This is a genomic window from Paracoccus versutus, assembly GCF_000763885.1.
Lineage (GTDB): Bacteria > Pseudomonadota > Alphaproteobacteria > Rhodobacterales > Rhodobacteraceae > Paracoccus > Paracoccus versutus.
The window spans coordinates 1-56192 of the sequence record NZ_JRKO01000035.1; the positions used below are offsets into that span (position 1 = coordinate 1).

Genomic DNA, 56192 nt, shown 5'->3' on the forward strand with positions numbered 1-56192 from the left:
CACCGCCGCCTCGGCCATGTCGGCGGCGGCGCGGGCGTCGTCCCGCTGCGCGGGCGCGCTGACCCGCTGCGCCAGCAGCCGCTCCTGCCGCGCCGCCTCGCGCGCCATGCGTTCGGCATTGGCGCGGGCCGAGGCCAGCGTCGCCTCGATGGCGGCGATCTCGGGCGCGCGGCCGCCCTTCTCCAGGTCGGCCAGGGTGCTGGCGGCGCGGGCCTGGGCTGCCTCGGCCGCGGCCAGCGCCAGCGCGGCGTCGCGGGTTTCCAGCATGGCCACGGCCTGCCCGGCCTCGACGCGGTCGCCGCGCTGCACGGCCAGCGCCTCGATCCGGGCCGTCGCCACGGGGGCGATCTGCACATGCTCGCCCTCGGCATAGCCGGTGCCCAGGGGCGGCGGCGGGCCGCAATGGGAAAACAGCGCGGCAAGAAAGGCCAGCGAGCAGATGAAATCAGCCATCCGCGCCCCCGGTCATCCGGTCCAGGTTGGCCAGCATCCGCCGGGTGATCGCCCGCGCCTCGGCCCGTGCATAATGCCGCCAGCCCATCCGGCGCTGGACGATGGGCGCGGCCACGCGGAAATAGACCGCCTGCCCGATCAGCGAGAACACGGCCAGCTTCACCTCCTCGGCCTCTGCCGGCTCGCCGGTCGCGGCGGACCAGAGCGCGCAGAGCGCGCGGTGGCGTGGTTCGATCAGCGTGGTATAAAGCCGGTCCAGCACCGGGCTTTCCGGCTCGGCCAGTTCGCGCAGCACGAAGGCCACCGCGTCGCTGGCCGCGGGGCTGACGATCATGAAGGTGACGATCCGGCGCACCAGCCGCCGCAGCAGCAGCCGGGCGTGGCGGGGGTCCGGCCGGTCCAGCAGGCCGGGCAGGGGCCGGGCGACCTGCGCCACCCGCTCGGCCACCGCATCGGCGCAGGCGATGCGCAGCCCGTCCTTGCCGCCGAAGTGATAGGCGATGGACGAGATGTTGGTGCCCGCCTGCGCGGCGATGGCCCGCGTCGAGGCAGCCTGGAACCCGCCGCGGCCGAATTGCTGCATGGCGGCCCCGATAAGGGAAAGGCGGGTGGGATGCGGGTCCATGCCGATCACGCCGAAATGTCAATCAAACGATTGATACAGGATTTTCGGCCCGGAGTCGAGCCCGCGGGCATCCGCCCTTTGGGCAGGATGCGAAAAGGCCGCCCGGTGCCTGCCGCGGCAGGGCCATGGGCGGCCGGGGCTCAGCCCTGTGCGACCGCCTCGGGCACCAATGCGCCGCGATGGCGGATCACCCGGCGGCTGAGGTCATGCGCCCGGCGGATGGCGGCGGGGATGTCGGCGCCGTCCAGCCGCGCGGCCAGATAGCCGGCGTTGAAGCTGTCCCCGGCGGCGGTGGTGTCCACCGGCACCTCGCGCGGCAGGCCCTCGACCAGCCCCGCGCCTTCGCGCCCGCCATAGCGGATGGCGTCGCCGCCCGCCTTGACCACGACCTGCCCGGCCCCGCGCGCCAGATAGCGCGCTACCGTCGCCTGCGGATGGGCATCGCCGAAAAAGCTGCGCTCGTCGTCGAAGCTGGGCAGGACCAGGTCGGCGACGGCCGCCGCCGCCTCGATCTCGCGGCACATGGCGGCGGCGTCGGGCCAGAGCCGGGGCCGCAGGTTCGGGTCGAACACCACCTGCGTGCCCGCCGCGCGCGCGGTTGCCAGCGTCCCGATCAATGTGGCACGGCCGGCCGGGGGCAGGATGCCCAGGGTGATGCCCGAGAAATAGGCGATGCCGACCCCTGCCAGCGCCGAGGCCAGCGCCGCCGGATCGTCGGCCAGCCCCTTGGCCGCCGAGGTGTCGCGCCAATAGCTGAAGCTGCGCTCGCCATCCTTCAGCGAGATGGCATAGACCGCGATCTCGCGGCCGGGGTCGCGGCCCACATGGGTCGCGTCGATCCCCTCGGCGGCCAGGAAATCGACCATCTGCTGCGAGAATTCGCCCAGGCCCACGCGGCTGCAATAGGCCACGCGCCAGTCGGCCGGCAGCAGGCGGCGCAGATACCAGGCCGTGTTCAGCGTGTCGCCGGCGATGCCCAGCCGCCACAGCCCGCCCTGGCCCGAGGGCGACAGCTCGACCATGGCCTCGCCGATGGAAAGGATGGACTTGCCGGTCACGATGCCAACTCCGTCGCCATGGCCGCGCGCAACCCGTCGCGGCGGATATGGGTCACGGCCTGCCGCACCGTCCCGGTGAAGGCGGCATCGCCGACCAGCGAAGGCGGCGCCAGCCCCGGCAGCCCCAGGACCGAGCGGGCCAGGGCCTCGTCGTCCCCGCCCGCCTTGCGGGCCAGCTCCAGCAGCGCCGCGCCGCGCGGATCGTCCGGCGCCTGTTCCTGCCCGGCCAGCCATGCCAGCCAGACCGCCGTGGCGAAGGCAAAGGGGCGGGCGTCGCCGCCGGCTCGCAGCAGTTCGGCCGCGGGGGCGAACCAGCGCTGCGGCAGCTTCTCGGTGCCGTCCATGGCGATCTGCCGGGTCTGGTGGGCGATGGCGGGGTTGGCAAAGCGCGCCAGCAGCGCCGCGGCATAGGCTTCGAGGTCGAGCCCGGCGCCCTGCGGCAGGGTCGCGCCTGCCGCCTGCATGTGGCGCCGGACCAGAGCCGCCAACGGCGGGTCGGCCATGGCGTCGCGGACATGCGGCAGGTCCAGCATCTGCCCGGCATAGGCGATCAGCGAATGGCTGCCGTTCAGCATGCGCAGCTTCATCGCCTCATGCGGGCGGACGTCGCGCACGAACAGCGCGCCGCCGGCCTCCCATGCCGGGCGGCCGTGCGGGAAGTGGTCCTCGATCACCCATTGGCTGAAGGGCTCGGTCTCGACCGCGGCCAGGTCGCGATGGCCGGTCAGCGCCTCGACATCGGCCAGGGTGCGCGCGGTCGTGGCCGGGGTGATGCGGTCCACCATGGTCGCCGGAAAGGCGACGTGATCGGCGATCCAGCCGGCCAGGTCGGGGTCGCGGCGGCGGGCAAGGCCCAGCACGCCCGCACGCAGCAGCGCGCCGTTGTCGGGCAGGTTGTCGCAGCTCAGCACGGCAAAGGGCGCGGCCCCGGCCTCGCGCCGCGCCGCCAGGGCGGCCAGGATGATGCCCAGCACGCCCTGCGGCGCCTGCGGCTGCGCCAGATCGGCGGCGACCGCGGGATGGGCCGGATCGGCATCCATGGCCGCGCGGTCGATGCCATAGGCCTTTTCCGAGACGGTCAGCGACAGGATGCGGATCGCGGGATCGCAGGCGGCGCGCAGGATCGCCGCCGCATCGCCGCCGATGGCCGGGCCATGCGCGCCGATCACCCGTGCCCGGTCGCTTTCCGAACGCTCCAGCACGGTGAAAAGCCCGTCCTGCCCGTTCAGCGCATCCGGGATCTCGCGGCTGCGCAGGTTGGCGCCGAGGATGCGCCAGTCGCCGCCCTCGGCCGCCAGCGCGTCGTCGGTATGGACCGCCTGATGCGCGCGATGGAAGGCGCCCAGCCCCAGATGCAGGATGCCCATGCCATGCGCGGCGCGGTCGTAGCGCGGCCGCGCGACGCCGGGCGGCAGGTCGGCAAGGCTGGCCAGGCGCGGGCTCATGGCCGCGCCCCGTGGCTCAGCGCCAGCTCGACCCCGCGCAGCTCGGCCAGGCCCTTGAGCCGGCCGATGGCGGGATAGCCGGGCTGGCCGCCGCGGCCGATGTCGTCCAGGATGTCCTGGCCGTGGTCGGGGCGCATCGGGATTGTCGCATCGGCTCGGCCGGCGGCGCGGCGCTTGGCCTCCTCGCGCAGGACCGCGGCGACCAGCGCCACCATGTCGGTCTGGCCGCCCAGATGCTCGTCCTCGAAGAAGGAACCGCGGATCGCGTCGCTGTCGCGGCGCACGTTGCGCAGGTGCAGGAAATGCACCCGGTCGCCCAGCCGCTCCATCATGCCCGGCAGGTCGTTGTCCGGCCGCGCCCCCAGCGAGCCCGAGCAAAGCGTGATGCCGTTCGCCGGCAGGTCCACGGCGGCCATGCGCTCGGCGTAATCCGCCTCGGTCGACATGACGCGCGGCAGGCCCAGCAGGCCAAAGGGCGGGTCGTCGGGATGGCAGCAGAGCCGCACGCCGATCTCTTGCGCGACCGGGACCACCTGTTCCAGGAAGTCGTGGAAATGCCGGCGCAGCACCGCGTCCGTCACCGGGGCATAGCTTTCCAAGAGCGCCCGCACGTCGTTTAGGCTGAAATGCTCGGCCGCGCCGGGCAGGCCGAAGACCACGTTGCCGGCCAGCTCTTCGCGGCGGGCATCGTCCATCGCGGCAAAGCGGCGGGCGGCTTCCTCGCGGATCTCTTGGGGGAAATCCTCGGCTGCGCCCCTGCGCTGCAGGATATGGATGTCGAAGGCGGCGAAATCGGTGAAGTCGAAGCGCATGCAGCGCGCGCCGTTCGGCCTCCGCCAGGCCAGGTCGGTGCGGGTCCAGTCCAGAACCGGCATGAAGTTATAGCAGATCACCTCGATCCCGGCGTCCTTCAGGTGACGCATCGAGGTGATCCAGTTGGCGACATGCGTCCGCCAGTCGCCGGTCTGGGTCTTGATTGCCTCGCTGACCGGCAGGCTTTCCACCACCTCCCATTTCAGGCCCGAGGGCGCGCCGTCCGCCATCACCGCCAGTTCGGCCTGCCGGCGGGCGATTTCCTCGGGGGACCAGACCGTTCCGGTCGGGACGTGGTGCAGGGCGGTGACCACGCCCTGGACCCCGGCTTGCAGCATGTCGTCGATCGAGACCCGATCCTTGGGGCCGAACCAGCGCCAGGTATGTCGCATTCACGTTTTCCTTGTTCTTCAGGCGGCATTGCCGCGGTCGTCCGGCCACAGGCAGCCGGGACCGAAATCCTTGATGTCGTTGACGCCGCAAAGCGCCATGGTGATGTCCATTTCGCGGCGCAGGATAGCCAGCGCCGCCTCGACGCCCTTCTGCCCCATGGCGCCCAGCCCATAGGTGAAGGCGCGGCCGACAAAGACGGCGTTCGCGCCCAGGGCGATGGCCTTCAGCGCCTCCTGTCCCGACTGGATGCCGCTGTCGAGATAAAGCGGAAAGTCCGGCCCGACCGCGCGCCGGATCGCCGGCAGGGCGCGGATGGTCGAGGGCGCGCCGTCGAGCTGCCGTCCCCCGTGGTTCGAGACCAGGATCGCGTCGCAGCCGGTGTCCCGCGCGCGCCGCGCGTCCTCGGGGTCGTTGATGCCCTTCAGGATCACCGGCCCGCCCCATTTGCGGATGATCTGTTCCACCCGCGCCCAGTCCAGCCGCTGGTCGAACTGGCGCGCGGTCCAGTCCATCAGGTCGCCCAGGCTTTCGACGCCGCGGGCGTGGCCGACGATATTGCCGAAGCTGCGCCGGCGCGTGCCCAGCATCCCCAGCGCCCAGCGGGGATGCAGCGCGATGTCGATCAGGTTCGGCAGCGTCAGCCGCGGCGGCGCGGTCATGCGGTTCTTCAGATCCTTGTGGCGCTGGCCCTGGATGGTCAGGTCCAGCGTCAGCACCAGCGCCGTCACCCCGGCGCGGCGGGCGCGCTCCAGGATGTCCTCCAGGAACGTCTCGTCCCGCAGGGTGTAGAGCTGGAACCAGAACGGCGCGCCGGTCGCCTGCGCCACGTCCTCGAGCGAGCACATGGACATGGTGGACAGGGTGAAGGGCACGCCGGCAGCCTGCGCGGCGCGGGCGGCGTGGATCTCGCCATCCGGGTGCTGCATGCCCAAGAGGCCCACCGGAGCCAGCGCCAGGGGCATCGAGACCGGCTGGCCCAGCATGGTGGTGGCAAGGTTGCGGGCCTCGATGTTGCGGGCGACGCGCTGGCGCAGCAGGATGCGTTCGAAATCGGCGCGGTTGGCGCGATAGGTGCTGCCCGTCCAGGCGCCGACATCCACGTAGTCGTAGAACATGCGCGGGACGCGCCGCCGGTGCAGGCGGCGCAGATCCTCGATCTCGGTGATGACCGGCATGGGTTCAGGCCCCGAAATCCAGCTGCACCTTGACCGCCTGCGCCCGGTCGCCGGCCAGGTCGAAGGCGCGCTGCGCCTCGGCCGCCGGCAGAACCTGCGTGACCATGGGCGACAGGTCGATCTGGCCCGCGCCGATCATGCGCACGGCCTCGGCAAACTCGCGGTCGAAGCGATGGGTGCCGACCAGGCGCAGTTCCTTGGCGACGATCAGGTTCAGGGGCAGGGGCAGGGTGCCGCCGACGCCGATCTGGACCATCGTGGCCTGCGGCCGCGCCAGGCCGATGGCCTGCGCGATGGCATGGGGATTGGCCGAGCATTCCAGGACCACGTCGACCTGGCCCTTGCCCTCGGCCAGGTCGGCCAGGGCGTCGGGCTGTTCGGCCACGTTCACCGCCCGGTCCGCGCCCATGCGGCCGGCGATCCCCAGGGTGAAGTCCTGCACATCCGTCACCACGACCTCGGCCGCGCCGCGCAGCCGGGCCAGCGCGGTGCAGATCGCGCCGATGGGACCGGCGCCGGTGATCAGCACCCGCTGGCCGGACAGGTCGGGCGCCATGCTCAGCGCGTGCAGGCAGACCGCCAGCGGCTCGGCCCCGGCCGCGGCCTGGGCACTTGCCCCCTCGGGCAGCGGCAGGCATTGGCCGACGGGGTGATACAGCCGGTTGCGGAAGAAACCGTCCTCATGCGGCAGCCGCATGGCCGAGCCGCTGAAGCGCATGGCCAGGCAATGCCGCTGGGCCCCCGCGCGGCAATAGTCGCATTCGCCGCAGGGGCGCGAGGGCGACAGCGCCACCAGCTGCCCCGGCACCAGGCCGGACCCCTCGGGCGCGGCCTCGACCACGCCGGCGGCCTCGTGGCCCAGCACGATGGGCTGGCGCACCCGGACCGGGCCGAAGCCGCCGTCATGGTAGTAATGCAGGTCCGAGCCGCAGATGCCGCCGCGCAGCACGCGGACCAGGGCGGCGCCCTCGGCGGGCTGCGGCTCGGCCAGGGGCTCGATCCGCAGGTCATGGGCCGCATGCAGGCGGCAGGCGATCTCCTGTGCCATGTCAGTTCCCCATCAGCGTCGTCGGCAGCCAGGTGGCGAAGGGCGGGTAGTAGGACACCAGCAGCAGCACGATGATGTTCGAGATCAGGAAGGGGATGACCGCGCTGATGACCTTGGCCAGCGGCTCGCGGGCGATGTTGCAGGCGACGAACAGGCAGACGCCCACCGGCGGCGTGGTCAGGCCGATCATCAGGTTCAGCACAGCGAAGGTGGCGAAATGCAGCGGCTCGATGCCGACGCTGGTCGCCAGGCCAAGCAGCGGCACGAACAGGATGATGAGCGCGGCGATGGTCTCCATGAACATGCCGATCGTCAGCAGCAGCACGTTGATCAGCAGGATCACCAGGATCGGGTTGTCGGTGATCGCCAGCACGCTGCTGACCAGCATCTGCGGGATGCGCTCGGACGCCAGGATCGAGCCGAAGACATTGGCGAAGCCCACCAGCGCCAGGATGCCGGCCGAGGAGATCGCGCTGTTGACGATGATGCGCGGCACCGCGCGGATCGGCAGCTCGCGATAGACGAAGGCGCCGACGACGAAGGCGTAAAGGCAGGCGACGATGGCGGTCTCGGTCGGCGTGGCGATGCCGGTCAGCAGGCCGCCGATGATCAGCCCGGTCATGGCCAGCGCCCAGAAGGCGGCGAGGAAGGCCGCGATCAGTTCGCCGAAGCCCTGCCATTGCTGGCGCGGATAGTTGCGGCGCACGGCGAGGATGTAGCAGGTGATCGCCATGCCAATGCCCATCAGCACGCCCGGAACCGCGCCGGCCAGGAACAGCTGGCCGACCGAGATGCCCGACAGGGCGCCGACGATGATCATCGGCACGCTGGGCGGCAGCATCGGTCCCACCGTGGCCGAGGCGGCGGTGATGGCGGCGGCGAAATCGCCGGGATAGCCGGATTTCTTCATGCCGGGGATCATGACGCCGCCGGTCGCCGCGACATCGGCGACGGCCGTGCCCGAGACGCCGCCGAACATCATCGAATCCGCGACGTTGGCCATGGCCAGCCCGCCGCGCATCCAGCCCACCATGGCATTGGCCAGGCGGATGATGCGCTCGGTGATGCCGCCGAAGTTCATCAGGTTCCCGGCCAGGATGAAGCCGGGGATGCACAGCAGGACAAAGACGTCCATGCCCGCATACATGCGCTGCGGGATGATGACGACCGGCAGGCCCGCCGTCAGGATATAGGCCAGCGAGGCAAGCCCCAGGCAGACCGCGACCGGCACGCCAAGCGCCAGGGTCACGAAGAAGGTGGTCAGAAGCAGGAAAAGATCCATGGGCTCAGGCTTCCTCGGCAAGATGGGGGCGCCCGTCGTCGGTGCCGGCGATCATGCCGACTACCCGCAGCAGCGCGAACAGGAACAGCATGACGGACAGCACCAGCACCGAGGCGTGGATGATGTCCATCGGCCAGCGCAGGCTGGGCGAGCGCTGGAAGGCGCCGATGGTGGTGAATTTCCAGGCCGGCCAGATCATCACCCCGCCAAGCGCGGCGGTGCAGATCGCCGCGATCAGCCGCATCCACCAGGCGCGGGCTTCCGAGACGGTTTCCTGCAGCAGGTCCACGTTCACCAGCTCGCCCGTCATCAGCGACAGGCCGATGCCGAAGGCGGTCATGTAGAGCAGCAGGTAGCGCGACAGTTCCTCGGTCCAGACCGGCGAGGGCAGGCCGAAGGTCCGGGTGGCGATCTGAAGCGTGACCACCACGATCAGCGCGAAGAAGGCGATGCCCACCGCGAACCGGCTGGCCGCCGCGACGCCGCGTTGCAAGAGTGCCAGGTTTTTCATGGTTCCAAACCCTTGGGGGAAGATGCCGGCGCGGGTGTTCGCGCCGGCTCCGTCCCGTTGCCGGTCAATGGTTGAACAGGTCCTGAACGATGGGGCGGATGCTTTCGTCGACGCTGTTGATCACCGCATCGCGCGAGCCGTCGGCAAAGGCTTTCTGGTCGACCTCGACGAAGGTCATGCCCTTGGCCTCCAGGTCGGCGCGGATGGCGTCCTCGTCCTGCAGGAACTGCTCGCGCTCGAATTCCTGGGCGATGCGGGCGGCCTCCAGCACATGGGCCTGGTCCTCCTGGGACAGGCGCTGCCAGACCTGCTCGGCGATGGTCAGGTAGATCCAGCTGCGCACGTGTTCGGTCTGGTTCACATGGCTCTGCACCTCGTTCAGCGAGGCGGCCTGGATCAGTGCCAGCGGGTTTTCCTGCCCGCCGATGGTGCCGTTCTGCAGCGAGGTGAAGACCTCCGAGAAAGCCATCGGCGTCGGCTGGGCGCCAAGCGCGGTCCAGGTGTCGACGAACAGCGGCACGTTGGGCACGCGCAGCCGCATCCGGTTCAGCTCGGCCGGGGAGGTGATGGGGTGGTTCGCGGTCAGGTTGCGCGGGCCACGGGCGAAATAGGCGATGGGCCGGACCTGCGCGCGCTCGATGACCTGCGCCTCGATCTGCGTGCCGATCTCGCCGCCGGCGACCTCGTCCATGTGCTCAAGCGACTGATAGGCATAGGGAATGGCCAGCAGCGCGGCCATGGGCGCCCAGTTCTGCAGGCTTTCGCCGGTGATGGTCATCTCGACCGTGCCCAGCTGCATGCCGTTGATCAGGTCCATCTCGCGGCCCAGCGAGTCGTTCGGAAAGACCTCGACGGCGATGCGGCCTTCGGTCAGGCGGTCAAGCTCTTCGGCGAATTTCAGCGATGCCTTGTGCCACGAGTTCTGCTCGTTCGCGAGATGGCCGAGCTTCAGCGTCAGTTCGGCGGCCGAGGCGCCCATGGCGGAAGCGGCGGTCAGGCATGCCACGGCCAGCGCCGCGAAGCGGCGGCGGTTCAGGGTGATCATCGTTCTCCTCCGGGATGATGCGGGGTCAGGGTATGAAAAGTTCGGGGCGTGCGCGCGAGATCTCGGGCAGGTCGTTGAGCAATTCGCGCAGGTGGCGGCGCATGGCCGCTTCGGCCAGGCCGGGGTCGTGGTTGCGCAGGCCCTCCACGATCTCGGCGTGCTGGCCGATCAGCTTCTGGATGTCGAAGGTGCGCGCGGTGATGTAGCGCAGGCGGTTCATCTGCGATTTCAGCCCTTCCAGCACCTCCCAGACCGCCTCTTGCCCGGTGGCCACGGCCAGCAGGCGGTGGAAGCGGTCGTCCAGCCGCACGAAGGTTTCGGCATCGTTGCGGGCGACGGCGACGCTCTGCTCCTCGATCTCCTGGTCAAGGCGGGCGAGCAGCCTGTCGTCGGCCTGTTCGGCCAGCATGCGGATCAGGTCGCTTTCGACGGCCTCGCGGATCAGCCGCGCCGACAGCACCGCCGAGACCGAGATGCGACGGATATAGGTGCCGCGCTGGGGCCGGAGGGGCCGGACCTCGGCCAGCCCGTCCGCGGTTAGGCGGATGAAGGCCTCGCGCACCGGCTGGCGGCTGACGCCGACCTGGTTGGCGATCTCGGTCTCGCTCAGCCGCGTGCCGGGCGGCAGTTCGCCGCGCAGGATCGCGTCGCGCAGCCAGTCATAGACCTGCGGCGCGGTCGAAAGCGTGAAGTCGATATTCGGCTGCATGGACATGATTCTTCTCCCTCGCCCGGATGTATTGCATACTTGCATACTAGTAAATAGAAAACAGCGCGGCGAGCTGCTGAAGCCGTTCTCGCCCCCTTCATGCTAGATCATCCGTCCGCCATGTGGCGACCGGATTTCCCCCGCTGCCCGCTTGCTTATCCCTTGCCGGTCTTGGCCAGCCCTCTGAGCAGGACGCTGGTCTCCGTCCGGGCTTCGCAAGGGTAGGGAAGCGAGACGGTGCGGCTGACCCTGGGCCTGGCAATGGGTATGGCCACAGAGCGGGCCCTTCTGCCGGTGGCGAGGCGACCTCTGCGGCGACCGGCACAATGATCGGCCATGGCGAAGACGATGCGGCTCCCGATCCTGGCCGTCCGCCCGAACCGGGTCCGGCGACCCGCGAGCTGGCCCGCGCATCGCGGCACCACGCGGCAAAAAGCGAGCTTCCTAAAAAGATCGCATCCTGGGCTTCTGGCCGTGCGAACGGCATGAGCGGCAGTTGGTGCGAGGCTGGCGGGCAGGGCACGGGCGGCGGCTGAGCCCAGCAGGGCGGCAAGAGGCCCAGTCATGGGAAAATCCTTCGGGAAGACATGCAGATGCCTGCGCCGCGCAGGGATGGGTCTGGCGTGACGTCGGTTCAGGAGGGAATGCAGCTGGTGACTGGCCCGGCGGGATCAGTGCCTGGCAGGCGGAGCCGGCCTTATCCGGGGCGCAGCTGCGGGCGGGGTGCTCGGCGCGCCGACCCTTGCGGAACTGTCCAGACATTCGGCGATGCGAGCGGCGCCGAGCGGCGCTTCCGGCAGGACCAGCTTGCCGAGCGCCCGATCTTGCGAGGCCATCCCCTGCGCCGGCCGGGCCTGGGGCAAGGCCCGCGACAAGGGACGATCCGCTGCGGGCTTGACATCCCGCCCGCCGGCACGAAAGCCATGAGGGGACGTCATGAAGGGGGGATCGCCATGCAGCGCAAACGGGTCACGCTGGACGAGGTCGCGCGAATGGCCGGGGTATCGCGGGCCACCGTGTCGCTGGTGGTGCGCAAATCGCCCCTGGTCGCCGACCATACCCGCGAGAAGGTCGAGCAGGTCATGGCCGAGCTGGACTATGTCCGCGACATCGGCGCCGCGCGGCTGCGCAACAACAGCAGCCGCACCGTGGGGGTGATCGTGCCGAACCTGGTGAACTCGTTCTTCACCGAGTTCCTGGCCGGCGTCGAGCGGGTGATGGGCGAGGACGACCGGGTCGTGCTTCTGGCCAACAGCCAGGACGATCCGCGGCGCCAGGACGACATCCTGCAACGCTTTCGCGGCCATGGCGTCGACGGCGTGATCCTGTGCCCGGCGGCGGGGACGCCGCCCGACCTGCCGGCGCGCATGCGCCGCTGGGGCCTGCCCATGGTGCAGTCGCTGCGCGAGATCGACCGCGGGGCCACCGACTACGCCGGCGCCGACTATATCGAGGGCGTGCGGCTGGCCGTGCAGCACCTGGTGCGGCTGGGCCGCCGCCGCATCGCCTTCCTGTCGGTCGGCGCCCGCACCTCGGCGCGCGAGGAGCGGCTGGCCGGCTTTGCCCGCGCCCTGGCCGAGACCGGCGCCGAGGATGCCGGCATCGTCGAGGCCGACCTGACCTGGGAGGGCGCCGCGCGCTCGGCCGCCGAGGTGCTGGCATTGCAAAGCCGGCCCGAGGCGGTGCTGTGCTTCAACGACGTCCTTGCCGCCGGGCTGATGCTGGGCCTGCGCCGCGCCGGGCTGGAACCGGGGCGCGACCTGGGCGTGGTCGGCCTCGACGATCTGCCGTTGGCCGAGCTGACCTATCCGCCGCTGACCAGCGTCGCCATGGACCCCGCCGGCATCGGCGTCGCCGCCGCGCGCCTGCTGGCCCGGCGGCTGGCCGACCCCGATGCGCCGCCCGAGCGCGCGATCCTGGCGCCGCGGCTGGTGATCCGGGACAGCAGCGGGCCCGAGGCGGGTTGACTTTTGCATTCATCCGTTTTAGATCGTTCTAAATCGCAGGAATCGACGCATCAGCAGGGGAGGGCAGATGTATCAGTTCAACTTCCAGCCGGTTTTCGGCAATCTCGACCTGCTGCTTTACGGTGCCTGGCTGACGGTGCGGCTGTCGCTGATGGCCATGGTGCTGGGGCTGGTCGTCTCGGTCCTGGGCGCGGTGGCCAAGACCTCGGGCATCCGGCCCCTGCGCTGGCTGGTCGATGTCTATGTCGAGGTGATCCGCAACACGCCGTTCCTGGTGCAGATCTTCTTCATCTTCTTCGGCCTGCCCGCCGCCGGCATCAGCCTGTCGCCGAACACCGCCGCGCTGGTGGCGCTGGTGGTCAATGTCGGCGCCTACGGCACCGAGATCATCCGCGCCGGCATCGAATCGATCCCCCGCGGCCAGATCGAGGCCGGGCGGGCGCTGGGCCTGAGCCCCGCCCAGATCTTTCGCTATGTCGTCATGGTCCCGGCGCTGCGCAACATCTACCCGTCGCTGACCAGCCAGTTCATCTACCTGATGCTGACCTCCAGCGTGGTCTCGGTCATCTCGGCCAACGACCTTGCCTCGGCGGGGGCGGACCTGAACGCCCGCACCTTCGCCAGCTTCGAGATCTACCTGGTGCTGACGATCCTGTATTTCGTGCTGGCGCTGGGGTTCTCGACCCTGTTCGCCGCCATCCGCCGCGCCTTCTTCACCTATCCTGCGAGCCGCTGAGATGATCCGCGAATTTTCCTCTGCCGACATCCTGTTCATCGTCTCGGCCGTCCGCTGGACGCTGATCCTGTCCGTCATCGCCTTCCTTGGCGGCGCCATCGGCGGGCTGGCCGTCGCGCTGGCGCGGACCGCCCAGGGCCGGCTGCGGCGCCGGATCGCGGCGGGCTTCATCCAGGTGTTCCAGGGCACGCCGCTGCTGATGCAGCTGTTCCTGGTCTATTTCGGCCTTGCCGTCCTTGGCCTGCCCATCGACCCGCTGCTGGCCGCGGCCGTCGCGCTGACGCTGCATGCCAGCGCCTACCTGGGCGAGATCTGGCGCGGCGCGATCGAGGCGGTGCCGCCGGGCCAGACCGAGGCGGCGGTGGCGCTGTCGCTGTCCTACCGGGACCGGATGCGCCATGTCGTGCTGCCGCAGGCGATGCGGCTGGCGACCGCGCCGACCGTGGGCTTCCTGGTGCAGCTGATCAAGGGCACCTCGCTAGCCTCGATCATCGGCTTTACCGAGCTGACCCGCGCCGGGCAGATCATCAACAACGCGACCTTCAAGCCGTTCCTGGTCTTCGGCACGGTGGCCGCGCTCTATTTCGTCCTGTGCTGGCCGCTGTCGCTTCTGGCCCGGCACATGGAGGCGCGCATGCGGCTGGCGATCACCCGCTAAAGCCCCGCGCAGACGATTTCACGGAGGAGGAAACCATGAAACTGAACCGTCGCATCTTTACCGCCCTGGCCGCCGGCGCGCTGGCCATGGGGCTCGCGCTGCCCGCAAGCGCGGCCGACCTTGACGCGATCAAGAATGCCGGCGCCGTCCGGGTGGGCATGCTGGTCGATTTCCCGCCCTTCGGCATCCAGGACGCCTCGGGCAAGCCCGACGGCTATGACGCCGACGTGGCCAAGGCGCTTGGCGAATTCCTGGGCGTGCAGGCGCAGATCGTGCCTGTGACCGGGCCGAACCGCATTCCCTATCTGCTTTCGGGGCAGGTGGACGTGCTGGTCGCCTCGCTGGGCATCACCGCCGAGCGGGCGGAGAAGGTCGATTTCTCCAAACCCTATGCCGGGATCAGCATCGCCGTCTATGGCGACAGCGGGCTCGAGGTGGCCGATGCCGCGGGGCTGGCCGGCCAGTCCCTTGCCGTCGCCCGCGCCTCGACCCAGGACACCGGCGTCACCGCGGTCGCGCCGCAGGGCACCGACATCCGCCGCTTCGACGACGACGCCAGCGCGGTGCAGGCGCTGATGTCGGGCCAGGTCAGGCTGATCGGGCTGTCGAACGTGGTCTTCTCGCAGGTCGCGGGCGTCGCCGGCGACCGTTTCGACAAGAAGTTCGACCTGTCGAGCCAGGTGCAGGGCATTGCCGTCGCGCCGGGGTCGGATGCGCTGCTGGACCAGATCAACGCCTTCGTGGACCAGGCGAAAACCGACGGCACGCTGGACCAGATCCATCAGAAATGGCTGGGCGAGCCGCTGCCCGATTTCGTCAGGAACGCCCAGTGACGCGCGCCGCGCGGCCGTGCCCCGGCCGCGTGCCATCCCAGGGGAAAGCCACATGACCGAACATGCCATCATCATGCGCGCCGTGAACAAGTATTACGGTGCCTATCACGCCCTGGTCGACATCGACCTGACCGTGTCGCGGGGCGAGCGCATCGTCATCTGCGGGCCCTCGGGCTCGGGCAAGTCGACGCTGATCCGCACCATCAACCAGCTCGAGCCCATCGAATCCGGCACGATCGTCGTCGACGGAGTGGAACTGACCGCCGGCGGCGACAATGTCGCCAGGGTGCGGCAGGATGTCGGCATGGTCTTCCAGTCCTTCAACCTGTTCCCGCACATGACCGTGCTGGAGAACTGCGTCCTGGCGCCGATGAAGACCCGCAAGATCCCGCGCGCCGAGGCCGAGGCGACGGCGCGCAAATACCTGGAGCGGGTGCGCATCCCCGAACAGGCCGACAAGTATCCGGCGCAGCTGTCCGGCGGCCAGCAGCAGCGCGTCGCCATCGCCCGCGCGCTGTGCATGAAGCCGCGGATCATGCTGTTCGACGAACCGACCTCGGCGCTCGACCCCGAGATGGTCAAGGAGGTGCTGGACACCATGATCGACCTCGCGCGCGAGGGGATGACCATGCTTTGCGTCACCCATGAGATGGAGTTCGCCCGCGCCGTGGCCGACCGGGTGATCTTCATGGACAAGGGCGTGATCGTCGAAGAGAACGCTCCAGCGGAATTCTTCGGCAACCCAAAGAACGAGCGGTTGCAGAACTTCCTGGGCCAGATCGCATGACCCGGCCGCGCATCCTGGCCCTGGCCGAGCTGAAGCCGCAGGACATGGCCGACCGCCTTGCCGCCGACTACGAGGTGGTCCGCGACATCGGCGCCGCGGCGGATGTCGAGGTGGTGCTGACCGCCGGCAATGTCGGGATCACGGCGGCGCAGATGGCGCGGCTGCCGGCGCTGCGGCTGGTCGCGGTGAACGGCGTCGGCGTCGATGCTGTCGACCTGGCCCAGGCGCGGCATCGCGGCATCGCCGTCACCACCACCCCCGACGTGCTGTCGATGGCGGTGGCCGAGATGGCGCTTGGCCTGGCGCTGGCCGCCGGCCGCCGCATCGCCGAGGGCGACCGCTTCGTCCGTGCCGGCCAGTGGTCCTCGGGCGGCAAGCTGGGCCTCGGCTGCTCGGTGCTCGAGCGCCGCGCCGGGATCCTCGGCTATGGCCGCATCGGGCGCCGGCTGGCCGACCTGCTGCGCGGCATGGGGATGGACGTGCTCTATACCGCCCGCCGCGAAAAGCCCGGCGCGCCGGACGGTTTTCGCCCCGATGCGCTGGCGCTGGCGCGGGATTGCGACCTGCTTTTCGTCACCGCCGCCGGGGGCGAGGATACGCGCGGCCTGGTCGATGCCGGGGTGCTGGCGGCGCTTGGCCCCGACGGCATCCTGGTCAATGTCGCCCGCGGCCCGGTGGTCGATGCCGGGGCGCTGGCGCAGGCGCTTGATGCGGGCACCATCGCCGGGGCCGGGCTCGACGTCTTCGACGACGAGCCGAACGTGCCGCAGGCGCTGCTCGATGCGCCCAATTGCGTGCTGACCCCGCATATCGGCTCGGCCACGGCCGAGGCGCGGCGCGCGATGGCGCAGCTGGTGCTGGACAATATCGCCGCCCATTTCGCCGGCCGGCCGCTGCCCACCCCCTACGAGGTCCAGGATGCGCTACCTTTGCATCGGTGAGCCGCTGGTCGAGTTCACCGCCCGCCGCGATGCGCCCTCGACCTTCGACCGGCGCGCGGGCGGCGACACGCTGAACAGCGCCGTCTATCTGGCGCGGCTCTTGCCCGCCGGCTCGGTCGGCTACCTGTCGCGGCTGGGCGACGACGCGATGAGCGCCTGGCTGCGCGAGGTGCTGGCCGAAGAGGGTATTGCCGATCTGTGCGGCACCGAGCCGGGCGGCCGGCCCGGACTGAGCTTCATCTCGACCGATGCGCGGGGCGAGCGCAGCTTTCTTTACTGGCGCGACCAGGCGCCGGCGCGGCGCATGTTCGACAATGGCGATGCCGCGCTGCGCGCCGTGGCCGAGGCGGGGACGGTGCTTCTGTCCGGCGTCACGCTGGCGATCCTTCTGCCCGAAAGCCGCGAACGGCTGCTGGCCGCGCTGGAACGGCGGCAGGCGGTGGGGGGGCGGATCGTGCTGGACACGAATTACCGCCCCGCGCTTTGGCCCGATGCCGCCACGGCGCGTGCGGTGATCGGCCGGGCGGCCGCCCTGGCGACGCTGGTCCTGCCCTCGCTGGACGACCTGGCCTCCTGCTTCGGCATCCCGGACCCGGCCGGGGCGATGGCGGCCCTGGCCGGGCTGGGCGGGGCCGAGATCGTGCTGACCACCGGCGGCGGCGAAGTGCTGCGTCGCCCGCCCGGCCAGGACCGGATCGAGTCCCATCCGCTGCCCTCCATGGTTGCGGCGGTCGATACCACCGGCGCCGGCGACAGCTTCAACGCCGGCTGGCTGGCCGCCTGCGACGCCGGCCTGCCCCCGGCCGCGGCCGTGGCCATTGCCGCCCGCCTGGCCGCGGTCGTCGTCGCCCATCCCGGCGCGGTCATTCCGCGCAGCGCCATGCCCGATCTGGGCCTGAGGGTGGCGACATGAGCGCCGCTTTCCATCCCGAGGCCGCCGCCCGCGCCCTGCTGGCGGTCCACCGCGGCGCGCCGCGCCTGCCGGGCCTGACCCCGCCGCCGCCCGATACCGCCGCGGCCTATGCCGTGCAAAGGGCGGTGATCCGCGCCCTTGGCGGCGGTGCCTGGAAGATGGCGCTGCTGGCCGGGCGCGACCGCCATGCCGGTGCGCTGCCGGGGCAGGGAACCGTGCGAACGGGCGCCTGCCTGCCCTTGCCCGCCGATGCCTGTATCGAGGTCGAGACCGCCTTGGTCCTTGGCGCCGACCTGCCGGCGGGCGCCGGCCCTGCCGCGGCGGCGGCTGCCATTGCCGAGGTCCGGCTGGCCTTCGAACTGGTCGCCCCGCGCCTTGCCGACCGCAAGGCGGCGCAGCCGCTGGAGCTGATGGCCGACGGTTTCGGCTCGGCCGGGATCGTGCTGGGCGATGTGCTGCCCGGCTGGCGCGACGGCATGAGGGGTCCGCTGGGGATCGAACTCTGGCTGGACGGGCGCCGGGTCGCGGCCCCGGAGGCCGTGGCGAGCCTGGCCGAGGCGGTGGATTTCCTGGCCTGGCTGGCCGGCCACGCGGCGGCGCAGGATCTGCCGCTCTGCCGCGGCGATGTCGTCATCACCGGCGCGCGGATCGGCCCCCTGCCGCTGGACGGCGCCCGGATCGCGCGCGCCCGCGCCGGCGGGGCCGAGGTCTCGGCCCGTTTCGTAGGGGCCTGACAGGCTGCTGAAAAAGTCCTTGCGACAGGACAGCGCGGGCGGGGAACCGGGAAATCCGCCTCAACTTTGCCGAAAACACCCCATTTTCGCGCCGATATCAGCTGGATCCAGAACGATTTCCGCTGCGTCGCCCTCTCAGAATCCTTTTTCAGCAGCCTGCTAAGGTCAGCGCGCCAGCATGGGGGCGGGCTGGTAACGCCCGCGCAGATGGACCGGCGCTTGGGCGGCAAGTCGTTCCAGCCGGTCCAGCACCTGCTCGCGCCCCTGCGCGGCCAGGATCTGGAACGGCCCGCGCGGGAAGTTCAGGCCCAGCCGCAGCGCCGTGTCGATGCCGTCGGGCATGGTGCCGCCCTCGGCAAGGAGCCAGCCGGCCTCGTTGACCAGCGTGGCCTCGATGCGCAGGGCGATGGCATCGTCGGGGGCGGGATCGGGCGTTTCCGGGTAAAGGAAGCCCCGCCCGGTCTTGCGCCCCAGATCGCCCGAGGCGACCTGCCGGCGCAGCGCCTCGAAGACGTGATAGCGTGGATGGCCCTGCATCGCCGCCGCCAGGCTTTCGGTCGCGGCCAGGTTGATGTCGGCCCCCACCAGGTCGATCAGCCCGAAGGGGCCCAGGGCGTAGCCCGCCGCCAGCATCGCCGCGTCGATTTCGGCGGCGCCACGGCCTTCCTCCAGCAGCGCCAGCGCCTCGCCATAGAAGGGGCGGGCGCAGCGGTTGACGATGAAGCCGGGCCGGTCGGGGCATGGGATCACGGTCTTGCCCGCCGCCTCGGTCAGCCGGCGCGCGCGTTCCAGCGCCGCTGCGCCTGTGCCGGGATGCGCCACCAGTTCCACCAGCTTCATCACCGGCGCCGGGTTGAAGAAATGCAGGCCCAGCAGGCGCTCGGGCCGCGCCAGCCCCTCGGCCATGGCACCCACCGACAGCGACGAGGTATTGCTGGCCAGCACCGCATCGGGGGGCAGCACCGCCTCAAGCGCCGCGAACAGGGCGCGCTTGATCTCGATGCGCTCGACCACGGCCTCGATGGCCAGATCGGCGCGGCCCATCGCCTCGGGGCCGTCGACCACGGCGATGCGCGACAGCAGCGTCTCCAGGTCGGCCTGCGCCAGCTTGCCCGACCGCACCCGCAGCGCAAGGCTGGCGCGCAGCCGGTCCAGCGCCGTCTCGCGCGCCTTCGGCACGGCATCGGTCGCCAGCACGGCAAGGCCCGCGGTGGCATAGGCCTGGGCGATGCCCAGCCCCATCGTCCCCAGCCCGATCACGGCGATGGTGGTCATGTCGGAATCTCCGCCCCTGTCCTTGGCCCATCATGCCACGCGCAAAAATCGTTTCAAGCTTGAAATTTTAAACTTGAAACGAATCCAATTCGCTGGCAGCGTCCACGCAACGGGCCGAAAAGGCGCAGGGGAGGCGGGCAATGAAGATCTTGTGCATGGGCGGCGGGCCGGCAGGACTGTATTTCGCCATCTCGATGAAGCTGCGCGACCCCTCGCACCAGATCACCGTGCTGGAGCGCAACAAGGCCAACGACACTTTCGGCTGGGGCGTGGTGCTGTCGGACGATGCGCTGGGGCGGATGCAGCAGAACGACCCCGCCAGCACCGAGGCGATCCGCAGCCATTTCGCCTATTGGGACGACATCGCCGTGGTGCATGACGGGGTGCGCACCGTCTCGGGCGGGCACGGCTTTGCGGGCATCGGGCGCAAGCAGATGCTGGTCCTGCTGCAAGCCCGCGCGCGCGAGCTGGGGGTCGAGCTGCGTTTCGAGACCGTGTTCCAGTCGGCCGAGGAATACCGCAAGGACTATGACCTGGTGGTGGGCTGCGACGGCATCAATTCGCTGGTGCGCGCCGAATATGCGCAGGTGTTCCAGCCCGACATCGACACCCGCCGCTGCAAGTTCATCTGGCTGGGCACGCATCAGAAATTCGACGACGCCTTTACCTTCATCTTCGAGCGGACCGAGCATGGCTGGGTCTGGGCGCATGTCTACCAGTTCGACGGCGACACCGCGACCTTCATCGTCGAGACCCTGCCCGAGACCTGGGAAAAGCTGGGCTTTGCCGACATGTCCAAGGAGGAAGCGGTCGAGACCTGCCGCCGCATCTTTGCCCGCCACCTGGGCGGCCATGACCTGATGTCGAACGCCGCGCATCTGCGCGGCTCGGCGGTCTGGATCCAGTTCCCGCGGGTCATCTGCGAGCGCTGGTATCACGAGAATGTCGTGCTGATGGGCGATGCGGCTGCGACCGGGCATTTCTCGATCGGCTCCGGCTCGCGGCTGGCCTTCGACAGCGCCATCGCCCTGGCCGAATACCTGCATTCCGAACCGACCATGCAGCGCGCCTTCGAGCGTTATCAGGAGGAGCGCCGCGTCGAGGTGCTGCGCCTGCAATCGGCCGCCCGCAACAGCCTGGAATGGTTCGAGCAGGTCGAGCGCTACCTGGACATGGAACCCCTGCAATTCGCCTATTCGCTGCTGACCCGTTCGCAGCGCATCAGCCACGAGAACCTGCGCCTGCGCGACCCCGAATGGCTGGGCCGGGCCGAGGACTGGTTCCAGGAACGCGCCGGCGGGCGCAAGGGCCGCCGGCCGATGTTCGCGCCCTTCCGCCTGCGCGACATGGTGCTGGAGAACCGCGTCGTCGTCTCGCCCATGGCACAATACAAGGCGGTGGAGGGCTGCCCGACCGACTGGCATTTCGTCCATTACGCCGAACGCGCCAAGGGCGGCGCCGGGCTGGTCTATACCGAGATGACATGCGTTTCGCCCGAGGGGCGGATCAGCCCCGGCTGCCCCGGCCTCTACGCGCCCGAGCACGAGGCGGCCTGGAAGCGGATCGTCGATTTCACCCATGCCGAGACGCGGGCCAGGATCTGCATGCAGATCGGCCATTCCGGCCGCAAGGGCTCGACCCAGCTGGGCTGGCAGGATGCCGACCGGCCGCTGGCCGAGGGCAACTGGCCGCTGATCTCGGCCAGCGCCATCCCGTGGCAACAGGGCAACGCGGTGCCCAGGGCCATGGACCGCGCCGACATGGACCGGGTGCGCGACCAGTTCGTCGCCGCGACCCAGATGGCGGCGCGGGCGGGCTTCGACATGGTCGAGCTGCACGCGGCGCATGGCTACCTGATCTCCAGCTTCATCTCGCCGCTGTCGAACCGGCGCGAGGACGAATACGGCGGCAGCCTGGAAAACCGCATGCGCTATCCGCTCGAGGTGTTCGGGGCGATGCGCGCCGCCTGGCCGGCGGAAAAGCCGATGTCGGTGCGCATCTCGGCCAATGACTGGGTGGGGGACGAGGGCGTGACGCCCGAGGAGGCGGTGGAGATCGCCCGGATGTTCGCGGCCGCCGGCGCCGACATCATCGACGTCTCGGCCGGGCAGACCAGCACCGGGGCGCGGCCGGTCTATGGCCGGATGTTCCAGACCCCGTTCAGCGACCGCATCCGCAACGAGGCGGGGCTCGCGACCATGGCGGTCGGCAATATCACCGAGGCCGACCAGGTGAACGGCATCCTGCTGGCCGGCCGCGCCGATCTGGTCTGCCTGGCGCGGCCACACCTGGCCGATCCCTATTGGACGCTGCATGCCGCCGTCGAGGCCGGGGACGAGGCAGCCGCCTGGCCCTTGCCCTATCTGGCCGGCCGCGACCAGGCGCTGCGGCTGCGCAGCCGCGCGCAGGAGGCGATCCGGGCATGACCATCGCGGGCAAACGGGTGCTGATCACCGGGGGCGGCACGGGCACCGGCGCCGACCTGGCGCGCGCCTTTGCCGGGGCCGGGGCGGATGTGGTGATCTGCGGTCGCCGCAAGGCGCCGCTGGAGGCCGTGGCCGAACAGACCGGCGCCCGCGCATTGGTGGCCGACGTGACCGACGAGGCCAGCGTCAAGGCGATGTTCGCCGAAGCCGGCCCCTGCGACATCGTCATCGCCAATGCCGGGGCGGCGGACAGCGCCCCCCTGGGCCGCACCACGCTGGAGCAATGGAACGCCATGCTGGCGGTGAACCTGACCGGCACCTTCCTGACCTTCCGCGAGGGGCTGGCGCAGCTGCCGGGCTGGGGCCGGCTGATTGCCGTGGCCTCGACCGCGGGCCTTCGGGGCTATGCCTATGTCGCGCCCTATGCGGCGGCCAAGCATGGCGTGGTCGGGCTGGTGCGCAGCCTGGCGCTGGAGGTGGCGCGGCGGCCGGTGACGGTGAACGCGCTTTGCCCCGGTTTCCTGGATACCGAGATGACGGCGCGTTCCATCGCCACCATCATGGACAAGACCGGCAAGAGCCGGGATCAGGCGCTGGCCGCGCTGACCGCGACCAATCCGCAGGGCCGGCTGGTCCAGCCGCACGAGGTCAGCGCCGCGGCGCTGTGGCTTTGCGGGCCGGGCTCCGACGGGGTCAACGGCCAGGCCATCGCCATTTCGGGGGGCGAGGCATGAGCGATCCCCTGTCCAAGCGCCGGCTGAAGCTGTGGATCCGCCTGCTGGGCGTCACCCGCGCGGCCGAGGGGCAGCTGCGCGAATTCCTGCGGGTCAGGCATGACACGACGCTGCCGCGCTTCGACGTGATGGCCGCGCTCTATCGCCGGCGCGAGGGCGTCACCATGAGCGAACTCAGCCGGATGCTGCTGGTCTCGAACGGCAATGCGACGGCGGTGGTGGACCGGCTGGAAAGGGACGGGCTGGCGCGGCGCGTGCCCTCGGAAACCGACCGGCGCACGGTTTTCGTCAGCCTGACGCCCGAGGGGCTGGCGGCCTTCGAGGGCTTCGCCGCCGATCACGAGGCCGAGGTGAACCGCATCTTTGCCGGGCTGACCGAGGAGGACATCGAGCTGCTGACCGAGATCCTGAAACGCATGGGGGGCGCGAAATGACCGGAACGACCGAACTGGCCGGGCTGAAGCCGCGGCATTTCATCTGGGAGATGCGGGACCGCGTCGCCACCATCCGCCTGGACCGCCCCGAGCGCAAGAACCCGCTGACCTTCGACAGCTATGCCGAGCTGCGCGACACCTTTCGCGCGCTGGCCCATGCCAGCGACGTGGATGTGGTGGTGCTGGCCCCGAACGGCGGCAATTTCTGCTCGGGCGGGGATGTGCATGACATCATCGGCCCGCTGGTCGGCATGGAGATGAAGGGGCTGCTGGCCTTTACCCGCATGACCGGCGACCTGGTCAAGGCGATGATCGGCTGCGGCAAGCCGGTGATCGCGGCGGTGGACGGGATCTGCGTCGGCGCCGGAGCGATCCTGGCCATGGCCTCGGACCTGCGGCTGGCGACGCCGCAGGCGAAATGCGCCTTCCTGTTCACCCGCGTCGGGCTGGCCGGCTGCGACATGGGCGCCTGCGCCATGCTGCCGCGCATCATCGGCCAGGGCCGGGCGGCCGAGCTGCTTTACACCGGCCGGGTGATGGGCGCCGAGGAAGGCCATGCCTGGGGCTTCTGGAACGCGCTGCACGACGCGGGTGCGCTGGAGGAGGCGGCGCAGGCGCTGGCCGGGCGGCTGGCGGCCGGGCCGGTCTTTGCCCATGGCATCACCAAGACCCAGCTGAACCAGGAATGGAACATGGGGCTGGAGCAGGCCATCGAGGCCGAGGCGCAGGCGCAGGCGATCTGCATGCAGACCCGCGATTTCGAACGCGCCTATCGCGCTTTCGTGGCCAGGGAAAAGCCCGTGTTCGAGGGCGACTGATCGAGGGGGGAAGGCGGGGGCTGCCGCCCCCGCACCCCCGCTGCAAGGGACGCGCGCGCCCCTTGGAAATCCCCGCAGGGAAAGGGACGGATGACATGGCGGATCGCAGCTTTCTGGACTGGCCCTTCTTCGAGCCGCACCACCGCGAGCTGGCGGCGGCGCTGGAGGATTGGTGCGTGGCGCATCTGCCCGTGGATCACGGCGATGTCGATGCCGCCTGCAAGGCGCTGGTCGCGGCGCTTGGGGCGGCGGGCTTCCTGCGCCATAGCGGCGCGGGCGAGGGCGAGGCGCTGGACGTGCGCAGCCTGTGCCTGATCCGCGAGACGCTGGCCCGCCACGACCCGCTGCCCGATTTCGCCTTTGCCATGCAGGGGCTGGGCATGGGGGCGGTGACGCTGTTCGGCACCCCCGGCCAGCGCGCCTGGCTGGAGCGGACGCGCACCGGCCAGGCGATCGCGGCCTTTGCGCTGACCGAGCCCGGCGCCGGCTCGGACGTGGCCAGCACGGCGACGCTGGCCGAGCGCGCCCCAGGCGGCTGGCGGCTGACGGGCGAAAAGACCTATATCTCGAACGGCGGTATCGCCGACCTCTACGTGGTCTTTGCCCGCACGGGCGAGGCACCCGGCGCGCGCGGCCTTTCGGCCTTCCTGATGCCGGCGGACAGCGCCGGGCTGACCATCGCCGAGCGGATCGAGGTGATCGCGCCGCATCCGCTGGCGCGGCTGAAGCTGGACGGGGTGGTGCTGCCCGATGCGGCGCTGATCGGCCGGCCGGGCGAGGGCTTCAAGATCGCCATGTCGGTGCTGGACGTGTTCCGCCCCACCGTCGGCGCGGCGGCGCTGGGCATGGCGCGGCGCGCGCTGGGCGAGGCCCTGGTGCGGGTACGCAGGCCTCGGGCCGGCGGCGGCACGCTGGCCGACCATCAGATCGTGCAGGGCCATCTGGCCGACATGGCGCTGAAGGTGGATGCGGCGGCGCTGCTGGTCTATCGCGCCGCCTGGGCCAAGGACCAGGGCGCCCCCCGCATCACCCGCGAGGCGGCGATGGCCAAGCTTTACGCCACCGAGGCCGCGCAGGAGGTGATCGACGCCGCGCTGCAACTGCATGGCGGCGACGGCGTGCGCCACGGCACCGCGGTCGAGGCGCTTTACCGCGACATCCGCGCCCTGCGCATCTACGAGGGCGCCAGCGACGTGCAGCGCGTGGTCATCGCCCGCGCGATCTTGGGCTGAACAGGGAGGACGGCATGGACAAGGCACTGGACGGCGGCATCACCCGCCAGGGCGACGGGATCGAGGGCGTCGAATGGAACATCCTCGGCCAGCGCTATCTCCCCAAGGCGGATTGCGGCAGCAGCTTCGCCTTCGAAACGAACAGCGAGCCGGGCCAGTTCGTGCCGGTGCATATCCACCCGACGCAGGACGAGTTCATCCTGGTGCAGGAGGGCGAGCTGCATGTGAAGCTGGACGGCGTCTGGTCGGTGGCCAGGGCCGGCGACCTGGTGCGGATGCCGCGCGGCGTGCCGCATGGCTATTTCAACAAGTCCGACAAGCGGGCGAGGGCGCTGTTCTGGGTTTCGCCCGCCGGCAACCTGCGCGCGCTGTTCGAGGCGCTGCACGACCTGACGGACATTCCGACCGTCGTCGCGCTGTCGGCCCGGCACGAGGTCGATTTCCTGCCGCCGGAGGCCAATGACTGATGCGCTATCTGCGCCGCATCCAGGTCGAGTTCAACCATTGCGACCCGGCGGGGATCGTCTTCTACCCGCGCTATTTCGAGATGCTGAACTCGGTGATCGAGAACTTCTTTGCCGAGGTGCTGGCCTATCCCTTCACCCGCATCCACATCGAGGAGGGTTGCGCCGTCCCGACCGTGCGGATCGAGGCCGGCTTCCAGGCCCCCTCGCGGCTGGGCGAGGTGCTGGAATTCGCGCTGGAGGTGCAGCATGTCGGCCGCTCCAGCGCGCGGCTGGCGCAGCAGGCCAGCGCCGGCGGGCAGGTCAGGCTGCAATGCGCCTCGACCCTGGTCTGGGTCACGCCGCAGGGGCGCGCCGCGCCCTGGCCCGAGCCGATCCGCCGCAAGATGATCGCGTTCATGGAGGCAAGCGATGGTGCATGAGGTTCTGCATCCGAGGAACTGGAAGGCGACGCCGGGCTATTCCAACGGCATCGCCGCGACCGGGCGGATGGTGTTCACCGGCGGCATGATCGGCTGGAACGGGCAGCAGGAGTTCGAGACCGACGATTTCGCCGGGCAGGTGCGCCTGGCGCTGCAATCCGTCGTCGCCGTGCTGGCCGAGGCCGGCGCCCGGCCCGAGCACCTGGTGCGGCTGACCTGGTATGTCACCGACAAGCGGGAATACCTGGCCGCGCTCAAGGACATCGGCCAGGCCTACAAGGAGATCATCGGCCGGCACTATCCGGCCATGGCGCTGGTGCAGGTCGTGGCCCTGGTCGAGGACCGCGCCAAGGTCGAGATCGAGGCAACCGCCGTGATCCCCGCCTGACGGGGGCGCGGCACCCGCGGGCCAAGGCACGACAAGATGCCGGCCCGCCCAACAGGGAGATTGAAGATGACGGGCAATCCGCCGCTTGGACCCTCGGCGCATGTCGACCGCTTCGCGCGCGACAACCTGCCGCCGCCCGAGCTTTGGCCGCAGCTGCTGCTGGAGGGCTTCGACTATCCCGAATACCTGAACGCCGCGGTCGAGCTGACCGACCGCATGGTCGAGCGGGGCTTCGGCGACCATATCGCGCTGATCGGCAACGGCCGCATCCGCAGCTACAAGGAGCTGACCGACTGGACCAACCGCATCGCCCATGCGCTGGTCGAAAGCTACGGCGTGCGGCCCGGCAACCGGGTGCTGATCCGCTCGGCCAACAACCCGGCGATGGTGGCCTGCTGGCTGGCCGCGACCAAGGCGGGCGCGGTGGTGGTCAACACCATGCCGATGCTGCGCGCGGGCGAGCTGGCCAAGATCATCGACAAGGCGCAGGTCAGCCACGCGCTTTGCGACACGCGGCTGATGGACGAGCTGGCGCTGGCCGCCAGGGACAGTCGGCACCTGACGACCGTGGTCGGCTTCGACGGCACCGCGAACCACGATGCCGACCTGGACCGGGCCGCCCTGTCCCAGCCGGTGCGGTTCCAGGCGGTGCGCACGGGACGCGACGACGTGGCGCTGCTGGGGTTCACCTCGGGGACCACGGGCGAGCCCAAGGCGACCATGCATTTCCACCGCGACATCCTGATCATCGCCGACGGCTATGCCCGCGAGGTGCTGGAGGTGCGGCCCGAGGATGTCTTCGTCGGCTCGCCGCCCCTGGCCTTTACCTTCGGGCTGGGCGGGCTGGCGGTGTTTCCGCTGCGCTTCGGCGCCTCGGCGGCGCTGCTGGAGAACGCCTCGCCGCCGAACATGGTCGAGATCATCCAGAAATACCGCGCCACCATCTGCTTTACCGCGCCGACCGCCTATCGGGTGATGATGCGGGCGATGGACGAGGGCGCGGACCTGTCCAGCCTGCGCGCCGCCGTCTCGGCCGGCGAGACGCTGCCCGCGCCGGTCTATGAGGAATGGATGGCCAAGACCGGCAAGCCGATGCTGGACGGCATCGGCTCGACCGAGATGCTGCACATCTTCCTGACCAACCGTTTCGGTGACAGCCGCCCGGCCTGCACCGGCCGCCCGGTCGCGGGCTACGAGGCCAGGATCATCGGCCCGGACGGGCGCGAACTGCCGCCGGGCGAGACCGGGCGGCTGGCGGTGCGCGGGCCGGTCGGTTGCCGCTATCTGGCCGACCCCGACAAGCAGCGCGCCTATGTGCAGGACGGCTGGAACCTGACCGGCGACAGTTTCTGGAAGGACGAGCAGGGCTATTTCCACTTTGCCGCCCGCACCGACGGCATCATCGTCTCGGCCGGCTACAACATCGCCGGCCCCGAGGTCGAGGCGGCGCTGCTTGCCCATCCCGACGTGCTGGAATGCGCCGTGGTCGGCGCCCCGGACGAGGCGCGCGGCCAGATCGTCGAGGCGCATGTCGTCCTGCGTCCCGGCGCCGCTGCCGACGAGGCGATGGCCAAGGGCTTGCAGGACCACGTCAAATCCGTCATCGCGCCCTTCAAATACCCGCGCCGCGTGGTTTTCGCCCAAGCGCTGCCCAAGACCGAAAGCGGCAAGATCCAGCGTTTCCGCCTGCTCGAGGGGCGGGCGTGACCCTTGGGGTTGCGGGCTGATGCGCGAAAGCCGTTGCAGCCCGCGACCGCATCATAAAAACATGCGACGACCAATCGCGCATCACACAGGGAGTATGTCATGGAACTGAAAAGGCTGCTGATCTGCGGCACCGCCGCCTTGGCCCTGGCCGGGGCCGCCCAGGCCGAACCCGTCAAGGTCGGCATGATCACCACGCTGTCGGGCGGCGGGGCCGGGCTGGGCGTCGACACGCGCGACGGCTTCCTGCTGGCGCTGAAGAACGCCGGTGAGGCGGGCCAGGCGGTCGAGCTGGTGATCGAGGACGACCAGCAGAAACCCGATGTCGCGGTGCAGATCGCCGACAAGATGATCCAGTCCGACCAGGTCGACGTGCTGACCGGCATCGTCTGGTCGAACCTCGCCATGGCCGTGGTGCCGGCGGCGGTGGCGCAGGACAAGTTCTACCTGTCCACCAATGCCGCGCCCTCGCAGCTGGCCGGGGCGGGCTGCCATCCGAAATATTTCTCGGTCTCCTACCAGAACGACAACCTGCACGAGGCGGCGGGCGCCCATGCCACGGATGCCGGCATCGGCAAGGTCTTCATCATGGCGCCGAACTATCCCGCCGGGCAGGATTCGCTGGCGGGCTTCAAGCGCTATTTCAAGGGCGAGGTGGTCAGCGAGGTCTATACCCAGGTCGGCCAGACCGATTACGCCGGCGAGATCGCCCAGATCCGCGCCAGCGACGCGGATGCGGTGTTCTTCTTCCTGCCGGGCGGCATGGGCATCGCTTTCATGAAGCAATATGCCGAATCCGGCGTCGGCAAGCCGGTGATCGGCCCGGCCTTCAGCTTCAGCCAGGACATCCTGCCTGCGGTGGGCGATGCCGCGCTGGGGGTCAAGAACACCGCGCAATGGTCCAAGGACCTGGACAACGAGGCGAATGCGGCCTTCGTCGAAACCTTCCAGGCCGAATACGGCCGGCTGCCCTCGCTTTACGCGGCGCAGGCCTATGACACGGCGAACCTGCTTCTCTCGGCCATCGCCAAGGCCGACGTGGGCGATGCCGACGCCTTCGGCGCGGCGCTGGCCGAGGCGGATTTCCCCAGCGTGCGCGGCAAGTTCCGCTTTGGCCCGAACCAGCACCCGATCCAGGACTATTACGTGCGCGAGGTGGTCAGGGAAGGCGACGTGCTGACCAACAAGATCATCGGCCCGGCCATGACCGACCATGGCGACGCCTATGCCGAGCAGTGCAAGATGTAAGCCCTGCCGGGCCGGGTCGATGAGGCCCGGCCCCCTGGCAATTCGGGAGAGAAAGCGGTGATGCTTCTGGCCGAGCAGGCGCTGAACGGCCTGCAATACGGGATGATGCTGTTTCTGATGGCGGCCGGGCTGACCCTGGTCTTTGGCGTCATGGGGCTGATCAACCTTGCGCATGGCTCGCTCTACATGACCGGGGCCTTTGCCTGCGCGGCGGTGGCGGCGGCCACCGGCTCGTTCTGGCTGGGGCTGGCGGCCAGCCTGGTGGCCGCCGCCGCGGCGGGCGCGCTGGTCGAGATGGCGGTGATCCGGCGGCTATACGCCCGCGACCACCTGGATCAGGTGCTGGCGACCTTTGCGCTGATCCTGGTGTTTTCCGAGGGCACGCGCTGGCTCTTCGGCTCGTTCCCGCTTTACCTCAAGCTGCCGGCCTCGCTTTCGGGGGCGGTGGTGCTGCCGGGCGGGCTGCACTATCCGCTGTTCCGGCTGGTCATCATCGGCTTCGGCGCGGCGGTGGCCCTGGGGCTTTGGTGGCTCATCACCCGCACGCGGCTGGGCATCCGCATCCGCGCCGGCGAGGCGGATCGCGAGATGATCGGCGCGCTGGGGGTGGACATCGCCCGGCTCTACACCATCGTCTTTGCGCTTGGCGCGGCGCTGGCGGGGTTCGCCGGGGCGCTGGTCGGCACCATCCAGTCGGTGCAGGTCGGCATGGGCGAGCCGGTGCTGATCCTGGCCTTCGTCGTGGTGGTGATCGGCGGCATCGGCTCGATCAAGGGCGCCTTCGTCGGCGCGCTGCTGGTCGGCATGACCGACACGCTGGGCAAGGCGCTGCTGCCGGGGCTGCTGTCGCGGATATGGGACGCCTCCAGCGCCAATACCGTGGGCGCCTCGCTGGCCTCGGTGCTGATCTATGTGCTGATGGCCGTGGTGCTGATCCTGCGGCCGCAGGGACTTTTCGGGGCGAGGGGCTGAACGATGCAGCAGACGTTGAACCGCGACACCGCCGTCAACCTGGCGATCTTTGCCCTGCTGGTCGCCACCGCCCTTGGCGCGCATCTGGCCGGCAACGGCTTTACCGTCACGCTGGCGACCAAGGCGGCGATCTTCGGCCTGGCCGGAGTGGGGCTGAACCTGGCGCTCGGCTATGGCGGGCTGATCTCGTTCGGCCATGCCGCCTTCTTCGGCATCGGCGGCTATATCACCGGCATCCTGGCCAGCCATGCCAGCACGGGCACGCCCGTCCTGAGCCTGCCCTTTACCGTCATGGGCAGCAACGAGATGCTGGGCATCTGGCCCATGGCCATGCTGGCCGCGGGGCTGGCGGCGCTGGTCATCGGCGCGCTCAGCCTGCGCACATCGGGCGTCTATTTCATCATGGTGACGCTGGCCTTCGCGCAGATGCTCTATTACTTCGCCATCAGCTGGCCGCGCTATGGCGGCGAGGACGGGCTGAGCTTCTATGTCCGCAACAGCTTCCCCGGCCTGAACACCTTTGCCCCGATCCAGTATTTCGCCATCTGCGCCACGCTGCTGGCGGTGGCGCTGGTCTTTACCGCGGTCGTCACCCAGTCGCGTTTCGGCCTGGCCTTGCAGGCGGCGCGGCAGAACAGCCAGCGCACCGTCGCCGTCGGCATCCGCCCCTATGCCATCCGGCTGACGGCTTTCGTGCTGTCGGGGATGATCGTCGGGCTGGCGGGGTCGCTTTACGCCGACCTCAACCGCTTCGTCAGCCCGGCCATGCTGTCCTGGCACATGTCGGGCGAGATCATGGTCTTCGTCATCCTGGGCGGCGTGGGGCGGCTTTGCGGCCCGGTCGCGGGCGCTGCGCTCTTCATCCTGCTCGAGCATGTGCTGGGCGGCATCAGCGATTACTGGCAGGCGCTGCTGGGCCTGTTGCTGCTGGCCATCGTGCTGTTCGCGCCGGGCGGGCTGATCGGCATCGTCACGAAAAGGGGCCGCCATGCCTGAACCCAAGCTGAACGAACCCATCCTGGAGATCCGCGGCCTGCGCAAGTCCTTCGGCGCGCTGGCGGCGACCGACGATGTCAGCCTGGACCTGCGGCCGGGCGAGATCCACGCCCTGATCGGCCCGAACGGTGCCGGCAAGTCCACGCTGATCAAGCAGATCGTCGGCGAGATCCGGCCCGACGCCGGCACCATCCGCTTCGAGGGGCAGGTGATCGACGGGCTGGACGCGGCGGCGCGGGCGCGGCTGGGGCTGGCGCGCAGCTTCCAGGTGTCCTCGGTGATCCCGGACTTCACCGTGCTGCAGAACGTCATGCTGGCGGTGGCCGGGGCCAGCGGCGCGGTGTTCCGCTTTCACCTGCCGGCGCTGGCCGACCGCAAGCTGACCGAACCCGCGCTGTTCCATATCGAGCAGGCGGGCCTGGCCGGGCGGCACCTGGTCCCGGCCGCGACACTGTCGCATGGCGAGCGGCGCAAGCTGGAGATCGCCATGGCCCTGGCGCTGCGCCCGCGCGCCTTCCTGCTGGACGAGCCGATGGCCGGCATGGGGCTGGAGGGCGGGCGGCAGCTGACCGCCATCCTGGCGGAGCTGCGCAACGAGGCGCCGATCCTGCTGGTCGAACATGACATGGATGCGGTCTTTGCGCTGGCCGACCGCATCTCGGTCCTGGTCTATGGCCGCATCATCGCCACCGGCAGCGTCGCCGAGATCCGCGCCAACCCCGAGGTGCGGCGCTCCTACCTGGGAGAGGACGCATGACCCGGCTGCTGGAACTGCGCGACGTGACCGCCTGTTACGGCCCGGTGCAGGCGCTGTTCGGCATCACGCTGGACCTGGACCAGGGCCAGGTGGTGGCGCTGATGGGCCGCAACGGCATGGGCAAGACCACGACCATCCGCTGCATCAGCCGGCTGATGCCGCATTCCGGCGGCAGCCTGCGCCTTGCCGGCCGCGATGTCGCCGGCCTGACGGCGCCCAAGGTGGCGCGGCTGGGCGTCGGGCTGGTCCCCGAGGGGCGGCGCTGCTTCGCGCCGCTGACCGTGGCCGAGAACCTGACCGTCGCCGCCCGCCCCGGCCCTTGGGACATGGCCCGCGTCTGCGCGCTGTTTCCCCGCCTGCAGGAACGCATGGGCCAGGTCGCGCGCACGCTGTCGGGGGGCGAGCAGCAGATGCTGGCCATCGGCCGGGCGCTGATGACCAATCCGCGCCTGCTGGTGCTGGACGAGGCGACCGAGGGCCTCGCCCCGGTCGTGCGGCAAGAGATCTGGGCCGGCGTGCAGCGGCTGAAAGCCGAGGGGCTGTCGATCCTGCTGGTGGACAAGTCGCTCAGCGAGATCGCCTCGGTCGCCGACCGCGCGGTGATCGTGGAACGCGGCGCGACGGTCTGGCAGGGCGGCATCGCCGATCTGACCGCCGATCTGACCGACCGCTATCTGGGGGTGTGAATGACGACGGCGATCTATCGCGGCATGAACCGGCAGGAACTGGACAGGGCCTATAGCAATACCGGCAGGCTCGCGGATTTTCCGGGGCTGATGCGGGATTTCCGCGCCCGCAGCGCGGCTTTCCATGCCGCGCAGGATTGCCGGCGGGACCGGCGCTATGGCCCCGGCGCGCGCCAGACCTATGACTGGTTTGCCGGCGGCGGGGCGGATGCGCCGGCCTTTGTCTTCATCCACGGCGGCTATTGGCAAAGCTGCGTCAAGGAGGATTTCGCCTTCTGCGCCGCCGGCCCGCTGGCGCGCGGCCATGACGTGATCCTGGCCGAATACACGCTGGCGCCGCAGGCCAGCATGACGCAGATCGTGGCCGAGATCGGGCAGCTTCTGGACCATCTGGCGGCGCAAGGGGCCGGGCGGCTTTGCCTTGCCGGGCATTCCGCCGGCGGGCATCTGGCGGCCATGCATCGCGGCCATCCCGCGGTCGGCTCGGTGCTGGCGATCAGCGGGCTGTTCGACCTGGAGCCGATCGGCCTGGGCCAGCTGAACGACAAGCTGCAACTGACCGCGGCCGAGATCGCCGCCTGCAGCCCGCAGCGCAACATCGCCGCCGGCGCACCCATGCTGGTCGCTGTCGGCGCCGGGGAACTGCCGGAACTGATCCGGCAATCGGACGACTATGCCGCGGCCTGCCGGCAGGCGGGCGAGCGTGCGGTGCTGCTGCATGTTCCGGGCTGCGACCATTTCCAGGTGCTGGACGACCTGGCGGACCCGGCCGGGGTGCAATTGACGGCGCTGGCGGCGCTGGACGGGCGGCGCTGATCCGGCCGCGGGGCGCCGGTTTCAGCGGTTGCTGTCGATCCAGCGCGACAGCAGCTGGCGGTCGCGGAAGCATTCGTCGGGCACGGCGCGGCGCTTGAGCCGGGCGATGCGCTCGGCGAAGGCGACCTGCTTCGAGGTCGGCAGCCCCGTCGCCGGCCGCATCCGCGCCTGCGCCTCGATCCAGGCGCTGAGCGTGCGGCGGTCCTGCTGCACCTCCCACGGCAGGAGCGTCTGGTTCCTCAGCGCCAGCGAACGCGCATAGGCGATCTGGCGCGGCGTGGCCGGCAGGGCAAAGGTGGTGGCATCCATGGCGGATCTCCCTTGCAGATCATGGTCCCAACATAGAACATATGGGGAACAAAATCAATCCGGGCACCCGAGGCCGCCATCTTTACAGGGAAAATCTGCGCGTCAGGGTCTTTTCGATCTCCAGGATGGCCATGAGCGTCACGCCGACCAGCACGATCACCAGCCCGTCGACAAAGGCGACCGGGGCGCTGTCGAACAGCTCGTGCATGAAGGGCGCATAGGTGAACAGGACCTGCGCCCCGACCACCACCGCGACCGCCCCCAGCACGGCGGGCGTGCCCATGGCGCCGATCAGGCTGAACGAGCTGCGGTGCAGGTAGCGCACGTTGAACAGGTAGAAGATCTCCATCACCACCAGCGTGTTGACCACCATGGTGCGGGCGCCCTCGACGTCATAGCCGCGGTTCAGGGCAAAGGCGAATATGCCGAAGGCCCCCAGCATGAACAGCACCGAGACGAAGCCGATGCGCCAGACCAGGAAGCGCGACAGGATCGGCGCGTCGCGCGGGCGCGGCGGGCGGCCCATCACGTCGGGTTCCGACGGCTCAAAGGCCAGCACCAGTCCCAGGGTGACGGTCAGGATCATGTTGATCCACAGGATCTGCACCGGCGTCATCGGCAGGGTGACGCCCAGGAAGATCGCCAGGATGACGCACAGCACCTCGCCGCCGTTGGTCGGCAGCGTCCAGCCGATCACCTTGCGGATATTGTCGTAGACGGTGCGCCCCTCATGCACGGCGGCGACGATCGAGGCGAAATTGTCGTCGAGCAGCACCATCTGCGCCGCCTCCTTGGCGGCCTCGGTGCCCTTGCGGCCCATGGCGACGCCGACATCGGCCTGCTTGACGGCGGGCGCGTCGTTCACCCCGTCGCCGGTCATGGCGACGATATGGCCGTTCGCTTGCAAGGCATTGACGATGCGCAGCTTGTGTTCGGGCGTGGCGCGGGCAAAGACGCTGACTTCCTCGACCACCCGGCGCAGCCTTTCGTCGGGCATGCCGTCCAGCGCCGCGCCCTCCAGCACCTTGGGGTCGTCGGCGATGGCCAGCTGGCGGGCGATGGCGGCCGCCGTGCCCTTGTGGTCGCCGGTGATCATCTTGATGGCGATCCCGGCCGAGCGGCATTCGGCCACCGCGGCGATGGCCTCGTCGCGGGGCGGGTCGATGAAGCCGGCAAGGCCCAGGAAGGTCAGCCCGCTTTCGACCATGGCGAAATCCAGCCGCTCGACCTCGGGGCCGGTGGCAAGGGTGGCAAAGCCCAGCACCCGCTCGCCGCCCTCGGCGCAGGCGTCGATGCATTCCTGCCAATAGCCGGCATCGAGCGGCAGGGCCGCGTCGCCCGCCGCCTGCGCCCCGCACATGGCCAGCACCCGCTCGGGCGCGCCCTTGACGAAGATGCGCCGCCCGCCTTGGGGGCCGGCCTGCGGGTCGTCGTGCAGCGTGGCCATGAAGCGGTGCTGCGCGTCGAAGGGGATCTCGTCCAGCCGGTTCCAGGCGGCGCGTTCGGTTTCCGGGTGCAGGCCGGCCTTGGCGGCGGTGGCGACCAGCGCGCCTTCCATCGGATCGCCCAGCACGGCCCACTGCCCCTCGCGCTCGACCAGCAGGGCGTCGTTGCACAAAAGCCCGGCGCGGATCAGCGTGTCGCGCTGGGGATCGGGCAGGGGCTCGGCGCCGTCCGCGTCCGAGAACCGCCCCTCGGGGGCGTAGCCGGTGCCCGAGACCGCGGTCAGGCTGGCGGCAGTCACCAGATGGCGCACGGTCATCTCGTTGCGGGTCAGCGTGCCGGTCTTGTCCGAGCAGATCACCGAGGTCGCGCCCAGCGTCTCGACCGCGGGCAGGCGGCGCACCACGGCATTGCGCGCGGCCATGCGGCGCACGCCGATGGCCAGGGTGATGGTGATGACGGCGGGCAGCCCCTCGGGCACCACGCCGACCGCCAGCGCCACCACCACCATCAGCGCATCCAGCGCGTCATAGCCCCGGAACAGCGTGGCAAAGGCGAACAGCAGCGCCGCGGTGGCGATGGCGAACCAGGTGAAGCGGGTGCCGAAGGCGTTGATCTGGCGCAGAAGCGGCGTGGTCAGGCTTTGCACCGCGCCGATCATGTCGGAAATGCGGCCGATTTCGGTCCGCGGGCCGGTCGCGACGGCCACGCCGATGCCCTGTCCGGTGGTGATCAGCGTGCCGGAATGCAGGATCGGCGCGCGGTCCCCAAGCGCGGCATCGGGCGCGACCGGGCCTTCGGTCTTTTCCGCCGGCACCGATTCGCCGGTCAGGATCGCCTCGTCGGCGCTGAGCCCGCGCGCCCGCAGCAGGCGCAGGTCGGCGGGCACCTTGTCGCCGGCCTCGACCACCACGATGTCGCCGGGCACGATCTGGCGGGTGTCGAGCGTGTGCCGCTCGCCCTCGCGCAGCACCACGGCATGGGGGGCGATCATGTCGCGGATCGCGTCCAGCGCGCGCTCGGCCTTGCCTTCCTGGATGAAGCCGACGATGGCGTTGACCAGCACCACGACCACGATCACCGCGCCGTCGATGACATGTCCCAGCGCAATCGCCGCCACCGCCGCGGATAGCAGGAAATAGATCAGCGCATTGTTGAACTGCGCCAGGAAGCGCAGCACCGGATGGATGCGGGCGGCGGGCGGCAGCTCGTTCGGGCCGAAGCGGTCCAGCCGCCGCGCGGCCTCGTCATGGGCAAGCCCGTCCAGGCTGGTCGCCAGCGCGGCGCAGACCTCCTCGCCGCTCTGGGCGTGCCATGCGACCGGGTCCGGCACGATCTCGGCTGGCTTCATCGGGCTCTCCTTCGGCAGTCACCTGTCCCTGACCTGTTTGGCGGCATTCGCCGGCCAGCGCAATGCGGGGGGCCGGGCCCTATCGCTGCAGCACGTAGCTGCCCGGCGCGTCGGCCAGCCGCGCACGGCCGGCCTTGCCCGCGCCCATGGCCGGCGGGGCCGTGCGCCCGGCCGAGGAATGCGCGGCCAGCCATTCGGTCCAGGCCTCCCACCAGGAACCCGGCCGCGCCTCGGCGGTCTCGGCCCAGGTGTCGGGGCTGGGGCAGCGCCCGCCGGCGTCGCGCAGCGCGATGCGATAGCGCCGGTGCGGCCGGCCCGGCTCGCTGACGATGCCGGCGTTGTGGCCGCCGCTGGTCAGCACGAAGGTCAGCTCGGTATTGCTGAGGTAATGGATCTTGAACACCGAGCGCCAAGGCGCGACATGGTCGCGCTCGGTGCCGACGACGAACATCGGCACGCGGATGTTCTGGATCGCGGCCGGCCGCCCCTCGACCATGAAGCGCCCGGCGGCCAGTTCGTTCTCCAGGTAGAGCCGCTCGAGGTATTCGGCATGCATGCGATAGGGCATGCGCGTCGAATCGGCGTTCCAGGCCATCAGGTCGATCATCGGCTTGCGCTCGCCCATCAGGTAGTCATGCACCATGCGCGACCAGATCAGGTCGTTCGAGCGCAGCAGCTGGAAGGCCCCGGCCATCTGGTCGGCAGAGAGGTAGCCGCGGTTCCACATCATGCTTTCCAAGAGGTTCACCTGGCTGTGGTCGATGAACAGCGCCAGCTCCCCCGGTTCGCTGAAGTCGGTCTGCGCCGCCAGCAGGGTCAGGCTTGCCAGCCGGTCGTCGTCGCCATGCGCCATGTCGGCGGCGGCGATCGACAGCAGCGTGCCGCCCAGGCAGTAGCCGACGGCATGGACCTTGCGCTGGGGCAGGACGGCGCCGGCCGCATCCAGCGCCGCCATCACCCCCAGCCGGCGGTAGTCGTCCAGCGTCAGGTCGCGGTCCTCGGCCTGCGGGTTGCGCCAGGAGATGCAGAAGACCGTATGGCCCTGCGCCACCAGGTGCCGGATCAGCGAGTTCTGCGGCGAAAGGTCCAGGATATAGTATTTCATGATCCAGGCCGGCACGATCAGGATCGGCTCGGCCATCACCGTCTCGGTGGCGGGGGCGTATTGGATCAGCTCGATCAGGTGGTTGCGGAAGACCACCTTGCCCGGCGTCACCGCCACGTCCTTGCCGACCACGAAATCCTCGGTCCCGACCGGGGGCTGGCCGGTGGCCTCGCGGATCACGTCCTCGGACCAGTTGCGCATCCCCTGCACCAGGTTCATGCCGCCGGTCTGCATGGTGCGGGCGATCACCTCGGGGTTGGTGAAGGGCAGGTTCGAGGGCGAGAACACGTCCAGCATCTGCCGCGCGGCGAAGGAGACGATGTCCTGGTGATGCGGGTTCACCCCCGGCACCTCATGCGTGGCATTGTGCCACCATTGCTGTTGCAGCAGGAACGCCTGCGCCCAGATGCTGAAGGGCGGCTTCTTCCAGCCCTCGGCGGCAAAGCGATAGTCGCCGGGCAGCGGGTCGATGCAGGCGGGCGCCTCGCGGTCCACGCAAAGCGCGGCCAGGTGGCACAACAGCCGCGCGGCCTTGCGGTTGGCCTTGTCGATCAGCTCCATCCGCTTGCCGGGCGCGGCGGCCAGGTGCATGGTCCAGTCCTGCAAGGCCAGCGTCAGCGCCGCCGGCGAGAGCCCGCCGGTGAACTGGGCCGTCATCGCCTCGCGCATGCGGTCGAAGGTGCGGAAGGCTTCGCGCCCCAGGGGCTCGGGGCAGGGCACGGGCGGCAGTTCGGCGGATACGGCGGCGGGCGTCGGCGCGCGGGTCGGGGTCTTCATGGGCATCTCCTCGGCGGACGCGGGGGCGCAGGGACCGGATGGCGACGGGGCGGGGCTGGGCCATTCCGGCCTGGCTGCGCAAGCATCTGGCCCACCCTTGCGAATATCAAGCCGCCGGGACGTTGATTCAAGTCAAGCCGCGCCGGTTTTCCCGTCAGTCCCGCAGGCCCCGGCGCCGGGCCCAGAGCAGCCAGCCCGCCCAAAGCGCCGCCAGCGAGAACCAGGTCAGGGCATAGCCCAGGTGGCTGTTGCGAAAGCGGACCACGGTCAGCCCGCCGATGGGCTGCGCCCCGTCGCCGCGGGCATCGGCGTCCAGGAACCAGGGCGCCACCGGCCCCAGGCCCTGCGCCGCGGCGATGGCCGCCGTGTCGCGGGAATACCAGCGCCCGGCCGCGGGATCGTTGCCGCGCAGGAAGGCGCCGCCCGGCTGGCTCATGCGCAAAAGCCCCGTCGCCGCCACCTCGCCCTGGGGCAGGGGGCGGTCGTCGCGGGCGGCATCCGCCACGAAGCCGCGATTGACCAGCACGGTCCAGCCCTGGGGCGTCTGCAGCGGCGTCATCACCCAAAAGCCCGGTCCCCGCTCCGTCACCGCCTTGACCAGCGTGTCGCTGTCCGCGCGATAGCGGCCCGTCACCGTGACCCGGCGATATTCGGCATCGCGCGCCTCCAGCGCCGCCCATGCGGCGGGTCCGGGTGCGGGGACGGGGCTTTCCGCCAGCCGCGCCTCGACCCGCGCGATCAGGTCGGTCTTCCAGGCCAGCCGCTGCACCTGCCAGACCCCCAGCGCCACCAGCGCCAGGAACACCGCCAGCGCCCCGGCCGAGGCCGCCAGCCGGCGCAGGGTCACGAGCCGAAGCCCTGCGTCAGCTCATGGTCCATCTGCGGCATCATGTTGGTGTTCATGTGATACATGACCCAGAGCGAGCCGGCCAGCAGGATGACCACCACCACCACGGTGAAGATGGTGGAGAGCATGGTCCAGCCCTCTTCCTGCTTGCCGTTCATGTGCAGGAAATAGACCATGTGGACCAGGATCTGCACCACGGCAAAGCCGATCACGGTGACGGCGGTCAGCGCCCGGCTTTCGAAGCCGCCGGCCATGACCAGGCCAAAGGGGATCGCGGTCAGGATCACCGACAGCAGGAAACCCTTGATATACGAGGAATAGCTGCCGTGGTCGTGGCCATGATCGTCGTGATGCGCGGCATGGGTGTGGTCGGCGGACATCAGATCATCCCCAGCAGATAGACGAAGGTAAAGACGCCGATCCAGATGACGTCGAGGAAATGCCAGAACATCGACAGGCAGACCATGCGGCGCTGGTTCGCCGGGATCAGCCCGGTGCGGGTGATCTGCACCATCAGCGTCACCAGCCATATCGAGCCGAAGGTGACGTGCAGCCCATGCGTGCCCACCAGCGTGAAGAAGGCCGACAGGAAGCCCGAGCGCTGCGGCCCGGCGCCGATATGGATCAGGTGGTGGAACTCGTAAAGCTCGATGGCCAGGAAGCACAGGCCGAAGAACAGCGTCACCGCCAGCCAGCGCAGCGTGCCCCGCTGGTCGCCCTTGCCCATGGCCAGCATGGCAAAGCCGAAGGTGATCGAGGACAGCAGCAGCATGGCGGTGTTGACGGCGACCAACTCCAGGTCGAACAGGTCTTTCGGCCCCGGCCCGGCGGCGAAGCTGGTGCCCAGCACGCCATAGACCGCGAACAGCACCGCGAACATCAGGCAGTCGCTCATCAGGTAGACCCAGAAGCCCAGGCTGGTCGAGGCGCCGTCGGGGTGGTGATGGGGCTCAAGCTCCCAATGGCGGGCCATGGTGTCGGTCGTCGCGTGGCTCATCTCTCAAACCCCCTGCGCAAGCTGGCGCGTCCGGGCATCCTCGGTCGCCTCGATTTCCGAGACCGGGATGTAATAGTCGCGGTTGTAGTTGAAGGTATGGGCGATGCTCACGGCGACGATGCCCAGGAAGCTTGCCGCCGCCAGCCACCAGACATACCAGACCAGCGCCATGCCGCAGACCGTGGCCAGCGCGGCCAGGATCACGCCGGTGCCGGTGTTTTTCGGCATGTGGATCGGCATGTAGCCCCCGGTCGGGCGGGTGGCGCCCTGCTGCTTCATCTCCCACCAGCTGTCCAGCCCGTGCGAGATCGGGTTGAAGGCGAAGTTATAGGCCGGCGGCGGCGACGAGGTCGCCCATTCCAGCGTCCGCCCGTCCCAGGGATCGCCGCTGACATCGCGGTATTCCGGCCGGTCGCGGCGCAGGATCGAGACGCCGAACTGCACGAACATGGCCGCGATGCCGCAGGCGATCAGCACCGCGCCGAAGGCGGCAATGGCGAACCAGATCCGCAGGTCCGGGTCGTCGAAGACGCGCAGCCGCCGCGTGACGCCCATCAGGCCCAGGATGTAAAGCGGCATGAAGGCGGCCCAGAAGCCCACGACCCAGAACCAGAACGAGACCTTGCCCCAGAACACGTCCAGCTTGAAGCCGAAGGCCTTGGGCCACCAGAAGTTGATGGCCGCGAACAGGCCGAACAGCACGCCGCCGATGATGACATTGTGGAAATGCGCGATCAGGAACAGCGAGTTGTGCAGCACGAAGTCGGCCGGCGGCACCGCCAGCAGCACGCCCGTCATGCCGCCGATCACGAAGGTCAGCATGAAGGCGACCGTCCACATCATCGGCAGCTCATAGCGGATGCGGCCGCGATACATGGTGAACAGCCAGTTGAAGAGCTTGGCCCCGGTCGGGATCGAGATGATCATGGTGGTGATCCCGAAGAACGAGTTCACCGAGGCGCCCGAGCCCATGGTGAAGAAATGGTGCAGCCAGACCAGATAGCTCAGCACCGTGATGCAGACCGTGGCATAGACCATCGAGCTATAGCCGAACAGCCGCTTGCCCGAGAAGGTCGAGGTGACTTCCGAAAAGACCCCGAACAGCGGCAGGATCAGGATATAGACCTCGGGGTGGCCCCAGATCCAGATGAGGTTGATATACATCATCGGATTGCCGCCAAGGTCGTTGGTGAAGAAATTGGTGCCCACGTAGCGGTCCAGCGTCAGCAGGATCAGCGTCATGGTCAGCACCGGGAACGAGGCGACGATCAGGATGTTGGCGCAGAACGAGGTCCAGGTGAAGACCGGCATCCGCATCATGGTCATGCCCGGCGCCCGCATCTTCAGGATCGTCACCAGCAGGTTGATGCCCGACAGCGTGGTGCCGACACCGGCGACCTGCAGGCCCCAGATGTAATAGTCCACCCCGACCCAGGGGCTGTAGCCGATGCCCGACAGCGGCGGAAAGGCCAGCCAGCCGGTCTGCGCGAACTCGCCCAGGAACAGCGAGGCCATGGTGATGACCGCGCCCCCCACCGTCATCCAGAACGAGAAGTTGTTGAGGAACGGAAAGGACACGTCGCGCGCGCCGATCTGCAAGGGCACGACATAGTTCATCAGCCCGGTGATGAAGGGCATCGCCACGAAGAAGATCATGATGACGCCATGCGCCGTGAAGATCTGGTCGTAGTGATGCGCGTTCAGGTAGCCCTCGGAGCCGCCGAAGGCCCAGACCTGCTGCAGCCGCATCATGATCGCATCGGCAAAGCCGCGCACGAACATGATCAGCGCCAGCACGATATACATGATGCCGATCTTCTTGTGATCGACCGAGGTGAACCACTCGCGCCAGAGCCAGCCCCAGAGCCGGTATTTCGTCAGCGCCGCCAGGCCCGCGATGCCGCCCAGGGCGACGACGACGAAGGTCGCCCAGACGATCGGCTCCTTCGGGATCGCGTCCCAGTTCAGCCGGCCCAGAAGAAAGGTGGTCTCGTTGGAAAAGGTAGCCATGCTTTGCGTCCGATCAGAAGTTCTGCGCCCGGCCCTCGGCCGGGTCCAGCAGCGTGACGGCATTGTCGGGCGAGGGGGCGAAGGGCCCTTTCGGCGGCACCAGCGCATGGCCGCGCATCGGCGTCATGTCCACCGGCGCCCGCGCCAGTTCGGGCGATTTGCCGAACATCAGCGCCGAATCCTCGGGCGTGCAGAACGAGGCGACCTGGAAGGGCTCCCATCCCAGCACCGGCGCGCGGGTGCCGCGGCGCTGGTCCTTGTCATAGGTCAGCTGCGTCACGTTCATGGTGCCGGCCAGTCCCGTGCCGCCCTGCGCGTCCAGCGCCATCATCTCGGCCATGCAGATCTTGCCCGGCTCGACGCACATGTTGACGATGCGCTGGAACAGCTGCGGATCGACCTCGGCAAAGGACATCGGCGGCACGTTCTCGCTGGGCGCCTCCAGCTCCAGGTAGCGCGGGCGGTCCAGCGCGCCGCCGGCCGCGCGGGCCTTTTCGACCCAGGCGTCGAAGCCCGCCTCGTCGGTGGCATGCGCCTTGAAATGCATCCCCGAGAAGCCGTGCCCCGAGTAATGCGAGGCGATGCCCTTGTATTCGCCGGGATTGTTGAAGACGCCGTTCAGCTTGGTCTCCATCCCCGGCATGGCATAGATCATGCCGGCCATCGCGGGGATGTAGAAGGCGTTCATCACCGAGGTCGAGGTCAGCGTGAACTCGACCGGCCGGTCCACCGGCACGGCCAGTTCGTTGACCGAGGCGATGCCCTGCTCGGGATAGATGAACAGCCATTTCCAGTCCATCGCCACCACCTGGACCGGCAGGGGCCTGTGCGCCTCGGTCAGCGGCCGGTCGGCCGCGATGCGGTCCAGCGGGCGATAGGGGTCCAGCAGATGCGTGCCGACCCAGGTCAGCGCGCCCAGCGTGATGATGATCAGCAGCGGTGCGGCCCAGATCACGAATTCCAGCTTGGTCGAATGGTCCCAGTCCGGCCGATAGTCGGCGTCCTTGTTCCTTTCGCGGTAGCGGCGGGCAAAGACCACGGTCAGCACCATCACCGGCACGATGATCAGCAGCATCAGCAGCGTCGAGATCACCAGCAGGTCGCGCTGCCGCGCGGCCACGTCCCCGGCGGGCGCCAGCACCTCGGCCTTGCAGGCGGCAAGCGGAATCAGCAATGCAAGCCATGGCAGGCGGGCGAATTTTCGTATGCAGGTCATTGGACTACCCGATGTCGGTGAGCGACAGAGACGGACGGCTGAGTCGCGGGGCCGCGACATGGCACGGGGCGAATTACCTTGATCTAGGTCAAATCCGCCATGCGACGTTTTGTCCTATACAGTTCAGTTTTGGCTTGCGGCAGCTATGATGCCGGAAACGCCGCGGCGGGTTGGCCCGTGCCCGGCACGAATCTGCATCGCATCGGATTCCTCGACACATGAGCACGACCTCCTCCACGCCCGCCGTGCAATCGGCCCCGTCCTCGCATGGTCGCCACCGGGTTTCGCCCTCGGATGTCGCTGTGGGCGTCATCATCGGCCGCACCTCGGAATTCTTCGATTTCTTCGTCTTCGCCATCGCCTCGGTGATCGTCTTTCCGCAGCGGATCTTTCCCTTCGCCGATCCGCTGACCGGGACGCTCCTGTCCTTTGCGCTGCTGGCGCTGGCCTTCGTCGCCCGGCCGCTGGGCAGCGCGCTGTTCATGAGCATCGACCGCCGCCACGGCCGCGTGACCAAGCTGACGGCGGCGCTGTTCCTGATGGGGACCGCGACCGTCGCCATGGGCCTGATCCCCAGCTACGAGAACGTCGGCGGCTGGGCCGTCGTCATCCTGGCCATGCTGCGCATCGCGCAGGGGCTGGCCTTGGGCGGCGCCTGGGACGGCATGCCCTCGCTGCTGGCGCTGACCGCGCCGCGCCACCGCCGCGGCTTCTACGCCATGGTGCCGCAGCTGGGCGCGCCCATCGGGCTGATCGTCGCCAGCCTGCTCTTCGCCTATCTGGCGGCGAACCTGACGGCGCAGGATTTCCTGGACTGGGGCTGGCGCTATCCGTTCTTCGTCGCCTTCTCGGTCAACGTGGTGGCGCTGTTCGCGCGGCTGCGCATCGTCGCGACCGAGGAATTCGCCGAGCTGTTCGAATCGCGCGAACTCCAGCCCACCCGCATCGGCAAGACCCTGCGCGAGGACGGCGGCGCGATCCTGATCGGCATCTTCGTGCCGCTGGCCAGCTTTGCCATGTTCCACATGGTCACGGTCTATCCGCTGTCCTGGATCTATCTCTATACCGACGAGACGCTGCTGAGCTTCCTGATCATCGAGGCGGTGGCGGCGACCGGCGGTATCCTGGCCATCCTGCTGTCGGGCTGGCTGGCCGACCGCTTCGGCCGGCGCAACCTGCTGCTGGTCGGCGCGCTGCTGATCGGCGGCTTTGCCGCGTTGGCGCCCTTGCTGCTGTCCGGCGGCCAGACCGGCGAGCTGGTCTACATGATCGCCGGCTTCTTCATCCTCGGCCTCAGCTTCGGGCAAAGCTCGGGCGCGGTGGCGTCGCTGTTCGAGGCGCGCAACCGCTATACCGGCTCGGCCATCGTCTCGGACCTGGCCTGGATGTTCGGCGCGGGCCTTGCGCCGCTGACGGCGCTGCTGCTGTCGACCTGGCTTGGGCTGCCTGCCGCGGGGCTTTACCTGCTTTCGGGCGCGATCTGCTCGACCGTGGCCATCCTCTTGTCGGGCAAGCTGGAGTTCCGCGCCATCGACCCCTGACTTCGACCCCTGACCTCGGCCCTTCCGCACCCCCACCCGCGGCAAGGATGTTGTGCAATCCCTGGGCTTAGGCTTATCAAGGTATTGCGAGCAGGAGGAACGCCGGAATGGCGCCCGTCGCAGCCCCGAAAAGGCTGCGCCGGGCGCGGTCGCAAGGTTGGGAGGGGGCAGAGAATCCATGCGCGATTCCTCTGATGCAGCGGCTTGGCGCGTATTCGCCGGGCTGCGGGGATGCTGGCCATGACGGCTGCCGAGCGCGCGCAGCGCCATGAGCAGCGCGAGATGGTGACGCTTGTCACCGCGCGGGTGCGCGACGCCATCCTGCGCAAGCCGCATTTCGTCGCGGCCGACACCGACCTGCTGACGCTGTGCCGCGAGCTTGCGGCGCGCGGCATCACCGATGCGCTGGTGCAGGACGGCGCGCGGCTGGGCATCTTCACCACCACGAACCTGGTGCAGGCGATCCTGCGCGAGACGCCGGCGGCGGCGCTGAAGGTTCGCGACTTCACCAGCTTCACCCCGTTTTCGGTCTCGATCGACGACGATCTCTTCGACGCGATGATGATGATGCTGCGCCACCGCATCCACCGCGTCCTGGTGCGCGAGGCGGACGAGGTGGTGGGCATCCTCAGCCAGCTGGACCTGATGGGTTTCCTGGCCAACCAGTCGCATCTGGTCTCGGCCGAGATCGCGCGGGCGACCAGCCCGGCCGAACTGGCCCGGCCCGCCGCCCAGGTCGAGGCGCTGATCCGCGTGCTGAACGAGGACGGCGTGCGCATCGAGGTCATCGCCGGGCTGGTCGGCGGGCTGAACCGGCAGATCTTTCGCCGGCTGTGGCAGATGCTGGCGCCGCAGGCGCTGCGCGAGAACAGCTGCCTGATCGTCATGGGCAGCGAGGGGCGGTCCGAGCAGATCATCCGCACCGACCAGGACAACGCCCTGATCCTGCGCGACGATTTCAGCTTCGACGGGCTTGACCGGGTCACGCAGGCCTTCACCGAGGCGCTGATCTCCTTCGGCTATCCGCCCTGTCCCGGCGGCATCATGCTGAGCCGGCCGCTGTGGTGCCAAAGCGTGCAGGCCTTTGGCGATACCATCCGCGACTGGGTCCATGGCGGCGACCCCGAGGGACCGATGAACCTGGCGATCTTCCTGGATGCCGAGGCGGTGGCGGGGGACGAAGGGCTGCTGGCCGCGGTGCAGGACCGGCTGCGGCGCATCCTGACCGGCAGCGACAGCTTCCACGCCCGCTTCGCCGCCGCGATCCGGCAGTTCGACAGCGGGGCCGAGGGCGGCTGGTGGCGCCGCCTGCCGGGGATGCGCGGGCCCGAGGCGGCCGAGATCGACCTCAAGAAGCTGGGCATCTTCCCGGTCGTGCATGGCACCCGCGCGCTGGCGCTGGAATATGGCGTCGCCGCCACCGGCACCCGCGCCCGCTTGCAGGCGCTGGCCGGGGCGGGGCGCATCGACGCCGGGCTGGCCCGCGACCTGGCCGACGCGCTGCATTGCATGATGGCGCTGAAGCTGGACGGCAACCTGGCGCAGATCGCCCGCGGCCAGCCGCCCGACAACAGCATCCGCCCCGCCGACCTGGGCCGGCTGGACCGCCAGGCCCTGCGCGATTCGCTGAACATCGTGCGCGATTTCAAGCAATGGCTGGGCCAGCATTACCGGCTGGACCTGCTATGAGGCGGCGCGACGGTCCCCGCCCCGAGGTGCTGCTGGCGCTGTGCGGCGCCGGCTTCCTGCTGCTGAACTTTCCGCTGCTGCTGATCTGGGACCAGCCGCTGACGGTGCTTGGCCTGCCGCTTCTGCCGGTGGCGCTGTTCGTGATCTGGGCCGGGCTGATCGCCGCCCTGGCCTGGGTCAGCGCGCCGCGCGCCGGGCGGGGCGCCAAGGAGCCGCCGGACGCCGGGGAGAGGAACGGATGATCCAGCCCGCCCTGGTCCTTGCGGTTTCCTTTGGCTACCTGCTGTTGCTGGTGGCGGTGGCGGCGCATGGCGATCGCCGCGCCGGCCAGGGGCGTTCGCTGATCGACAACAGCCTGGTCTATGCGCTGTCCTGGGGGGTCTATTGCTCGGCCTGGACCTATTTCGGCAGCGTCGGCCGCGCCGCCTCGGGCGGGGTGTGGTTCCTGCCGATCTATCTGGGCCCCATGCTGGCCATGCTGCTGGCCTGGGTGGTGCTGCGCAAGATGGTGCGCATCGCCCGCAGCTACCGCATCACCTCGATCGCGGATTTCATCGCCAGCCGCTATGGCAAGAGCCCGCTGCTGGCGGCGCTGGTGACGCTGATCACCGTGGTCGGCATCCTGCCCTATATCGCCTTGCAGTTGAAGGCGGTCTCGGCCGGCTACGAGGCGCTGACCGGCGGTCCCGGCCCGGCCGATGCGGCCTGGTGGCGCGACGGCACGCTCTACATGGCGCTGTCCCTGGCCGGCTTCGCCGTGGTCTTCGGCACCCGCCACCTGGACCTGTCCGAGCGGCACGAGGGCATGGTCGCCGCCATCGCCTTCGAATCCGCGGTCAAGCTTGCGGCCTTCCTGGCGGTGGGCGTCTTCGTCACCTACGGGCTTTTCGGCGGCATGGGCGACATCTGGGCGCGGGCGCAGGCCCAGCCCGACATCGCCGCGCTGTTGCAGCTGGGCGGCCAGGGGTTCCAGGGCTTCCAAGGCGCGCAATGGTTCACGCTGACGCTGCTGTCGATGCTGTCGGTGCTGCTGCTGCCGCGCCAGTTCCAGATGATGGTGGTGGAATGCGTGAACGAACGCCATATCCTGCCCGCCTCGTGGCAGTTCCCGGCCTATCTGCTGCTGATCAACATCTTCGTGCTGCCCATCGCCATCGGCGGGATGCTGATCTTTGGCGACGGCGGGGCGGGGGCGGAAAGCTATGTGCTGACGCTGCCCCTGTCGCAGGGCGCGGAATGGCTGGCGCTGCTGGCCTATCTGGGCGGGCTTTCGGCGGCGACCGGCATGATCATCGTCGAGACGGTCGCCGTCTCGACCATGGTCTGCAACGACCTGGTGATGCCCGCGCTGCTGAGCCGCGGCCGCTTTGCCCGCACCGGCGGCGACCTGACGCAGCTTTTGCTGAACATCCGCCGGGCCGCGATCCTGCTGGTGCTGCTGCTGGGCTATCTGTATTTCCGCGTCGCGGGCGAGGCTTATGCGCTGGTCTCGATCGGGCTGATCAGCTTTGCCGCGGTGGCGCAATTCGCCCCGGCGCTTCTGGGCGGCATGTATTGGCGCGGCGCGACGCGGGGGGGCGCGCTTGGCGGGCTGATCGGCGGCTCGCTGGTCTGGGCCTATACGCTCATGCTGCCGTCGCTGGCGCGCTCGGGCTGGATTCCGGGCGGGTTCCTGGACGGCCCCTTCGGCCTGGCCTTCCTGGCGCCGCAGCGGCTGTTCGGGCTGACGGGCTTTGACGAGCTGACGCATTCGCTGTTCTGGAGCCTCTTGGTCAACGTCTCGCTTTACGTCGGCCTGTCGCTTGCCGGCCGCGCCTCGGCGCGCGAGGCCAGCCAGGCGCTGCTTTTCGTCGAGGTGTTCCAGCGCGGCGAGGCGCAGCCGGTCTTCTGGCGCGGCCGGGCGCGGCCCGAGGATCTGCGCCGGCTGGCCGGCCGCTTCCTGGGCGCCGCGCGGGCCGAGGCGCTGTTTCGCGACCACGCGCGCGAGACCGGCACCGCGCTGGACAGCCTGACCGCCGATGCCCGACTGGTGGACCGGGTCGAGCGCCAGATCGCCGGCGCCATCGGCACCGCCTCGGCCCGCGTCATGGTCGAATCGGTGGCGCAAGAGGAACCGCTGAGCCTGGGCGACGTGCTGGAGATCATCGACGAGGCGTCGCAGGTGCGCACCTATGCCCGCGAGCTTGAGGAGGCGACGGTCGAGCTGCGCGCCGCCAATGAAAAGCTGAAGAGCCTGGACCAGCTCAAGGACGACTTCATGTCCTCGGTCACGCATGAATTGCGCACGCCCCTGACCTCGATCCGGGCGCTGACCGAGCTGATGCTGGACACGCCCGACATCCAGCCGGCCGAGCGCGAGGAGTTCCTGGCCATCATCCTGTCGGAAAGCGAAAGGCTGAGCCGGCTGGTCAACCAGGTGCTGGACCTGGCCAAGATCGAATCCGGCATGGCCGAATGGCACAATACCGACGTGGACATGAAGGCGCTGATCGTCGCCGCGCTGCGCTCCACCGCCGAGCTGTTCCGCGAACGCGGGGCCGAGGTGGTGCTGGACCTGCCCGAGCAGGTGCCGATGGTGCTGGCCGATCCCGACCGGCTGACGCAGGTGCTGGTCAACCTTTTGTCGAATGCCGCGAAATTCGTCCCCGAGCACCGCGGCCGGGTCGAGGTCGCCCTGCGCCAGCAGGGGGATGAACTGGTGGTCACGGTGCGCGACAACGGCCCCGGCGTCGCGCCCGAGGACCAGGCCGCCGTCTTCGACAAGTTCCGCCAGGGCGGCGAGGCCGGCAACCGCCCGCCGGGCACCGGGCTCGGGCTTCCGATCAGCCGGCAGATCGTGGTTAATCTGGGCGGCAGGATGTGGCTGGACAGCCAGCCGGGGCAGGGGGCGTGCTTTGCCTTCAGCCTGCCGCTTTCGCAGCAAGGGAGGGTCCGATGACGGATAGGGTGCTGATCGCGGATGACGAGCCGAATATCGTCGTGTCGCTGTCCTTCATGCTGAAACGCGAAGGCTACGAGGTGCTGGTCGCCCCCGACGGCACGCAGGCGCTGGCGATGATCCGGGGCGAGCGGCCGCGGCTGGTGCTGCTGGACGCGGCCATGCCGGGGCTGAGCGGCTTCGAGGTCTGCGAGGCGGTGCGCGCCGATCCCGACCTGTCGGGCATCCGCATCCTGATGCTGACCGCCAAGGGCCGCGACACCGACATCGCCCGCGGCATGGGGGCGGGGGCGGACGCCTATGTGACGAAACCCTTCTCGACCCGCGAGCTGATCGTCCGCATCCGCGAGATGCTGGCATGAAGCCCGTGCCGCGCCGCCTTCTGCTTGCCGTCGCGCCGGGGCTGGCGCTGGCGCTTTGGGCGCTGCTGGGCGCGGGGCTGTTCCATGCCTCGCTGCCCCTGGGGCTGCGCGGCGGGCTGGCCGCCGCCCTGGGCCCGGCGCTGCAGGCCAGCGGCGCGATCCTGTTCGGCTGGTGGCTGGCCGGCGCGGCGCTGGCGGGCTGGGCGGCGGCGCGGCTTCATGCCCGCCATGTCGAGGCGCCGGCGCGGCTGGCCGATGCGGCGCGGCTCTTGGCCGACAATGCCGATGCGCCGCGGCTGGAGGCGGCCGGCGCCCCCGCCCTGGCCGCGCTGGCCGATGCGGTGAACCGGCTGGCCGACCAGCGCCAGACCCTGCGGACCGACATGGCCCGGCTGGTGGCCGAGGCGCAGCAGAAGGTGGCGCAGGAACGCGACCAGCTGGGCGCGCTGATGGCCGAGCTGCGCCAAAGCGTCGTGGTCTGCAACCTCGACGGCCGCATCCTGCTGTACAACGACCATGCGCGCGGGCTGTTCCACCGCGTCTCGGGCGGGCAGCTTGCCGGCGGGGCCGAGGCGATCGGGCTGGGCCGCTCGATCCATGCCGTCATCGACCGCGCCCTGATCGACCATGCGCGCGAGACGGTGGACCGCCATATCGCGCGCGGCGAGGCGGCGGTTTCGGCGCAATTCGTCACCACCACGCCCACAGGCAGCCTTTTGCATGTCGTGCTGGCGCCGGTGCGGCCGCAGGCGGGGGCGATCAGCGGCTATGTGCTGCTGCTTGACGACATCACCCAGGATTATGCCGCCCAGTCCCGCCGCGACCGCCGCCTGACCGAGCTGACCGAGGCCAGCCGCGCCTCGCTGGCCAATATGCAGGCGGCGCTGGACATGCTGGACTATCCCGACCTGGAACCGGCCGAGCGCGACGGCTTCCACGCCATCGTCCGCGACGAGGTGGCGGCCATGGGCCAGCGGCTGGCGGCGATGACCGCCGATGCCTCGCAAGAGATCCTGACCCGCTGGCCCCTGCAGGAGATGCTGGGCGACGACCTTCTGGCAGCGGCGGCGCAGCATGTGCTGGCGCAGACCGGCCGGGTGGCCAAGGTGGAAAGCGCCGACGGCGGCCTGTGGCTGCGGCTGGACAGTTTCTCGCTGATCCAGGCGCTTGGCGCGCTGGCGGGGCAGCTGGCCGGGCCGCAGGGCATGCCGCCGCTGACCCTGCGGCTGGCGCCCGCCGCCACGCCGGGCTGGGCGCATCTGGACCTGGTCTGGCCGCTCGATGCGGCCTCGGGCGCGCATGGCATCGCCGACGCCAACGCCCGCGACATCGCCGAGCGGCATGGCGGCGAATTGTGGCTGGAGCAGGACCGCCCGGCGGGCCTGTCGTTTTTCCGCTTCCTGCTGCCCACCGCCTCGGCCGGGCCCGAGGCCGAGGCGCTGGAGCCGCGCCCGGAGTTCTATGATTTCGACCTGTTCGCGGCCAGCGATTCCAGCCGCTCGCTGGACGACCAGCCGCTGGAGCGGCTGAGCTATACCGTCTTCGACACCGAGACGACCGGCCTGAACCCGGCGCAGGGCGACGAGATCATCCAGATCGGCGCGCTGCGCATCCTGAACGGCAAGATGCTGCGCGGCGAGCGTTTCGACCAGCTGGTCGATCCGGGGCGCGAGATCCCGCCCGAATCCATCCCCTACCACGGCATCCGCCCCGAGATGGTGCAGGGCCAGCCCCGCATCGCCGCGGTGCTGCCGGCATTCCACAGCTATGCCTCGGACACGGTGCTGGTCGGCCATAACGTCGCCTTCGACATGCGCTTTTTGCAGATGAAAGAGGCGGCGACCGGGCTGCGCTTCGACCAGCCGGTGCTGGACACGCTGCTGCTGGCCAGCATCGCCCAGCCGCACGAGCCCTCGCATTCGCTAGAGGCCATCGCGGCGCGGCTGGGGGTCGAGATCACCCAGCGCCACAACGCGCTGAGCGATGCGCTGGTGACGGCCGAGGTGTTCCTGCGCCTGCTGCCGCTGCTGAAGGCGCGGGGCATCGTCACCCTGGGTCAGGCGCGCGAGGCGGCCGAGCATTCCTATTACGCCCGGCTGCGGTATTAGCGGGCTGCTGAAAAAGTCCTTGCGACAGGACAGCGCGGGCGGGGAACCGGGAAATCCGCCTCAACTTTGCCGAAAACACCCCATTTCGGGCCGATATCAGCTGGCTCCAGAACGATTTCCGCTGCGTCGCCCTCTCAAAATCCTTTTTCAGCGGCCTGTTAGCGGGCAGGGCCGCCACCGGCCCTGCCGATGGCGCGCGTGGGATTACAGCGCGCCCAGGTTCCACAACAGCGTCTCGCCCGAACTGTCGTCCACGCCGTCATTGTCGGTCACGACCCAGGCATCGCCCTGCGCGTCGAAGGCCAGCCCCTCGACCTTGTCCACCACATAGCCGTTGGTCAGCGCGCGCAGGTCCGGGATCAGGTCGCGCGCCTCTTCCTTGGCGACGATGGGCAGATCACCGCCCAGCGGGGCCGGCTGCAAATCGGCCAGCGCCACGCGGAAGATCTTCTTCACCGCCGCCTTGTCGCCGATCAGGTTGTCGCGCTCGATGACATAGGCATGCTCGCCCTTTACCGCGATTTCCGAAAGGCCCATCCAGCCCTCGCCCTTCGGTTCCAGCGGATAGCGCACCGCGCCCCATTCCCCGGCGTCGAGGTCATAGGCCAGGAGCTTGACCTGCCCCTGCGGATCGTCGCCCCATTCCCGCTGCATCGCGACCCACAGCAGGTTGCCCACCTTGGCGATGCCTTCCGCGCCGAAGCGGGTCTGGTGCGCCAGCAGTTCGGCGGGCAGGGCGATTTCCCTGGTGATCTCGCCCGCCTCGTTCACATGCAGGATGGCATGGGGCACCAGCTTGGCCGCATCCCCCTCGTTCGCCAGCCAGAAGCCGCCCTCGCCATCCGAGGTCAGCCCCTCGATGTCGAGCTTCTGCGCCGGATCGCCGCCGCGGGTGACGATGGTCTGCCCGACGATCCGCGCCGGTTTCGCGCCGGTGTCGATCTCGTAGATCGAGGGCATGGCCGAATAGACGCTGTCCGAGGCGGCGAACAGCCGGTCCGCCCGCCCAGGGGCCGAGGCCAGCGCGCCAAGCGCGCCCCAGCCGATCAACCCGTCCGACCCGGCCGAGGTCAGCATCGGATAGGCCGGTTCCGCATCCGTGCGCTCGAAGATCATCACATGCGCCCGTGCGGCGCCATCCTCGCCCAGGTCGGCCTCGTTGGCGGTGACGAACAGGTTGCGCGCGGGAATGGCGACCGCGCCTTCGGGCGAGATGCCCGAGGGCAGGATCTGCATCAGCTTCGGTGCCGCCGGGTCGGTCAGGTCATAGACCGCCACGACCGAGGCGCGTTCGGACAGCACGAACAGACAGGGCGTCTCGCCGAAGCGGGCGAACTCGACGCTTTCGATCTCCACCCCCTTGGATTTCGAGCGTTTTTCCGGGTAGTGGCCGATCTCGGCGATGGCATGTTCCAGCGTGGCGCCGGATTCGTAAACCACCGTGCCGTCCTTGTTCCAGATGGTGAAGCCGCGCGAGCCGCCCTTCCAGTCCCCTTCGTTGGCGGTGACGAAATGGTCGGCGTCGATCCATTTCACCCCGTCGGGTTCGCGCGGGATCGGGTCGGTCTTGCCGGTAAAGTCCAGCCGGCCGTCGGTCCTGGTATCGACATTCTCCAGCGCGACCGTGCCGGCCGGGAAATGCGCGGCCAGCGTGCCGTCGGCGCCGATGACGGCGATGTGGTTGTTTTCCTGAAGCGTGACGACGATCTCGCCCGCCTCGTTGATGTCCACGAATTCGGGCTCGGGGTCTTCGGGGGCGATCTCGGCCAGGCCGGCCAGGTCGATCCGCTGCATTGCCGCGCAATCGGGCGCGCCGTCGCGGACCGGCAGCCTGACCAGGAAACCGGCGGGCATCTGCGGCAGGCCGCCGTCGCCCGCGTCCTCGTCGCGCTCGTTCTCGATCGCCACGGCCAGGAAGCTGCCGTCCGGCGCCACCGCCACCGAATCCGGCTGGCCGCCCAGGTCGCAGGAGGCGACCTCGGCCGCGCCTTGCAGGTCGATCACGGCCAGCCGCCCCGAGGGGTTGGCATGGTTTTCCGAGGTGTTCACGCCGACGAAGGCCCGCGTGCCGATGATATGGGCGGTCGTCGGCTCGCCATTCAGCGCGACATTGCCCAGCGGCTTCGGCGCCTTGGGGTCGCTGATGTCGATCAGCCCGACCACGCCCAGCGGGCTGTCGGTATAGATCAGCGTCATCCCGTCGGGCGAGGCCGAGATGATCTCGGCCGAGGAAGGGCGCCCCCTGTCCTCGTCCCCGGCCATGTTGGCGACGACCGGGAACGAGGCGATGCGGTTGAAGCTGTCGGAAAGCGCGGGGCCGGCAAGAAGCGCAAGCATCGAGGCGGCGGAAAGCAGGCGGGCGGTCATGGCAACTCCTGAGATGCGGATCGCGCGGACGCTAGGACCGGCATGCAACGGTCCGGTTACGGATGGCGGACAGTTTCATGTCATTCCGGGCATTTGCCGCGCGGATGCGCGAGGCGGCCGCCCGAACAGGGAAAAGCCCCGCTCCGGGGTCGGAGCGGGGCGGGCCCTGGGTCGGGTCGAACGGTTTGGAAACGCCGGTGATGCAGGAAAAAGGGGTAACAGGGGCTGCGTTGACGATGAAATGTGCCGTGGCATCATCGTCGGGCCGGCCGTGTGTGCGCCGGCGCACAGTCGCGCCAGAAAATCGCCGCGCCGGCGTTCAGCCGGCCTCGGCCCGGTTCTCTGCCAGCACGCAAAGCAGTTCGAACAGCACCGTCGCGCCGGTCAGCGCGGTGATGCCGCCGATGTCGAAGGGCGGCGAGACCTCGACCACGTCGGCGCCGACGATATGCAGCCCGGCCAGGCCGCGCAGCATCGCCTGCGCCTCGCGCGTGGTGAAGCCGCCGATCTCGGGCGTGCCGGTGCCCGGCGCCATCGAGGGGTCGATGCCGTCGATGTCGAAGGTGACATAGGCCGGCGCATTGGCCATCAGGGCGCGGACCTCGGCCATCACCGCGTCCGGGCCGCGGCGGGCGAATTCCTCGATGGTGATGATGCGCACGCCCTGGTCCCTGGCCCATTGATGCTCGTCGGGGGCATAGACCGAGCCGCGGATGCCGATCTGCACCATGCGCCGGGGGTCCAGCACGCCCTCTTCTATGGCGCGGCGAAAGGGCGTGCCGTGGGTATAGGGGTTGTCGCCGAAATAGCGGTCGGCGGTATCGGAATGGGCGTCGAACTGCACCAGCCCCAGGGGGCCGCGGGCGGGGTCGGCCTTGCGGATCGCGCGCAGCACCGGCAGCGTGGTCAGGTGGTCGCCGCCGACGCTCAGCGGCAGGGCGCCCTGGGCGCAGATCCGGGCGATGCCCTCTTCGATCTGGCGCAGCGCCGCGGCGGGGTCGATGGGCTGGACCGCCAGGTCGCCCACATCGGCCACGGCCAGCCGCTCATAGGGGGCGATGCCGGTCACGGGATGGACGCGGCGGATCAGGCTGGACTGGTTGCGCACCTCGCGCGGGCCGTGGCGGGCGCCGGCGCGGTTGGTGGTGCCGCCGTCCCAGGGAATGCCCAGCAGCGCGACGTCGAGCCCCTCGGCGCTGGCGACGGCCGGCAGGCGCATGAAGGTCGCATGCCCGGCAAAGCGCGGGATCAGGGCGGCGTCGACGGGTTCGTGCAGGGGTTTGGGCATGGTGGCTCCGATGGCTGGATGGCGGGGTCGGGCGCATGATGCGGCGGGCCGGCGGGGTTTGGCAAACTGGATCGCCGCCGGAAGGCCCTTGCCCCCCGCGTCAAGGCTGGTGCAACCTGGGGCCCTGCGACCTAGGGTCGGCAGGTGCTTCGAAACGGCCCTTGCCCGTTTGCGCCCACGCGACCCGACGATCCCCAGGCCGGGATCGCGGCCGCGCGTCCTTGGCAGCGGAGTCATGCCCATGAAACACCGGGTCGTCGTCATTGGTGCCGGCTTTGCCGGGCTGCAGGTGGTGCTGGGGCTGAAGGGCGCGGGTTGCGCCATCACCCTGATCGACCGGCGCAAC

Annotated in this window: 52 protein-coding genes (1 of these 52 running past the window's edge); 30 read left to right on the top strand and 22 right to left on the bottom strand. The window is 69.6% G+C overall.

Annotated elements, in window-relative coordinates; translation table 11 throughout:
* The 11 genes from IT40_RS16000 to IT40_RS16050 form a co-directional block, all read right to left on the bottom strand.
* A partial coding sequence (locus IT40_RS16000; RefSeq protein ID WP_036757327.1) for an HlyD family secretion protein occupies window positions 1-453 on the bottom strand: 453 nt, incomplete at its 3' end.
* On the bottom strand, window positions 446-1078 hold the full coding sequence (locus IT40_RS16005; protein ID WP_279432807.1) for a CerR family C-terminal domain-containing protein: 633 nt from the start codon (window positions 1076-1078) through the stop codon (window positions 446-448). The genes IT40_RS16005 and IT40_RS16000, both read right to left, overlap by 8 nt.
* 140 nt (window positions 1079-1218) lie before the next feature.
* The gene (locus tag IT40_RS16010) at window positions 1219-2136 is read right to left on the bottom strand and encodes a sugar kinase (protein WP_084197193.1); all 918 of its coding nucleotides are present in this window, start codon (window positions 2134-2136) and stop codon (window positions 1219-1221) included.
* Window positions 2133-3581 (bottom strand): mannitol dehydrogenase family protein, encoded by a 1449-nt coding sequence (locus IT40_RS16015; RefSeq protein WP_036757330.1) that lies wholly within the window; start codon window positions 3579-3581, stop codon window positions 2133-2135. Before IT40_RS16015 ends, IT40_RS16010 begins: the two co-directional genes overlap by 4 nt.
* The gene (gene uxuA / locus IT40_RS16020) at window positions 3578-4786 is read right to left on the bottom strand and encodes a mannonate dehydratase (protein ID WP_036757332.1); all 1209 of its coding nucleotides are present in this window, start codon (window positions 4784-4786) and stop codon (window positions 3578-3580) included. Before uxuA ends, IT40_RS16015 begins: the two co-directional genes overlap by 4 nt.
* Window positions 4787-4804: 18 nt before the next feature.
* Entirely contained in the window at window positions 4805-5962 is a 1158-nt protein-coding gene (locus tag IT40_RS16025) for an alpha-hydroxy acid oxidase (RefSeq protein WP_036757334.1), read from the bottom strand.
* A gap of 4 nt (window positions 5963-5966) precedes the next feature.
* Entirely contained in the window at window positions 5967-7010 is a 1044-nt protein-coding gene (locus IT40_RS16030; RefSeq protein ID WP_036757337.1) for an L-idonate 5-dehydrogenase, read from the bottom strand.
* Between the two features lies 1 nt (window position 7011).
* On the bottom strand, window positions 7012-8292 hold the full coding sequence (locus IT40_RS16035; RefSeq protein WP_036757339.1) for a TRAP transporter large permease: 1281 nt from the start codon (window positions 8290-8292) through the stop codon (window positions 7012-7014).
* A 4-nt stretch (window positions 8293-8296) separates the two neighbouring features.
* The gene (locus IT40_RS16040; RefSeq protein ID WP_036757341.1) at window positions 8297-8803 is read right to left on the bottom strand and encodes a TRAP transporter small permease; all 507 of its coding nucleotides are present in this window, start codon (window positions 8801-8803) and stop codon (window positions 8297-8299) included.
* A 64-nt stretch (window positions 8804-8867) separates the two neighbouring features.
* Window positions 8868-9848, bottom strand: a complete 981-nt coding sequence (locus tag IT40_RS16045; protein WP_052096044.1) for a TRAP transporter substrate-binding protein — start codon at window positions 9846-9848, stop codon at window positions 8868-8870.
* Window positions 9849-9873: 25 nt separating this feature from the next.
* Window positions 9874-10563: a GntR family transcriptional regulator gene (locus IT40_RS16050; RefSeq protein WP_052096045.1), complete on the bottom strand. Its 690-nt coding sequence runs from the start codon at window positions 10561-10563 to the stop codon at window positions 9874-9876.
* A gap of 947 nt (window positions 10564-11510) precedes the next feature.
* Here IT40_RS16050 and IT40_RS16055 point away from each other — a divergent pair.
* The 8 genes from IT40_RS16055 to IT40_RS16090 all read left to right on the top strand — a co-directional run bounded on the left by IT40_RS16055 (window position 11511) and on the right by IT40_RS16090 (window position 18126).
* Entirely contained in the window at window positions 11511-12524 is a 1014-nt protein-coding gene (locus tag IT40_RS16055) for a LacI family DNA-binding transcriptional regulator (RefSeq protein ID WP_052096047.1), read from the top strand.
* Between the two features lie 67 nt (window positions 12525-12591).
* Complete coding sequence (locus IT40_RS16060) at window positions 12592-13260, top strand: amino acid ABC transporter permease (RefSeq protein ID WP_036757342.1); 669 nt, start codon at window positions 12592-12594, stop codon at window positions 13258-13260.
* Window position 13261: 1 nt separating this feature from the next.
* On the top strand, window positions 13262-13918 hold the full coding sequence (locus tag IT40_RS16065; protein WP_036757344.1) for an amino acid ABC transporter permease: 657 nt from the start codon (window positions 13262-13264) through the stop codon (window positions 13916-13918).
* Window positions 13919-13953: 35 nt separating this feature from the next.
* A complete protein-coding gene (locus IT40_RS16070; RefSeq protein ID WP_036757346.1) occupies window positions 13954-14751 on the top strand; it encodes a transporter substrate-binding domain-containing protein in 798 nt (265 codons plus the stop codon).
* 52 nt (window positions 14752-14803) lie between these two features.
* Complete coding sequence (locus IT40_RS16075; RefSeq protein ID WP_036757349.1) at window positions 14804-15538, top strand: amino acid ABC transporter ATP-binding protein; 735 nt, start codon at window positions 14804-14806, stop codon at window positions 15536-15538.
* Entirely contained in the window at window positions 15535-16479 is a 945-nt protein-coding gene (locus tag IT40_RS16080) for a 2-hydroxyacid dehydrogenase (RefSeq protein WP_036757352.1), read from the top strand. Before IT40_RS16075 ends, IT40_RS16080 begins: the two co-directional genes overlap by 4 nt.
* Window positions 16457-17392, top strand: coding sequence for a sugar kinase (locus IT40_RS16085; RefSeq protein WP_036757354.1), 936 nt, complete (start codon window positions 16457-16459; stop codon window positions 17390-17392). Before IT40_RS16080 ends, IT40_RS16085 begins: the two co-directional genes overlap by 23 nt.
* Window positions 17389-18126, top strand: a complete 738-nt coding sequence (locus IT40_RS16090; protein WP_036757356.1) for a fumarylacetoacetate hydrolase family protein — start codon at window positions 17389-17391, stop codon at window positions 18124-18126. Before IT40_RS16085 ends, IT40_RS16090 begins: the two co-directional genes overlap by 4 nt.
* 165 nt (window positions 18127-18291) lie before the next feature.
* On the opposite strand, the gene IT40_RS16095 is transcribed toward IT40_RS16090, so the two are convergent.
* Window positions 18292-19401, bottom strand: a complete 1110-nt coding sequence (locus IT40_RS16095; RefSeq protein WP_036757359.1) for a 3-hydroxyacyl-CoA dehydrogenase — start codon at window positions 19399-19401, stop codon at window positions 18292-18294.
* Between the two features lie 140 nt (window positions 19402-19541).
* Between IT40_RS16095 and IT40_RS16100 the strand changes: the two genes are divergently transcribed.
* From IT40_RS16100 to IT40_RS16170, 15 genes are all read left to right on the top strand, one after another.
* Window positions 19542-21827, top strand: coding sequence for a bifunctional salicylyl-CoA 5-hydroxylase/oxidoreductase (locus tag IT40_RS16100; protein ID WP_036757362.1), 2286 nt, complete (start codon window positions 19542-19544; stop codon window positions 21825-21827).
* Entirely contained in the window at window positions 21824-22561 is a 738-nt protein-coding gene (locus tag IT40_RS16105; RefSeq protein WP_036757364.1) for an SDR family NAD(P)-dependent oxidoreductase, read from the top strand. Before IT40_RS16100 ends, IT40_RS16105 begins: the two co-directional genes overlap by 4 nt.
* Entirely contained in the window at window positions 22558-22995 is a 438-nt protein-coding gene (locus IT40_RS16110; protein ID WP_036757366.1) for a MarR family winged helix-turn-helix transcriptional regulator, read from the top strand. Before IT40_RS16105 ends, IT40_RS16110 begins: the two co-directional genes overlap by 4 nt.
* Complete coding sequence (locus IT40_RS16115; RefSeq protein ID WP_036757369.1) at window positions 22992-23813, top strand: enoyl-CoA hydratase family protein; 822 nt, start codon at window positions 22992-22994, stop codon at window positions 23811-23813. The genes IT40_RS16110 and IT40_RS16115 overlap by 4 nt, the downstream gene beginning before the upstream one ends.
* 95 nt (window positions 23814-23908) lie before the next feature.
* On the top strand, window positions 23909-25045 hold the full coding sequence (locus tag IT40_RS16120; RefSeq protein WP_036757372.1) for an acyl-CoA dehydrogenase family protein: 1137 nt from the start codon (window positions 23909-23911) through the stop codon (window positions 25043-25045).
* Window positions 25046-25059: 14 nt separating this feature from the next.
* Window positions 25060-25512 carry a cupin domain-containing protein gene (locus IT40_RS16125; RefSeq protein ID WP_036757374.1) on the top strand — a complete coding sequence of 151 codons (453 nt, stop codon included), beginning with the start codon at window positions 25060-25062 and terminating at the stop codon, window positions 25510-25512.
* Window positions 25512-25931: an acyl-CoA thioesterase gene (locus IT40_RS16130; RefSeq protein WP_036757377.1), complete on the top strand. Its 420-nt coding sequence runs from the start codon at window positions 25512-25514 to the stop codon at window positions 25929-25931. The genes IT40_RS16125 and IT40_RS16130 overlap by 1 nt, the downstream gene beginning before the upstream one ends.
* Window positions 25921-26319 carry a RidA family protein gene (locus IT40_RS16135; RefSeq protein WP_208021272.1) on the top strand — a complete coding sequence of 133 codons (399 nt, stop codon included), beginning with the start codon at window positions 25921-25923 and terminating at the stop codon, window positions 26317-26319. Before IT40_RS16130 ends, IT40_RS16135 begins: the two co-directional genes overlap by 11 nt.
* Before the next feature lie 66 nt (window positions 26320-26385).
* Window positions 26386-28026, top strand: coding sequence for an AMP-binding protein (locus IT40_RS16140; protein ID WP_036757380.1), 1641 nt, complete (start codon window positions 26386-26388; stop codon window positions 28024-28026).
* Between the two features lie 99 nt (window positions 28027-28125).
* Window positions 28126-29271 (top strand): ABC transporter substrate-binding protein, encoded by a 1146-nt coding sequence (locus tag IT40_RS16145; protein ID WP_036757383.1) that lies wholly within the window; start codon window positions 28126-28128, stop codon window positions 29269-29271.
* A gap of 60 nt (window positions 29272-29331) precedes the next feature.
* On the top strand, window positions 29332-30243 hold the full coding sequence (locus IT40_RS16150; RefSeq protein ID WP_036757384.1) for a branched-chain amino acid ABC transporter permease: 912 nt from the start codon (window positions 29332-29334) through the stop codon (window positions 30241-30243).
* Between the two features lie 3 nt (window positions 30244-30246).
* Window positions 30247-31239 carry a branched-chain amino acid ABC transporter permease gene (locus IT40_RS16155; RefSeq protein ID WP_084197195.1) on the top strand — a complete coding sequence of 331 codons (993 nt, stop codon included), beginning with the start codon at window positions 30247-30249 and terminating at the stop codon, window positions 31237-31239.
* Window positions 31232-31996 (top strand): ABC transporter ATP-binding protein, encoded by a 765-nt coding sequence (locus IT40_RS16160; RefSeq protein WP_036757386.1) that lies wholly within the window; start codon window positions 31232-31234, stop codon window positions 31994-31996. The genes IT40_RS16155 and IT40_RS16160 overlap by 8 nt, the downstream gene beginning before the upstream one ends.
* Window positions 31993-32682, top strand: a complete 690-nt coding sequence (locus IT40_RS16165) for an ABC transporter ATP-binding protein (RefSeq protein ID WP_036757388.1) — start codon at window positions 31993-31995, stop codon at window positions 32680-32682. Before IT40_RS16160 ends, IT40_RS16165 begins: the two co-directional genes overlap by 4 nt.
* Window positions 32683-33498: an alpha/beta hydrolase gene (locus IT40_RS16170; RefSeq protein WP_036757390.1), complete on the top strand. Its 816-nt coding sequence runs from the start codon at window positions 32683-32685 to the stop codon at window positions 33496-33498.
* 21 nt (window positions 33499-33519) lie between these two features.
* On the opposite strand, the gene IT40_RS16175 is transcribed toward IT40_RS16170, so the two are convergent.
* The 8 genes from IT40_RS16175 to cyoA form a co-directional block, all read right to left on the bottom strand.
* Complete coding sequence (locus IT40_RS16175) at window positions 33520-33807, bottom strand: hypothetical protein (protein WP_011751319.1); 288 nt, start codon at window positions 33805-33807, stop codon at window positions 33520-33522.
* Window positions 33808-33889: 82 nt separating this feature from the next.
* Window positions 33890-36601 carry a cation-transporting P-type ATPase gene (locus tag IT40_RS16180; protein ID WP_036757393.1) on the bottom strand — a complete coding sequence of 904 codons (2712 nt, stop codon included), beginning with the start codon at window positions 36599-36601 and terminating at the stop codon, window positions 33890-33892.
* Window positions 36602-36680: 79 nt separating this feature from the next.
* Window positions 36681-38483: a PHA/PHB synthase family protein gene (locus tag IT40_RS16185; RefSeq protein WP_036757396.1), complete on the bottom strand. Its 1803-nt coding sequence runs from the start codon at window positions 38481-38483 to the stop codon at window positions 36681-36683.
* Window positions 38484-38637: 154 nt separating this feature from the next.
* Window positions 38638-39330 (bottom strand): SURF1 family protein, encoded by a 693-nt coding sequence (locus IT40_RS16190; protein ID WP_036757398.1) that lies wholly within the window; start codon window positions 39328-39330, stop codon window positions 38638-38640.
* A complete protein-coding gene (gene cyoD, locus IT40_RS16195) occupies window positions 39327-39710 on the bottom strand; it encodes a cytochrome o ubiquinol oxidase subunit IV (protein ID WP_036757399.1) in 384 nt (127 codons plus the stop codon). Before cyoD ends, IT40_RS16190 begins: the two co-directional genes overlap by 4 nt.
* Window positions 39710-40327, bottom strand: a complete 618-nt coding sequence (gene cyoC / locus IT40_RS16200) for a cytochrome o ubiquinol oxidase subunit III (protein ID WP_036757401.1) — start codon at window positions 40325-40327, stop codon at window positions 39710-39712. Before cyoC ends, cyoD begins: the two co-directional genes overlap by 1 nt.
* Before the next feature lie 3 nt (window positions 40328-40330).
* Window positions 40331-42337: a cytochrome o ubiquinol oxidase subunit I gene (cyoB, locus tag IT40_RS16205; protein ID WP_036757402.1), complete on the bottom strand. Its 2007-nt coding sequence runs from the start codon at window positions 42335-42337 to the stop codon at window positions 40331-40333.
* 13 nt (window positions 42338-42350) lie between these two features.
* Window positions 42351-43553 carry a ubiquinol oxidase subunit II gene (gene cyoA, locus IT40_RS16210; RefSeq protein ID WP_036757404.1) on the bottom strand — a complete coding sequence of 401 codons (1203 nt, stop codon included), beginning with the start codon at window positions 43551-43553 and terminating at the stop codon, window positions 42351-42353.
* 218 nt (window positions 43554-43771) lie between these two features.
* On the opposite strand from cyoA, the gene IT40_RS16215 reads away from it, so the two are divergent.
* The 6 genes from IT40_RS16215 (at window position 43772) to IT40_RS16240 (ending at window position 52191) form a co-directional block, all read left to right on the top strand.
* Window positions 43772-45094 carry an MFS transporter gene (locus IT40_RS16215; RefSeq protein ID WP_036757406.1) on the top strand — a complete coding sequence of 441 codons (1323 nt, stop codon included), beginning with the start codon at window positions 43772-43774 and terminating at the stop codon, window positions 45092-45094.
* A gap of 240 nt (window positions 45095-45334) precedes the next feature.
* The gene (locus IT40_RS16220; protein WP_036757469.1) at window positions 45335-46783 is read left to right on the top strand and encodes a putative nucleotidyltransferase substrate binding domain-containing protein; all 1449 of its coding nucleotides are present in this window, start codon (window positions 45335-45337) and stop codon (window positions 46781-46783) included.
* Window positions 46780-47025: a hypothetical protein gene (locus IT40_RS16225; protein WP_036757410.1), complete on the top strand. Its 246-nt coding sequence runs from the start codon at window positions 46780-46782 to the stop codon at window positions 47023-47025. Before IT40_RS16220 ends, IT40_RS16225 begins: the two co-directional genes overlap by 4 nt.
* Window positions 47022-49721 (top strand): ATP-binding protein, encoded by a 2700-nt coding sequence (locus IT40_RS16230; protein WP_036757413.1) that lies wholly within the window; start codon window positions 47022-47024, stop codon window positions 49719-49721. The genes IT40_RS16225 and IT40_RS16230 overlap by 4 nt, the downstream gene beginning before the upstream one ends.
* A complete protein-coding gene (locus IT40_RS16235; RefSeq protein ID WP_036757416.1) occupies window positions 49718-50083 on the top strand; it encodes a response regulator transcription factor in 366 nt (121 codons plus the stop codon). Before IT40_RS16230 ends, IT40_RS16235 begins: the two co-directional genes overlap by 4 nt.
* Complete coding sequence (locus IT40_RS16240; protein ID WP_036757419.1) at window positions 50080-52191, top strand: 3'-5' exonuclease; 2112 nt, start codon at window positions 50080-50082, stop codon at window positions 52189-52191. Before IT40_RS16235 ends, IT40_RS16240 begins: the two co-directional genes overlap by 4 nt.
* Before the next feature lie 204 nt (window positions 52192-52395).
* Here IT40_RS16240 and IT40_RS16245 read toward each other — a convergent pair whose 3' ends face one another.
* Both IT40_RS16245 and speB read right to left on the bottom strand, forming a co-directional pair.
* Window positions 52396-54558, bottom strand: a complete 2163-nt coding sequence (locus tag IT40_RS16245) for an esterase-like activity of phytase family protein (RefSeq protein WP_036757422.1) — start codon at window positions 54556-54558, stop codon at window positions 52396-52398.
* 319 nt (window positions 54559-54877) lie between these two features.
* Window positions 54878-55846, bottom strand: a complete 969-nt coding sequence (speB, locus tag IT40_RS16250; protein WP_036757425.1) for an agmatinase — start codon at window positions 55844-55846, stop codon at window positions 54878-54880.
* 241 nt (window positions 55847-56087) lie between these two features.
* Between speB and IT40_RS16255 the strand changes: the two genes are divergently transcribed.
* Window positions 56088-56192, top strand: the beginning of a protein-coding gene (locus tag IT40_RS16255; protein WP_036757428.1) for an NAD(P)/FAD-dependent oxidoreductase. The gene runs 1149 nt beyond the window's last position; the window shows 105 of its 1254 coding nt (coding positions 1-105); its start codon is at window positions 56088-56090; the stop codon falls past the right edge of the window.

What these genes read in the sequence shown, in the direction of transcription:
- IT40_RS16005 (WP_279432807.1), bottom strand. Translation starts at nt 1,078, where the DNA reads ATGGACCCGCATCCCACCCGCCTTTCCCTTATCGGGGCCGCCATGCAG.
- IT40_RS16015 (WP_036757330.1), bottom strand. Translation starts at nt 3,581, where the DNA reads ATGAGCCCGCGCCTGGCCAGCCTTGCCGACCTGCCGCCCGGCGTCGCG.
- uxuA (WP_036757332.1), bottom strand. Translation starts at nt 4,786, where the DNA reads ATGCGACATACCTGGCGCTGGTTCGGCCCCAAGGATCGGGTCTCGATC.
- IT40_RS16025 (WP_036757334.1), bottom strand. Translation starts at nt 5,962, where the DNA reads ATGCCGGTCATCACCGAGATCGAGGATCTGCGCCGCCTGCACCGGCGG.
- IT40_RS16030 (WP_036757337.1), bottom strand. Translation starts at nt 7,010, where the DNA reads ATGGCACAGGAGATCGCCTGCCGCCTGCATGCGGCCCATGACCTGCGG.
- IT40_RS16035 (WP_036757339.1), bottom strand. Translation starts at nt 8,292, where the DNA reads ATGGATCTTTTCCTGCTTCTGACCACCTTCTTCGTGACCCTGGCGCTT.
- IT40_RS16040 (WP_036757341.1), bottom strand. Translation starts at nt 8,803, where the DNA reads ATGAAAAACCTGGCACTCTTGCAACGCGGCGTCGCGGCGGCCAGCCGG.
- IT40_RS16045 (WP_052096044.1), bottom strand. Translation starts at nt 9,848, where the DNA reads ATGATCACCCTGAACCGCCGCCGCTTCGCGGCGCTGGCCGTGGCATGC.
- IT40_RS16050 (WP_052096045.1), bottom strand. Translation starts at nt 10,563, where the DNA reads ATGTCCATGCAGCCGAATATCGACTTCACGCTTTCGACCGCGCCGCAG.
- IT40_RS16055 (WP_052096047.1), top strand. Translation starts at nt 11,511, where the DNA reads ATGCAGCGCAAACGGGTCACGCTGGACGAGGTCGCGCGAATGGCCGGG.
- IT40_RS16060 (WP_036757342.1), top strand. Translation starts at nt 12,592, where the DNA reads ATGTATCAGTTCAACTTCCAGCCGGTTTTCGGCAATCTCGACCTGCTG.
- IT40_RS16065 (WP_036757344.1), top strand. Translation starts at nt 13,262, where the DNA reads ATGATCCGCGAATTTTCCTCTGCCGACATCCTGTTCATCGTCTCGGCC.
- IT40_RS16070 (WP_036757346.1), top strand. Translation starts at nt 13,954, where the DNA reads ATGAAACTGAACCGTCGCATCTTTACCGCCCTGGCCGCCGGCGCGCTG.
- IT40_RS16075 (WP_036757349.1), top strand. Translation starts at nt 14,804, where the DNA reads ATGACCGAACATGCCATCATCATGCGCGCCGTGAACAAGTATTACGGT.
- IT40_RS16080 (WP_036757352.1), top strand. Translation starts at nt 15,535, where the DNA reads ATGACCCGGCCGCGCATCCTGGCCCTGGCCGAGCTGAAGCCGCAGGAC.
- IT40_RS16085 (WP_036757354.1), top strand. Translation starts at nt 16,457, where the DNA reads ATGCGCTACCTTTGCATCGGTGAGCCGCTGGTCGAGTTCACCGCCCGC.
- IT40_RS16090 (WP_036757356.1), top strand. Translation starts at nt 17,389, where the DNA reads ATGAGCGCCGCTTTCCATCCCGAGGCCGCCGCCCGCGCCCTGCTGGCG.
- IT40_RS16095 (WP_036757359.1), bottom strand. Translation starts at nt 19,401, where the DNA reads ATGACCACCATCGCCGTGATCGGGCTGGGGACGATGGGGCTGGGCATC.
- IT40_RS16100 (WP_036757362.1), top strand. Translation starts at nt 19,542, where the DNA reads ATGAAGATCTTGTGCATGGGCGGCGGGCCGGCAGGACTGTATTTCGCC.
- IT40_RS16105 (WP_036757364.1), top strand. Translation starts at nt 21,824, where the DNA reads ATGACCATCGCGGGCAAACGGGTGCTGATCACCGGGGGCGGCACGGGC.
- IT40_RS16110 (WP_036757366.1), top strand. Translation starts at nt 22,558, where the DNA reads ATGAGCGATCCCCTGTCCAAGCGCCGGCTGAAGCTGTGGATCCGCCTG.
- IT40_RS16115 (WP_036757369.1), top strand. Translation starts at nt 22,992, where the DNA reads ATGACCGGAACGACCGAACTGGCCGGGCTGAAGCCGCGGCATTTCATC.
- IT40_RS16120 (WP_036757372.1), top strand. Translation starts at nt 23,909, where the DNA reads ATGGCGGATCGCAGCTTTCTGGACTGGCCCTTCTTCGAGCCGCACCAC.
- IT40_RS16125 (WP_036757374.1), top strand. Translation starts at nt 25,060, where the DNA reads ATGGACAAGGCACTGGACGGCGGCATCACCCGCCAGGGCGACGGGATC.
- IT40_RS16130 (WP_036757377.1), top strand. Translation starts at nt 25,512, where the DNA reads ATGCGCTATCTGCGCCGCATCCAGGTCGAGTTCAACCATTGCGACCCG.
- IT40_RS16135 (WP_208021272.1), top strand. Translation starts at nt 25,921, where the DNA reads ATGGTGCATGAGGTTCTGCATCCGAGGAACTGGAAGGCGACGCCGGGC.
- IT40_RS16140 (WP_036757380.1), top strand. Translation starts at nt 26,386, where the DNA reads ATGACGGGCAATCCGCCGCTTGGACCCTCGGCGCATGTCGACCGCTTC.
- IT40_RS16145 (WP_036757383.1), top strand. Translation starts at nt 28,126, where the DNA reads ATGGAACTGAAAAGGCTGCTGATCTGCGGCACCGCCGCCTTGGCCCTG.
- IT40_RS16150 (WP_036757384.1), top strand. Translation starts at nt 29,332, where the DNA reads ATGCTTCTGGCCGAGCAGGCGCTGAACGGCCTGCAATACGGGATGATG.
- IT40_RS16155 (WP_084197195.1), top strand. Translation starts at nt 30,247, where the DNA reads ATGCAGCAGACGTTGAACCGCGACACCGCCGTCAACCTGGCGATCTTT.
- IT40_RS16160 (WP_036757386.1), top strand. Translation starts at nt 31,232, where the DNA reads ATGCCTGAACCCAAGCTGAACGAACCCATCCTGGAGATCCGCGGCCTG.
- IT40_RS16165 (WP_036757388.1), top strand. Translation starts at nt 31,993, where the DNA reads ATGACCCGGCTGCTGGAACTGCGCGACGTGACCGCCTGTTACGGCCCG.
- IT40_RS16170 (WP_036757390.1), top strand. Translation starts at nt 32,683, where the DNA reads ATGACGACGGCGATCTATCGCGGCATGAACCGGCAGGAACTGGACAGG.
- IT40_RS16175 (WP_011751319.1), bottom strand. Translation starts at nt 33,807, where the DNA reads ATGGATGCCACCACCTTTGCCCTGCCGGCCACGCCGCGCCAGATCGCC.
- IT40_RS16180 (WP_036757393.1), bottom strand. Translation starts at nt 36,601, where the DNA reads ATGAAGCCAGCCGAGATCGTGCCGGACCCGGTCGCATGGCACGCCCAG.
- IT40_RS16185 (WP_036757396.1), bottom strand. Translation starts at nt 38,483, where the DNA reads ATGAAGACCCCGACCCGCGCGCCGACGCCCGCCGCCGTATCCGCCGAA.
- cyoD (WP_036757399.1), bottom strand. Translation starts at nt 39,710, where the DNA reads ATGTCCGCCGACCACACCCATGCCGCGCATCACGACGATCATGGCCAC.
- cyoC (WP_036757401.1), bottom strand. Translation starts at nt 40,327, where the DNA reads ATGAGCCACGCGACGACCGACACCATGGCCCGCCATTGGGAGCTTGAG.
- cyoB (WP_036757402.1), bottom strand. Translation starts at nt 42,337, where the DNA reads ATGGCTACCTTTTCCAACGAGACCACCTTTCTTCTGGGCCGGCTGAAC.
- cyoA (WP_036757404.1), bottom strand. Translation starts at nt 43,553, where the DNA reads ATGACCTGCATACGAAAATTCGCCCGCCTGCCATGGCTTGCATTGCTG.
- IT40_RS16215 (WP_036757406.1), top strand. Translation starts at nt 43,772, where the DNA reads ATGAGCACGACCTCCTCCACGCCCGCCGTGCAATCGGCCCCGTCCTCG.
- IT40_RS16220 (WP_036757469.1), top strand. Translation starts at nt 45,335, where the DNA reads ATGACGGCTGCCGAGCGCGCGCAGCGCCATGAGCAGCGCGAGATGGTG.
- IT40_RS16225 (WP_036757410.1), top strand. Translation starts at nt 46,780, where the DNA reads ATGAGGCGGCGCGACGGTCCCCGCCCCGAGGTGCTGCTGGCGCTGTGC.
- IT40_RS16230 (WP_036757413.1), top strand. Translation starts at nt 47,022, where the DNA reads ATGATCCAGCCCGCCCTGGTCCTTGCGGTTTCCTTTGGCTACCTGCTG.
- IT40_RS16235 (WP_036757416.1), top strand. Translation starts at nt 49,718, where the DNA reads ATGACGGATAGGGTGCTGATCGCGGATGACGAGCCGAATATCGTCGTG.
- IT40_RS16240 (WP_036757419.1), top strand. Translation starts at nt 50,080, where the DNA reads ATGAAGCCCGTGCCGCGCCGCCTTCTGCTTGCCGTCGCGCCGGGGCTG.
- IT40_RS16245 (WP_036757422.1), bottom strand. Translation starts at nt 54,558, where the DNA reads ATGACCGCCCGCCTGCTTTCCGCCGCCTCGATGCTTGCGCTTCTTGCC.
- speB (WP_036757425.1), bottom strand. Translation starts at nt 55,846, where the DNA reads ATGCCCAAACCCCTGCACGAACCCGTCGACGCCGCCCTGATCCCGCGC.